The sequence below is a fragment of the Methanobrevibacter sp. genome (assembly GCF_045541095.1).
GTDB lineage: Archaea > Methanobacteriota > Methanobacteria > Methanobacteriales > Methanobacteriaceae > Methanocatella.
Map to the genome: position 1 here is coordinate 1 of NZ_JAZQIJ010000220.1, position 57,537 is coordinate 57,537.

General features: G+C 35.9%; 60 protein-coding genes and 1 tRNA gene. 16 read left to right on the forward strand and 45 right to left on the reverse strand.

The annotated features are described in order from the left end of the window. Positions 1-35: 35 nt before the first annotated feature. Both ACKI2P_RS09245 and ACKI2P_RS09250 read right to left on the reverse strand, forming a co-directional pair. Positions 36-545 carry a flavodoxin gene (locus tag ACKI2P_RS09245; RefSeq protein ID WP_407377188.1) on the reverse strand — a complete coding sequence of 170 codons (510 nt, stop codon included), beginning with the start codon at positions 543-545 and terminating at the stop codon, positions 36-38. A 96-nt stretch (positions 546-641) separates the two neighbouring features. Continuing rightward, positions 642-1,865, reverse strand: coding sequence for an FprA family A-type flavoprotein (locus ACKI2P_RS09250; RefSeq protein ID WP_407377092.1), 1,224 nt, complete (start codon positions 1,863-1,865; stop codon positions 642-644). Between the two features lie 63 nt (positions 1,866-1,928). On the opposite strand from ACKI2P_RS09250, the gene ACKI2P_RS09255 reads away from it, so the two are divergent. Then, a complete protein-coding gene (locus ACKI2P_RS09255) occupies positions 1,929-2,597 on the forward strand; it encodes a histidinol phosphate phosphatase domain-containing protein (RefSeq protein WP_407377094.1) in 669 nt (222 codons plus the stop codon). 164 nt (positions 2,598-2,761) lie between these two features. Here ACKI2P_RS09255 and ACKI2P_RS09260 read toward each other — a convergent pair whose 3' ends face one another. The 5 genes from ACKI2P_RS09260 to metG are packed head-to-tail and all read right to left on the reverse strand — an operon-like array spanning position 2,762 to position 8,535. Next, positions 2,762-3,430 carry a 2,5-diamino-6-(ribosylamino)-4(3H)-pyrimidinone 5'-phosphate reductase gene (locus ACKI2P_RS09260; protein ID WP_407377096.1) on the reverse strand — a complete coding sequence of 223 codons (669 nt, stop codon included), beginning with the start codon at positions 3,428-3,430 and terminating at the stop codon, positions 2,762-2,764. Beyond that, on the reverse strand, positions 3,427-4,452 hold the full coding sequence (locus tag ACKI2P_RS09265) for an MraY family glycosyltransferase (protein WP_407377098.1): 1,026 nt from the start codon (positions 4,450-4,452) through the stop codon (positions 3,427-3,429). Before ACKI2P_RS09265 ends, ACKI2P_RS09260 begins: the two co-directional genes overlap by 4 nt. A gap of 36 nt (positions 4,453-4,488) precedes the next feature. Then, positions 4,489-4,953, reverse strand: a complete 465-nt coding sequence (locus ACKI2P_RS09270; RefSeq protein ID WP_407377100.1) for a hypothetical protein — start codon at positions 4,951-4,953, stop codon at positions 4,489-4,491. A gap of 4 nt (positions 4,954-4,957) precedes the next feature. Beyond that, positions 4,958-6,535 (reverse strand): DUF530 domain-containing protein, encoded by a 1,578-nt coding sequence (locus ACKI2P_RS09275; protein WP_407377189.1) that lies wholly within the window; start codon positions 6,533-6,535, stop codon positions 4,958-4,960. Between the two features lie 11 nt (positions 6,536-6,546). Further along, entirely contained in the window at positions 6,547-8,535 is a 1,989-nt protein-coding gene (gene metG / locus ACKI2P_RS09280) for a methionine--tRNA ligase (protein WP_407377102.1), read from the reverse strand. Positions 8,536-8,787: 252 nt separating this feature from the next. Between metG and priL the strand changes: the two genes are divergently transcribed. Next, the gene (gene priL, locus ACKI2P_RS09285; protein ID WP_407377104.1) at positions 8,788-10,122 is read left to right on the forward strand and encodes a DNA primase large subunit PriL; all 1,335 of its coding nucleotides are present in this window, start codon (positions 8,788-8,790) and stop codon (positions 10,120-10,122) included. Positions 10,123-10,280: 158 nt separating this feature from the next. On the opposite strand, the gene ACKI2P_RS09290 is transcribed toward priL, so the two are convergent. Both ACKI2P_RS09290 and ACKI2P_RS09295 read right to left on the reverse strand, forming a co-directional pair. Beyond that, positions 10,281-10,796, reverse strand: coding sequence for a hypothetical protein (locus ACKI2P_RS09290; protein WP_407377106.1), 516 nt, complete (start codon positions 10,794-10,796; stop codon positions 10,281-10,283). Positions 10,797-11,317: 521 nt separating this feature from the next. Next, positions 11,318-11,470 (reverse strand): hypothetical protein, encoded by a 153-nt coding sequence (locus tag ACKI2P_RS09295; protein ID WP_407377108.1) that lies wholly within the window; start codon positions 11,468-11,470, stop codon positions 11,318-11,320. A gap of 16 nt (positions 11,471-11,486) precedes the next feature. Here ACKI2P_RS09295 and ACKI2P_RS09300 point away from each other — a divergent pair, with 16 nt between their 5' ends. Beyond that, positions 11,487-11,651 carry a hypothetical protein gene (locus ACKI2P_RS09300; protein ID WP_407377110.1) on the forward strand — a complete coding sequence of 55 codons (165 nt, stop codon included), beginning with the start codon at positions 11,487-11,489 and terminating at the stop codon, positions 11,649-11,651. A 3-nt stretch (positions 11,652-11,654) separates the two neighbouring features. Here ACKI2P_RS09300 and ACKI2P_RS09305 read toward each other — a convergent pair whose 3' ends face one another. From ACKI2P_RS09305 to ACKI2P_RS09375, 15 genes are all read right to left on the reverse strand, one after another. Continuing rightward, on the reverse strand, positions 11,655-12,686 hold the full coding sequence (locus ACKI2P_RS09305; protein ID WP_407377112.1) for a hypothetical protein: 1,032 nt from the start codon (positions 12,684-12,686) through the stop codon (positions 11,655-11,657). Further along, entirely contained in the window at positions 12,683-13,567 is an 885-nt protein-coding gene (locus ACKI2P_RS09310; protein ID WP_407377114.1) for a hypothetical protein, read from the reverse strand. The genes ACKI2P_RS09305 and ACKI2P_RS09310 overlap by 4 nt, the downstream gene beginning before the upstream one ends. 36 nt (positions 13,568-13,603) lie before the next feature. Next, positions 13,604-13,792, reverse strand: a complete 189-nt coding sequence (locus ACKI2P_RS09315; RefSeq protein ID WP_407377116.1) for a hypothetical protein — start codon at positions 13,790-13,792, stop codon at positions 13,604-13,606. 126 nt (positions 13,793-13,918) lie between these two features. Continuing rightward, complete coding sequence (locus tag ACKI2P_RS09320; RefSeq protein ID WP_407377118.1) at positions 13,919-14,779, reverse strand: hypothetical protein; 861 nt, start codon at positions 14,777-14,779, stop codon at positions 13,919-13,921. 54 nt (positions 14,780-14,833) lie between these two features. Beyond that, positions 14,834-15,568 (reverse strand): proliferating cell nuclear antigen (pcna), encoded by a 735-nt coding sequence (gene pcn / locus ACKI2P_RS09325; protein ID WP_407377119.1) that lies wholly within the window; start codon positions 15,566-15,568, stop codon positions 14,834-14,836. Between the two features lie 72 nt (positions 15,569-15,640). Then, positions 15,641-16,414 carry a tryptophan synthase subunit alpha gene (gene trpA, locus ACKI2P_RS09330; protein WP_407377121.1) on the reverse strand — a complete coding sequence of 258 codons (774 nt, stop codon included), beginning with the start codon at positions 16,412-16,414 and terminating at the stop codon, positions 15,641-15,643. Beyond that, on the reverse strand, positions 16,407-17,591 hold the full coding sequence (gene trpB, locus ACKI2P_RS09335; protein WP_407377123.1) for a tryptophan synthase subunit beta: 1,185 nt from the start codon (positions 17,589-17,591) through the stop codon (positions 16,407-16,409). The genes trpA and trpB overlap by 8 nt, the downstream gene beginning before the upstream one ends. Then, complete coding sequence (locus ACKI2P_RS09340) at positions 17,588-18,187, reverse strand: phosphoribosylanthranilate isomerase (protein WP_407377125.1); 600 nt, start codon at positions 18,185-18,187, stop codon at positions 17,588-17,590. The genes trpB and ACKI2P_RS09340 overlap by 4 nt, the downstream gene beginning before the upstream one ends. Continuing rightward, positions 18,180-18,956 (reverse strand): indole-3-glycerol phosphate synthase TrpC, encoded by a 777-nt coding sequence (gene trpC / locus ACKI2P_RS09345; protein WP_407377127.1) that lies wholly within the window; start codon positions 18,954-18,956, stop codon positions 18,180-18,182. The genes ACKI2P_RS09340 and trpC overlap by 8 nt, the downstream gene beginning before the upstream one ends. Positions 18,957-18,961: 5 nt before the next feature. Continuing rightward, complete coding sequence (trpD, locus tag ACKI2P_RS09350) at positions 18,962-19,969, reverse strand: anthranilate phosphoribosyltransferase (RefSeq protein WP_407377129.1); 1,008 nt, start codon at positions 19,967-19,969, stop codon at positions 18,962-18,964. Continuing rightward, a complete protein-coding gene (locus tag ACKI2P_RS09355; RefSeq protein WP_407377131.1) occupies positions 19,966-20,550 on the reverse strand; it encodes an anthranilate synthase component II in 585 nt (194 codons plus the stop codon). Before ACKI2P_RS09355 ends, trpD begins: the two co-directional genes overlap by 4 nt. Continuing rightward, a complete protein-coding gene (gene trpE / locus ACKI2P_RS09360) occupies positions 20,547-22,043 on the reverse strand; it encodes an anthranilate synthase component I (protein WP_407377133.1) in 1,497 nt (498 codons plus the stop codon). Before trpE ends, ACKI2P_RS09355 begins: the two co-directional genes overlap by 4 nt. 91 nt (positions 22,044-22,134) lie before the next feature. Further along, the gene (locus tag ACKI2P_RS09365) at positions 22,135-22,533 is read right to left on the reverse strand and encodes a hypothetical protein (RefSeq protein WP_407377134.1); all 399 of its coding nucleotides are present in this window, start codon (positions 22,531-22,533) and stop codon (positions 22,135-22,137) included. Positions 22,534-22,564: 31 nt separating this feature from the next. Continuing rightward, complete coding sequence (locus ACKI2P_RS09370) at positions 22,565-23,338, reverse strand: CPBP family intramembrane glutamic endopeptidase (protein ID WP_407377136.1); 774 nt, start codon at positions 23,336-23,338, stop codon at positions 22,565-22,567. 110 nt (positions 23,339-23,448) lie between these two features. Then, entirely contained in the window at positions 23,449-23,652 is a 204-nt protein-coding gene (locus ACKI2P_RS09375; protein ID WP_407377138.1) for a helix-turn-helix transcriptional regulator, read from the reverse strand. Positions 23,653-23,802: 150 nt separating this feature from the next. On the opposite strand from ACKI2P_RS09375, the gene purB reads away from it, so the two are divergent. Next, positions 23,803-25,152, forward strand: coding sequence for an adenylosuccinate lyase (gene purB, locus ACKI2P_RS09380; RefSeq protein ID WP_407377140.1), 1,350 nt, complete (start codon positions 23,803-23,805; stop codon positions 25,150-25,152). An 8-nt stretch (positions 25,153-25,160) separates the two neighbouring features. Then, positions 25,161-26,009 (forward strand): hypothetical protein, encoded by an 849-nt coding sequence (locus tag ACKI2P_RS09385; RefSeq protein ID WP_407377142.1) that lies wholly within the window; start codon positions 25,161-25,163, stop codon positions 26,007-26,009. A gap of 5 nt (positions 26,010-26,014) precedes the next feature. Here the strand turns inward: ACKI2P_RS09385 and ACKI2P_RS09390 are convergent, their stop codons facing one another. The 11 genes from ACKI2P_RS09390 to cfbD all read right to left on the reverse strand — a co-directional run bounded on the left by ACKI2P_RS09390 (position 26,015) and on the right by cfbD (position 36,640). Further along, entirely contained in the window at positions 26,015-28,510 is a 2,496-nt protein-coding gene (locus ACKI2P_RS09390; protein WP_407377144.1) for a heavy metal translocating P-type ATPase, read from the reverse strand. 95 nt (positions 28,511-28,605) lie between these two features. Further along, positions 28,606-29,397, reverse strand: a complete 792-nt coding sequence (locus ACKI2P_RS09395; RefSeq protein ID WP_407377146.1) for a nitroreductase family protein — start codon at positions 29,395-29,397, stop codon at positions 28,606-28,608. Next, positions 29,394-30,608, reverse strand: coding sequence for an amidohydrolase family protein (locus tag ACKI2P_RS09400; RefSeq protein ID WP_407377147.1), 1,215 nt, complete (start codon positions 30,606-30,608; stop codon positions 29,394-29,396). The genes ACKI2P_RS09395 and ACKI2P_RS09400 overlap by 4 nt, the downstream gene beginning before the upstream one ends. Before the next feature lie 7 nt (positions 30,609-30,615). Then, complete coding sequence (locus ACKI2P_RS09405; protein WP_407377148.1) at positions 30,616-31,005, reverse strand: DUF126 domain-containing protein; 390 nt, start codon at positions 31,003-31,005, stop codon at positions 30,616-30,618. An 11-nt stretch (positions 31,006-31,016) separates the two neighbouring features. After that, the gene (locus ACKI2P_RS09410; protein ID WP_407377150.1) at positions 31,017-31,574 is read right to left on the reverse strand and encodes a double zinc ribbon domain-containing protein; all 558 of its coding nucleotides are present in this window, start codon (positions 31,572-31,574) and stop codon (positions 31,017-31,019) included. A 9-nt stretch (positions 31,575-31,583) separates the two neighbouring features. After that, entirely contained in the window at positions 31,584-32,840 is a 1,257-nt protein-coding gene (truD, locus tag ACKI2P_RS09415; RefSeq protein WP_407377152.1) for a tRNA pseudouridine(13) synthase TruD, read from the reverse strand. 21 nt (positions 32,841-32,861) lie between these two features. Continuing rightward, a tRNA-Arg gene (locus tag ACKI2P_RS09420) sits at positions 32,862-32,935 on the reverse strand. A 51-nt stretch (positions 32,936-32,986) separates the two neighbouring features. Further along, a complete protein-coding gene (locus ACKI2P_RS09425; RefSeq protein WP_407377154.1) occupies positions 32,987-33,424 on the reverse strand; it encodes a hypothetical protein in 438 nt (145 codons plus the stop codon). Positions 33,425-33,606: 182 nt separating this feature from the next. Next, positions 33,607-34,971, reverse strand: coding sequence for an AIR synthase-related protein (locus ACKI2P_RS09430; protein ID WP_407377156.1), 1,365 nt, complete (start codon positions 34,969-34,971; stop codon positions 33,607-33,609). 2 nt (positions 34,972-34,973) lie between these two features. Then, complete coding sequence (gene hisH / locus ACKI2P_RS09435) at positions 34,974-35,570, reverse strand: imidazole glycerol phosphate synthase subunit HisH (protein WP_407377158.1); 597 nt, start codon at positions 35,568-35,570, stop codon at positions 34,974-34,976. Beyond that, positions 35,567-36,640, reverse strand: coding sequence for a Ni-sirohydrochlorin a,c-diamide reductive cyclase catalytic subunit (cfbD, locus tag ACKI2P_RS09440; RefSeq protein WP_407377190.1), 1,074 nt, complete (start codon positions 36,638-36,640; stop codon positions 35,567-35,569). Before cfbD ends, hisH begins: the two co-directional genes overlap by 4 nt. Positions 36,641-36,733: 93 nt before the next feature. On the opposite strand from cfbD, the gene ACKI2P_RS09445 reads away from it, so the two are divergent. Beyond that, the gene (locus ACKI2P_RS09445) at positions 36,734-37,132 is read left to right on the forward strand and encodes a C-GCAxxG-C-C family protein (protein ID WP_407377160.1); all 399 of its coding nucleotides are present in this window, start codon (positions 36,734-36,736) and stop codon (positions 37,130-37,132) included. Positions 37,133-37,204: 72 nt separating this feature from the next. Here ACKI2P_RS09445 and ACKI2P_RS09450 read toward each other — a convergent pair whose 3' ends face one another. Beyond that, positions 37,205-37,570, reverse strand: a complete 366-nt coding sequence (locus ACKI2P_RS09450) for a nitroreductase family protein (protein WP_407377162.1) — start codon at positions 37,568-37,570, stop codon at positions 37,205-37,207. A gap of 15 nt (positions 37,571-37,585) precedes the next feature. Continuing rightward, positions 37,586-37,717, reverse strand: a complete 132-nt coding sequence (locus tag ACKI2P_RS09455) for a nitroreductase family protein (RefSeq protein WP_407377164.1) — start codon at positions 37,715-37,717, stop codon at positions 37,586-37,588. A gap of 172 nt (positions 37,718-37,889) precedes the next feature. Here ACKI2P_RS09455 and ACKI2P_RS09460 point away from each other — a divergent pair, with 172 nt between their 5' ends. Next, complete coding sequence (locus ACKI2P_RS09460) at positions 37,890-38,582, forward strand: hypothetical protein (RefSeq protein WP_407377165.1); 693 nt, start codon at positions 37,890-37,892, stop codon at positions 38,580-38,582. Between the two features lie 8 nt (positions 38,583-38,590). Here ACKI2P_RS09460 and ACKI2P_RS09465 read toward each other — a convergent pair whose 3' ends face one another. The 5 genes from ACKI2P_RS09465 to ACKI2P_RS09485 are packed head-to-tail and all read right to left on the reverse strand — an operon-like array spanning position 38,591 to position 43,133. Next, entirely contained in the window at positions 38,591-39,955 is a 1,365-nt protein-coding gene (locus tag ACKI2P_RS09465) for an MATE family efflux transporter (protein WP_407377167.1), read from the reverse strand. A 60-nt stretch (positions 39,956-40,015) separates the two neighbouring features. Further along, on the reverse strand, positions 40,016-41,017 hold the full coding sequence (locus ACKI2P_RS09470; RefSeq protein WP_407377169.1) for an SLC13 family permease: 1,002 nt from the start codon (positions 41,015-41,017) through the stop codon (positions 40,016-40,018). A 21-nt stretch (positions 41,018-41,038) separates the two neighbouring features. Further along, complete coding sequence (locus ACKI2P_RS09475; RefSeq protein ID WP_407377171.1) at positions 41,039-41,353, reverse strand: TIGR04076 family protein; 315 nt, start codon at positions 41,351-41,353, stop codon at positions 41,039-41,041. 4 nt (positions 41,354-41,357) lie between these two features. Continuing rightward, positions 41,358-41,915 carry a DUF6434 domain-containing protein gene (locus ACKI2P_RS09480; RefSeq protein WP_407377173.1) on the reverse strand — a complete coding sequence of 186 codons (558 nt, stop codon included), beginning with the start codon at positions 41,913-41,915 and terminating at the stop codon, positions 41,358-41,360. A 27-nt stretch (positions 41,916-41,942) separates the two neighbouring features. Next, positions 41,943-43,133: a redox-regulated ATPase YchF gene (locus ACKI2P_RS09485; RefSeq protein ID WP_407377175.1), complete on the reverse strand. Its 1,191-nt coding sequence runs from the start codon at positions 43,131-43,133 to the stop codon at positions 41,943-41,945. Between the two features lie 80 nt (positions 43,134-43,213). Between ACKI2P_RS09485 and ACKI2P_RS09490 the strand changes: the two genes are divergently transcribed. Then, positions 43,214-44,083, forward strand: a complete 870-nt coding sequence (locus ACKI2P_RS09490; protein WP_407377176.1) for a metallophosphoesterase — start codon at positions 43,214-43,216, stop codon at positions 44,081-44,083. After that, complete coding sequence (locus ACKI2P_RS09495; RefSeq protein ID WP_407377177.1) at positions 44,080-46,203, forward strand: alkaline phosphatase family protein; 2,124 nt, start codon at positions 44,080-44,082, stop codon at positions 46,201-46,203. The genes ACKI2P_RS09490 and ACKI2P_RS09495 overlap by 4 nt, the downstream gene beginning before the upstream one ends. Here ACKI2P_RS09495 and ACKI2P_RS09500 read toward each other — a convergent pair. After that, positions 46,192-47,037, reverse strand: a complete 846-nt coding sequence (locus ACKI2P_RS09500; protein WP_407377178.1) for an SIR2 family NAD-dependent protein deacylase — start codon at positions 47,035-47,037, stop codon at positions 46,192-46,194. The genes ACKI2P_RS09495 and ACKI2P_RS09500 overlap by 12 nt on opposite strands. Further along, positions 47,037-47,831: a protein-ADP-ribose hydrolase gene (locus ACKI2P_RS09505; protein WP_407377179.1), complete on the reverse strand. Its 795-nt coding sequence runs from the start codon at positions 47,829-47,831 to the stop codon at positions 47,037-47,039. Before ACKI2P_RS09505 ends, ACKI2P_RS09500 begins: the two co-directional genes overlap by 1 nt. A 104-nt stretch (positions 47,832-47,935) precedes the next feature. On the opposite strand from ACKI2P_RS09505, the gene ACKI2P_RS09510 reads away from it, so the two are divergent. From ACKI2P_RS09510 to ACKI2P_RS09525, 4 genes are all read left to right on the forward strand, one after another. Continuing rightward, the gene (locus ACKI2P_RS09510) at positions 47,936-48,319 is read left to right on the forward strand and encodes a winged helix-turn-helix transcriptional regulator (protein ID WP_407377180.1); all 384 of its coding nucleotides are present in this window, start codon (positions 47,936-47,938) and stop codon (positions 48,317-48,319) included. Position 48,320: 1 nt separating this feature from the next. After that, complete coding sequence (locus ACKI2P_RS09515) at positions 48,321-48,959, forward strand: cobalt-precorrin-7 (C(5))-methyltransferase (protein WP_407377181.1); 639 nt, start codon at positions 48,321-48,323, stop codon at positions 48,957-48,959. Positions 48,960-49,145: 186 nt separating this feature from the next. Continuing rightward, the gene (locus ACKI2P_RS09520) at positions 49,146-51,977 is read left to right on the forward strand and encodes an Ig-like domain-containing protein (RefSeq protein ID WP_407377182.1); all 2,832 of its coding nucleotides are present in this window, start codon (positions 49,146-49,148) and stop codon (positions 51,975-51,977) included. Continuing rightward, complete coding sequence (locus tag ACKI2P_RS09525; RefSeq protein WP_407377183.1) at positions 51,977-52,318, forward strand: hypothetical protein; 342 nt, start codon at positions 51,977-51,979, stop codon at positions 52,316-52,318. Before ACKI2P_RS09520 ends, ACKI2P_RS09525 begins: the two co-directional genes overlap by 1 nt. Positions 52,319-52,361: 43 nt before the next feature. Here ACKI2P_RS09525 and ACKI2P_RS09530 read toward each other — a convergent pair whose 3' ends face one another. Beyond that, on the reverse strand, positions 52,362-53,375 hold the full coding sequence (locus ACKI2P_RS09530; RefSeq protein ID WP_407377184.1) for an ArsA family ATPase: 1,014 nt from the start codon (positions 53,373-53,375) through the stop codon (positions 52,362-52,364). A 478-nt stretch (positions 53,376-53,853) separates the two neighbouring features. Between ACKI2P_RS09530 and ACKI2P_RS09535 the strand changes: the two genes are divergently transcribed. From ACKI2P_RS09535 to ACKI2P_RS09545, 3 genes are all read left to right on the forward strand, one after another. Further along, entirely contained in the window at positions 53,854-56,043 is a 2,190-nt protein-coding gene (locus tag ACKI2P_RS09535) for an elongation factor EF-2 (RefSeq protein ID WP_407377185.1), read from the forward strand. 308 nt (positions 56,044-56,351) lie between these two features. Beyond that, positions 56,352-57,182 carry a Bro-N domain-containing protein gene (locus ACKI2P_RS09540; protein WP_407377186.1) on the forward strand — a complete coding sequence of 277 codons (831 nt, stop codon included), beginning with the start codon at positions 56,352-56,354 and terminating at the stop codon, positions 57,180-57,182. 155 nt (positions 57,183-57,337) lie between these two features. After that, positions 57,338-57,537, forward strand: a 200-nt coding sequence (locus ACKI2P_RS09545; protein WP_407377187.1) for a nucleotidyltransferase domain-containing protein, incomplete at its 3' end; no start/stop codon positions are given.

The window sequence follows — 57,537 nt, forward strand, 5'->3', positions numbered from 1 at the left end:
AAATAAAAATAATTAATGTTTTTTTAATCAGTATATTAATCTTTGACCCAAGATGCTACTTTGTCTTTTACATCATAGACGCTTGCACCAGGTATTGAAAGGCCGTCCTTGATTTGAGCCCCCTCACAAAGCTTTGCCAAATCCTTTTGTGATGAGCCAAAACCTGACCCTTCATGAGTTACAAAAGGTTTTACGATTTTTCCTGAAAAGTCCAGTTGTTCCAATTGGGTAAACATAGGCATCGGAAGGGTTCCCCACCAGTTCGGAAAGCCAATATAGACTGTATCGTAATCTGCAATGCTTTCAAGAGTTTCTTTTATTTCCGGCCTTGCATCTGCTTGCTGTTCCTTTTTTGCAACGTCAATGCATTTCATGTAGTCTGCAGGATATTCAACTGCAGGTTCAACTTTAAATAAATCCGCATTGTCGATTTCTTGAATATATTCTGCAATGACTTCAGTATTTCCTTTTTCAATATCTTTAAGTTCCCCTCCGAAGTAGTTTTCACCGCTTCTTGAAAAATAAATTACTAAACTTGACATGATAATTACCTCTTAATAATATATTATTACAATCTCCATATATAAATGTTGCGATACTCAACAATTAATATTTTAAAAAAATAAAAAGAATAAAATCAATTATTCTTTAATAGAACGAGCAAGCTCTGCACCTTTTTCGAATGCTTCAGCTAAAACATCCTCATCAGGTACAAACAATACATCCAAAGTGTCAGTTACAGTAAATCCTGCAGTTTCCAAATCGTTCTGGAGTTTTGCAACTGCTCCTCCACCCCAACCTTTGGATGAAAAGATTAAAGCATTTTTCTCACTGCCGGTTCCATTGAAGTTGACACAGTCAAGCCAGTACATCATGTTACCGATTCTTGGGAAAGGCTTGTTCATCATTGTTGGAGCGCCTAAAGCGATTGCCTTGGAGTCCAGAATGTCTGTAATTACATCATCAGGACCGTCTTCCTGCATGAAGTACATTGCAACTTCAACGCCTTCGCTCATTATACCTTCAGCAATCTGGTATGCGAGTTTTTCGGTTGAGTGGTGCATTGTATCATAGATAACAGTGATTTTGTCTTTGCATACTCCTGATCCCCATTCTGTGTATTTTTCAACGATTGGAGCAGGGTTTTTCCATATTTGACCGTGACATGGTGCAATCATCTTGATTTCATTGATTAAACCAGTGTTGGTAAGCTCATCAAGTTTCATACGAAGCATAGGTGAACCTAAGGTTACAAGGTTAGCGTAGTATTTCTGTGCTTCTCTTAAGAGATATTCCAAATCGTAGTCTTCGTCAAACCTTTTGGAGCGTGCTACGTGCTGACCAAATGCATCGTTTGAAAATAATATTCCTTCTTCAGCCAGGAATGTGAACATGCTGTCAGGCCAGTGAAGCATTGGAGCTGAAACAAATTTTAGGGTACGTCCACCAATGTCAAGTTCATCACCGGTTGCAACCGCATTGATTTCCAAATCAGAGAAGTTGTGATATTGAGCTTCTAGGAATTTGATACAGTTTGCGGATGCATAGATTTCAGCATCAGGGTTGTATTGTTCAATTGTTTGTCTTAAGAAAGTGGAATGATCCATCTCGGAATGGTTTTGAACAAAGACATCGATTTTGAATTCTTTTCCTTCCTGTTCGAATGCATCTTTAACTCTTGCATCGAACTGTTCAAACATTCCTCTGTAAACGTTATCGATTAATACGGTTTTTTCTTCACCAAATACAAGATACGCGTTGTATGTGGTACCTGGAATTCCATATCCATGGAAAGTTCTGCTGTGCCAGTGGATTACACCAACCCAATAGACACCATCTGCCATTTTTACAGCTTTTGCTTTCATTTTAATACCTCAAATAATTTAAGTTATATAAATATATATTCTACGTATTATATAAATTATTATATGACAAAAAGAATCGATTTACATATGCACAGCCTGTTCAGTGACGGGGAACTTTTGCCGTCTGAACTTGCAAGAAGAGCATTGAAACTGAATCATGAAGCTATAGCAATTACAGACCATGTTGACTGGTCAAATGTTGACACCATTCCGGCAATTCAGGACGCAATCGATGACATCAACGCAAACTGGGACATTACAGTTGTTTTGGGTGCTGAGGTAACCCATGCACCATGCGAGTCAATCGATGGAATAGCTGCAAGGGCAAAGGAGCTTGGAGCAAAAATCGTTGTAGTTCACGGTGAAACCCTAAATGAACCTGTAACCCCTGGAACCAATCGTGCTGCAGTTGAATCAGAACATGTTGACATTTTAGGTCATCCTGGTTTAATTACCAAAGAGGAAGCTGAAATTGCACTTGAAAATGATGTTTATCTTGAAATTTCCGCACGTAAAGGACACTGCCTTGGAAACGGTCATGTTGCAAACATTGCACGTGAAGTTGGAAACAAATTACTGGTGGATACCGACACCCATTCACCGGACAACCTGATTACATTTGAAAAGTCATACGAAATTGCATTGGGTGCAGGATTAAGTCATGACGAAGCAATGAAGGCTTTGGTTGACAATCCACGTGAACTTTTAAAATCAAAAGGAATATCACTATAACTTCAAAAAAAAACATATTTGGATGACTTTAAGAAAACCTATGTGTGTAAATTCTAAAAATGCAGAAGTATCTTGGTTTTTGGTAATAAGTCATTCATGAAATATAACCATCATCATTTAAAACAACATACCCATCAAAATATTATTGATTTTTATAATAATAATTATTTTAAAACTTTATATTTTAAAATCAAATCTTTACCAAGAGAATATGAATCAACAAGCTCCAGTTTAACGGATTCATCCATAGTGTCAAAGCCATCACCGTCAAAGAAGGTCTTTGCATTGGCTCCTCCAACAACCATCGGAGCGATACAGATGCTTATCTCATCAATCAGACCTGCCTTAATCATTGAAAAGTTCAGGGTAGCTCCTCCTTCAAGCATCAGCTTTTCAATTCCTTCCTCATGAAGATAGCTCATAAGTGATGTCAAGTCAACTCTTTTGTCTCCGCTCCAGAAAAACTTGACTCCGCGTTTTTTTAAGGTTTCATAATTTTCGGATTGAACAAAATCATCCTTGTATGCATTTGCACAGGCAATAATAGTTTTCGCATCTGAGTTTGTAATTCTTGCATCAACAGGAGTTCTGCATTTGCTGTCAACAACAACCCTTAACGGATTGTCATCAGGATTTGCATCAATCTTGTGGACGGTCAGACGTGGATCATCAGCCAAAACTGTTCCGATTCCGACCATGATTGCATCGCATTCCTTGCGGATTTCATGAACCCTTTTGAGGTCTTCCTCTCCTGAAATGTTTGAGCTTCCGGTTGCTGTTGCAATCTTGCCGTCCAGCGTCATGGCTGCATTCAATATCACATACGGCCTCATAAGATACACCCCACATAATAAAACATCTCTTTAATCTTTAAGAAATTGGCCAGTGTCTGGTTTTCAAGCATTCCAGGCATAGTCAATGCCACAAGTATACCCAATACACCAAATACAATTCCTATTGCCCAGATTATTTTTACTGCATCCTTTTCTGCAATAGGTTTTCTTAAAACAAGCCTAATGAGTGACTTGAATCCGACTTCAGGCCTTACAAGTTTTCCTTCATCATTTACCTGTGTAGGCTTTTGCTGGGAACGGTTCATAACTCCTGCTGAGTAGAACTTCAAGGCAGCATCGATAATGTTCGGCATCAATACGATTAATGCAATTAATTTTACCCTACCTATAAATGCAATGCAGACAATGGCTGCTCCGATAATCAGTGTACCAGTATCCCCTGGGAAAATCTTGGCCGGATATCTGTTATAGTATAAAAATGCAATCAAAGCACCCAGCATACTCATTGATATGATTGTTACGTCATATTTGCCGAGAATGATACATGCAATTGTCAGTGATGCCATTGAAATAACACCAAGACCTGATTCGATACCGTTCAATCCCGCAAGCATGTTTGTGAGGTTTGAACCAATTGAAAGAGCGAAAGGTATTGTAATCAGATAGATTATCCCCACGTTAGGCGGTGCGGCCCATATAAGCGGAAGACCAGCAATGAAAAGCAAAAAGAACTTTGATTTAGATGACAGCGCAAGCAAATCATCAACAATACCAATCATTCCGACAAGTAGTATTACAACTAAAACAACCACTAATGGAAATGCCAGGATGTCATGCATGTAAATTCCGGAAAACATACCGAGAACAAAACCGAAAAGTATTCCAAATCCACCCATTTCGGCAACAACAGGTTTCCAGGATTTGTGAATGTCCTTTCCTACAATATCGGCTTCTTCCAGTTTTTGAATAATTTTAGGCATGAATAATCTTGTCATTAAAAAAGAAAGTAACCCACAGATTATAGCTATTACATATAAAGGCAGTTGCGGTAAAAATATCATATTTAATTATTTAATACTCATTATTAAAAAAAGTAATTATTTTTTATTTAAAATGTAATAGACTGTCCTTAACGGAATATCCAATTTGTCTGAAATCTCCTTTGCAGACAATCCTCCATCTTTAAGAGCAATAACTTCTGAATGATCATATTTGCGTTTTCTGTTATCAAAATCCGCTTTGCTTTTTCTTAAAAGGTAATAAACTCTGTTGAGAGTAATATCAAGGCGTTCTGAAATTTCCCTTGCAGACAAACCTTCATCAGACAGTTTCTGCACTTCAAATTCTGCGCCGTTGCTTTTGGATTTGGCTCCCCAGTTGTATTTCTTTTCTACATCAATGTCGAGCTGTTCAAGAGCGTCAATGTATGTCTTTGAAGTTCTTCCATAAACGCTGGGTGAGCATGTAATCTGGGAAAGGTTAGGATATTTTTCAATCAGCTCCACAATCATTGAAGAAGACAATGCCTTTGTTATATGTATTGTTGTTGTATCTCCATCCATATGATCACTTCTTGATTAAATCCAGGAACTTTTTGGATTTGTCGCTTTTCGGGTTTCTTATCTGGTCAATGTGCTTGAGTTCCTTTTTTATTTTAGATTCATTGACGTTGAACGCATTTCCTATCCTTTCAAGTTCAATGTCTGAGTTCTGATGAATCAGAGCGGCTCCAAGGGCAACATGATTGAACTTGATGTTTGAGCTTCTTGACTGCTTTTCAAACTTGAACTTCTCATACAAAATCAAATCCATTTCGGGAACGGGAATAATCTTTATGTCTGTAAAATCATTCAGAATGTCTATCACTTTGGTGTAGGTTGTCTGGAATACCTTTCTCTGTTCACGGTCAAGCTCAACGCGAATATATGGAAACGGTCCTGTAACGATTTTACGTGAATTGTTTGAAGTGGTGAGATAGTATCTGAACATGTCCCACATTATAAGGGCTGAAGATATGTTTACAAAGGTATTTTCATAGATGGACTTTCGGATTTTCAAATCACGGCTTAAAGACCTTTTGATGTTTCCGAAACGGTCGGCGTAATTGCGTTTGATAAATTCCTCTTGAATTTGTGATTCCCTCCATGCCTCAATCGCATTGAGGTCATACTTGTCTATAAAATCAGGAGTCTGATTTTCATAATCGGAAATGATTTCATAATACTTTACAAGCCTTTTGAAATCTGTCAGCCTTCTTTTAAGGATATCATCTTTTATCGCATCAATTATTGATTCTGCATATTTAACATATGAAATCGCAAGGGCTGTTCTTGCATGCTTGTCGTCAATTATAGCCGGCTTTGTCCTGTGGAACCTCAAGGTTTCGATTCTCACATTACGCCCATACATGCGTCTGACTTCCTCTTCGTAGTTGTTAACGTATTCTGAGCTAAGGGAAACGTTTTTTCTAATCAGACGATTGTTCTTGTCCCTGAAACGTATGACAAGAGATATTGTCTTTACGACACCTCTTCGTTCCTGTTTGAGAATATTTAAAACTTTTTTGAAAGCCTCACGTCCGTAATGGGACAGTTCACTCAGAAGAACCATGTAGTTTCCTGAAAGAGGCAGATATGGAATTATCTCTATTCTCTGGGTTGCCTCCTTATTGATTTTGAAGGTGAATGCAGTTGAACCGCAGCTGCATTTTGCATCCCTTCTGCGGTATTCATCAATGGAATACTTCTTATAGCAGGAATTGCATTTCACATAGCCGAACTGTTCAAGATGGCCGATTGCAATCTTGTGGGAATCGATAGCTGATTTTACCCTGTCGAGAATATTCTTCTTGGAGTTGGCCTTCATTCTGAATATTTGGTTGTGACGGCTGTTTTCACCAACCTCTTCAAGAGAAACTTCTGATACAGCCTTTGTACCGTATTTGTTGAGGGATGTGAAAGGAGTGGTGTATCCCTGCGCATCCATATCATCTTTAAGAGATTGTAAATAGTCTAGTCTGTCAACTAGCTTGAAATAGAGACTTTTGAAATTGTCAAAATTATCAATGTCGACTAGGTCGATTGAATCGTTTGCAATTTCTTTTAGGAATTTCTCCGCTTTACTTACCAGGACAGACTCTTCCATACTAATCAAATTTATTGTATTCTTTCACCGATTTCAGCGTTTTCATCAGGGCTGAGCAATGCTCCTGATGCTCCGGTTGCTAAAATCATACCTTCTGATAATGTTCCGAAGAGTTTTGCAGGCTGAAGGTTTGCAACTACACAGACTTTTCTTCCGATTAACTCCTCTGCGTCGTAGAATTTTGCAAGTCCTGCAACGATTTGTCTAGGTTTTTCCTCACCAAGGTCAACCTGCAATTTAAGGAGTTTGTCTGATTTTTCGATTTTTTCAGCTTCTTTTACTTCACCTATTTTGATTACGAATTCATCAAATTGATCTATAGTTACTAAATCACTCATTTTATCATCCTCATCTTCTTTTAAGTTTTCTTTAAGTTTTGCCTTTTGGGCTTCAATTTCTTTATCTTCAATCTTTTTAAATAATGGTTTGGCCTTGTTGATTACATGGCCGGTTGGAAGAGCAACCTTTGCATCCTCCCAGTCATCAAGACTTCCAAGATTCATGATTTCTGCAATTTTGTCAGCCTTTGTTGGAATGAACGGCTTTAACATGTAGGCCAAAGTTTTTGCCAATTGATTGGATAAGTATAAGCAGTTTGCCGCTTTTTCAGGATTTTCTTTAATTGCTTTCCATGGTTCGGCATCGTTGAAATACTTGTTACCTTTTTTAGCTACCTTGAATATTTCAAGCAGTGCTTCTCTGAATTCATAGTTTGCTATGAATTCTCCTGCGGCATCAGGAAGTGCTTCAATAGCTTGTCTGAACTCTTCATCTTCCTCAGTAGGGTTTGCATATTCGGGGATTTTGCTGTCAAACTGTTTTTTGGTAAATACAAATGTCCTGTGAAGGAAGTTTCCGATTACATCAGCAAGCTCATCATTATTTCTTCTCTGGAAATCATCCCATGAAAAGTCTGAATCCTTATTTAAAGGAGCATTTATGGTTAAATAGTATCTGAGCAAGTCCGGTTCATAGTCTTTTACAAAATCAGCAATCCATATTACCCAGTTTTTACTTGTAGACATCTTTTCCCCTTCAAGTGAGAGGAATTCACCTGCATATATCATGTCCGGCAGTTTGCATCCGTATGCTTTTAAAAGACCCGGCCAGAATATTGAATGGTGGTATATGATGTCCTTTCCTATGAAATGAACAACATAGTCGTTCCAGTACTCTTCCCATTTCTTGCCTGACTTTTTGGACCATTGTGAAGCTGATGAGATATATCCTAAAAACGCTTCAATCCATACGTACAGTACCTTGCCTTTTGCTTCATCCAAAGGCACCGGAATACCCCAGTCCATATCACGGGTTAAAATCCAGTCGGTAAGTCCTTCTTCCAACCAGTTGGATGCATAGTTTTTGACGTTTGCAGGCAGATTTTCATTGGATGAGATGTATTCTTTCAGCTCATCTTCAAGTTCTGAGAGTTTAAACGCATACTGGAAAGTGTCTTTGATAACAGGTGTTGTACCGCAGGTAATGCAGTGAGGTTCATCAAGTTCTGTAGGATTCAATGCTTTACCGCACTTTTCACAGTGGTCTCCTCTTGCCTCTGATCCGCAAACAGGACAAAGGCCTTCAACATATCTGTCAGGCAGGAATTTCTTACAGTTCGGACAGTAAAGCTGCTGGATATCCTCCCTGTAGATATATCCGTCATCATAAAGCTTCTTGAAGAAGTTCTGAGCCAGTTCATAGTGAGCTTCATCAGTTGTTCTTGTAAAGTTATCCAGTGATATGTTCATTGACTCTACGTCTTTTACAATCATATCATGGTATCTTTTTGAAATTTCAATCGGTTTTTTGTTCTCTTTGTCTGCCTTCACTGCAATTGGAGTTCCATGTTCATCGGTTGCACAAACTAAAAGCACATCATTTCCAACCATTCTGTTGTACCTTGCATAGATGTCTGCAGGCAGATAAGTGGAACGGATATGGCCTAAATGACATGGACCATTTGCATAAGGAAGTGCGCATGAAATAAATATTTTTGACATTTATCTTATCCCCTTATAATTTTAAACATGATATAATTATGTTACTCATATATAATAAAATTATTATTTTTAACAGTGTTATATAATAAAAAAATAAAATTGAATAAAAATCAATTAACCCAGGCAATAAGATGACTAATTACGAATACAAAACAAAACTGACGGATGATTTTTCCCAAAACTCAAAGCAAAATCACTATTGATTTTGAAAATGAGATATCTATATAATATATAAAATAAAAATTTAAAGACATGGCAGAAGTATCATATATCAACCCATTGTCAAATGAAGGAAGACAGATTGTCAGACAATACGGTGATTTAAACCAAATATTTGATGAAGATGAAACATTAATCGACACAATTATCCATACTGCAAACCAGAAGATATCTGATGATTCCCTGATTCCTAAATCATACGCTGATTATGCAATGAAACGTATTCAATGGGCAATTGAGAAAAAGAACAATAAAAACTACACACAGGCTGAATATGAATACCTGACAAATTCACAGCTTTTCATGCAGGATGTAGTGATATATCATATTTTATGCCAGGCAATAGCCATCCAGTTCAATACAGGTTCACGAGAAACAAGACTCTTTATCGAAAGCCAGGGATCACTTATTCTTGAAAGACTGGCCAAAATCCCGCCGATGTCAAGGGCAGACATCATTGATGAGGTTTTAGATGAAGTGAAAGTTGACGGCGCAATCAACTGGAAGTCATTGAGCGATGTTATTGCAACAAAAAAGCTTAAGCTAACAGATTTATTGATTGACAGCGGTGAAATAATACTGCAGCAGGAAGACTTTCTGGATAAATTCTCAGACAAGTTCACTGACAGAAGCCCTGACAGGATGTATGGAATTCTGATTGGTGACAGCGTCAAGGAACAGATTTTGTCCAGACTGATAATGCAGAAAACCGAAGAGTACATAAAAAGAATCAAGGAAATGTCTGCCAGAATTGAAATCCATCCTGCAATCATCAAAATCGGAGAGGACCTTAAGGAATTCATACCTGAAGAGACAAGCAAATACAATCAGTATTATGCAGGAAGCGGAGGAATATACGGTAGCGTTCAGGCAGGAAAACTGAATCCTGAAGCATTCCCGCCATGCATAAAGACAACCGTTGAGGGCGTATCATCAGGAGGGCGTAACGATGCAATTGTTCTTTTATTAACATCATTCGCTTCATATGCAAGACTTTATCCGAGAATTTTTGCCTCCGATGAAAGCGTGAAGGTATCAGATATGGATCCTGATTTGACAATCACTGAAAATGAAATCCTTCCCTTGATTTTTGATGCCGCAGACAACTGTACACCACCTCTGTTTGAAGACCAGCCACAGGAGAAAATCAACATCATATCAAAACTGGGCTTTGGAATGCACGACAGGGTTGACATCAACCACGAAGGGGAAACCAAATGGTACACTCCGATGAGCTGTGAGAAAATAAAAATTCACCTGCCTCACTTATGCCACCCGGACAAATCCTGCAAGGGAATAAACAATCCTCTATCCTGCTACGGCCGTAAAAAATTCCAACTTGACCAGCAAGCTCCAAAATCGGAATAAATTAAAATATATAAACCCATGAGTGAAAAGGGCAATAAATTCAAATGAACATATTTTGTTTCTTCAATATCAATATCATAATAGTTTTTTCTTGGAAATGCTGTATGTTCTAATGCTCATTCATGCGAACACGTTAAATTTTTTTGTGAATAAATTTTCTATAAACTTGATTGAGAAAACTGAAACGGATTGTGGTCTTCATAGATTGCATCATAATATTTGTTCAGAATGGATGATTCCCACATGTTATAGTTGGCCCGTTCATTTTTTTCAAAATTATATGCTAAAATCCCTATGGTTCGCTCATACTCATCAATATCGTTCTTTTCGCAAAAATCAGAAATTATGTCAGGAATGTATTCGCACGGGTCGTCACTGCTGAATTCCAAAAACTTTTCGTACTCCTCTTTTGAGAAAAATTCCTCCTCATCAACAACTTCCTGGTGAGAATCAATTGTAAATAGTTCAATGTATATGTCTGCAGCCAACGGCAATTGATTAAGCTCAACACCTAAACCATAAACCTCGCCGGTTTCCAGACTCAGTACAGTGTGGCCTGTTCTCTGGCATGCCATCCAATTCTCATAGGCAGGTTTTACAATGTCTTCAGGTGAAAGGCCTGAGAGAACTGTTTTTAAGTGTTCGACACCAATAACTTCAACGAATTCATTCATATGTTTATATTTAAGAGCATATCATAATAAAGTTTTGGACATCACCAGCCACTTTGACATTGAACAAATTCGACAACGGCAATACTTTTTTTGCTTGAACTACCTCAACTTATTGAAGTTGAGGATTCCTAGGTTTTTTATTATATATCGTTGGTAATTTGATATTATCCTAGGCTATCTCCCTCGTCCCATGGGTTCAGACAAAAATGTTAATGTTTTGCTTTTTTAAACTTGGTTATCGTTGAAAAAAGTTTTGATTAACTTTGTCATTTATTAGTTTAGATTTCATTGGTATTTAAAGTTCCTCAGAGAGCATTTGATAAGTAATTTTTTGTGCAATACATCCATGACCTAAGAGGTCATGGTATTCTTGCAATATTTTTGATAAAAAGAAAATAAGTAAAAATAGTGAAAGCAACAAATTACTTATCTTTTAACTTTAAGTTTAACAGTTTTACTTGAAGAGAAATAGTATTTATTTCCAGCAAATTTAATTTTAGCCTTAAAAGTACCTTTTTTAGTTAATTTATTGATTTAAAAGTAGCTTTACCATATTTATTGGTTTTTGCTACATATGTTTTGCCTTTGACTTTAAGTTTAACTGTTACTTTTGACAATGCTTTTTTAAGATTGTTTTTTAAAGTGACAGAATACATCTTTTTCTTTTTAGACAATTTGAATACTTTATTTTTGGCATATAAACTGATTTTAGCTTTTTTGATAATGATTTTAGCATTTGCATTGGATTTAACATATTTACCGGTTCCGGCAAAGGAGATTTTTGCAGTATATGTTTTAGGAACTGCATTTATAAGCAGCCTGATCTGGCCTTTGGCGTCTGTTACCCTATTGTAGATTTTACCGTTTTAGGGAAACGGACAATTTAACACCCCTTATAGCACTTCCGTTGCCATCCTTTAAAGTTGCAGTCAAATATTTTCCTTTATTATATACCATCTGCAAATTCTTCACAGAAATTTGTGTTTTGATTGGAGATAAAACTGTAATGTTGTTTGTGGCGCCTTCGGATGTTTCCGGATTTTCGGTAGTGATTATATAATTTCCAGGTTTCAAGTCAATATCCAAAAGACAAACACCATTTTCATCTGTCATGCCATAATATGCGCTGCCATTAATATCAAATGTAACATTGGAATTTGCAAGCGCATTGCCTTCGCTGTCAACGAATGCGGCTTTGAATTTTAATCCGTCACCATAATATTTTATCAAATCACTGGTTTCGATAGATTTGATTACAATAAAATTATCTCTGAATTCATTTGTTTCAAGATTGAATGTTCTTATGACATACATGCCTGGAAACAGGTGAACATTGAATTGGACAAAACCGTTTTCATCACCGTAAAGATCATGCAGATTATCCAATAATTTAAAGTCGACTTCCCCACCAGGCAAAGTTTCACCATTTTCTCCAATAAATGATACATTATACTGGAAAGAATTGCAGTAGAATAACTCCACATCCTCTGTAAATAATGTCTGTTTGATGATTATGTGCGCATCTGTCTGATTTTTGCCGAAAATACCGTCATATGATACAATTGCATCGTACTCACCGACATCCAACATCAGCACCAATGTTGCCAATCCTTCGCTGGTAACTTCCCTAACGTAAGTATTTCCAGCTATTTGTATGGTTACATTTTCACCTGCCAAACTTCTGCCGTACAGGTCTGTCAGATTGATTTTCAATCCATGAGAATATCCCTTATAAACATTGACATCATCAGATTTTATTATGATACCATAATCTGTTGCATATCCCGTCATATCCATTTCATATGAGGTGTTTTCAATATATGAATGGACCTTGAAGGTTCCTTTAGCCTTTGGTCTGACTTTCAAGGAGATGTCCTTTGTGGAGTTCATGGCCGCACCTGCCAGTACAAAGTATGATTATTTGTATCATAATCATAACTTCCGCAGGATAGCTCTGCATCAATAAACTCTAAATTTTCATCAAGACTGAAAGCTAGGGTGTTTGAACTGTCAATATCATATATTCTGTAGTGAATATCGGTATCCTTACCGACCAATGCGTTTTTCACATTGTCGGCAAGTTCAAATGTCCTGTCAATTTTCTGATTTTTGAATATATGGGTTCCGACATACATCTTTTCCGGAAGTTCCGGAATTTGAGATGGAGGATAATATACTGAATCATAATAGAAATAGGTGACAATGTGTGAAATGTTTAAACCCGCACCATGACCGTTATCATTGGCTGCGAATGTATCTGCACCCCAATACAGACTGTTTCCAACATCATGAGGTTTTATATAATATGAATAGAAATTTCTTTTGTTCCAGCCGGTATCATCATAAAAACAGATTTCATTAATTGCATCTATCGGATTTGAATTATAATCCTTATAGTTACCTCCTCTAAATAAAAAAGGAACGTTTGGAACTACAAGAAATTCGCCGGGATGCAGAATTCCGGTATAAATGCTATCATAAAAAACTACGCCATATCGTCCATCAGGAGATTTGATGAGGAAATGTCCATACTCAAATTTTTTTAAAACATTCTGAACCTGAGTGAGATCTCCCATTGAAATGTTATCGGAAAGAATCATATTCCCTGCTGACGCTTCAATGGATAAGCTATCGTTGTCGTATTGACTGCCTCCCTGACTCATGACCCAACCGGTTTCAGTAATGATGCTGTGGGTAAAATACCTTTGAGGATTGTCAATCTCCTGTCTTATTATATCCATACCGTTCCAGGTCTGATTATTAATCTTCACCCCATTACCGTTAAGAGGAGAATCCTGTCTGAAACCTTAAACCGTTTCATTACCCTCTTCCTGAATAATGAAAGAACAGCAACCTGATTCTTCATCATACAGAATCTCTGAAACTTCTGAACTGTCTATTTTAAAATCTGCAGCATCAGTTTGATTTAAATCACTTGCAGATACTGCAGTAATTGATAAAAATAGAAACAGCAATAAAATTAATTTTCTCTTCATATGTTTATCCCCAGTTGAAAATATTAAACAAATAATAATATTTTAAATTAGAAATTACAAATAAGTTTGTAAAACACACCGGAGATAAAAATTTTTAACAAACAAGTTTTTGAAAGAATTGAACCATTAAATTTTAACCTGACGACCCTTTCTATTTTTGAAAAATATTTTTGCATTTATCATTGGTAGTGTGACCAAATCCTGGGGAAGAAACGGCCCATAAACCTGCTCATCAACACCAACTATGGCATCGACTTCATCAAAAACGAGCATTGTAACCAGTTCAGTGTCTTTGGCGATTTTTTGAGATTCCAGATCATAAAATTCTTCAACCTCATCAGCGGCATTTGGATTATCTTCAATATCTGTGACTACAGGCTCTTTTTTAGGTTGAGTTTTAACTTGGGAATCCCTTATCTGCTTTTCAATTGGTTCCCTTTTCTCATCAACTATAGTTTTGGCATTTTTAATCTCTTCCAATCTGTTTAAAACCTTATCTTCACTTTTTGGAGCCTCATCTGGTGCGTCCAAGGTAGTTGCACGTGTGGTTTCAGGCTGGACTTTGACAGGTTTTTCCTCTTCACCATCTTCTGACAATTTTTCAAGTGAAATGTTATGCCTATGATTTTTTAAAGTGTCAATCAGAGAATAATAGAACTGTTCCTCTTCGGGAGTCAAATTCAGGGGAGTGGTATCGACCAGATCAAATTCAGGCCTTCCGGTAAACAGATGATAAGACCTGTGAATATTCAAAACTGCAGAATTTGTAATTTTGGTTTCTCTTCTTTGACAAATCTCTGTAGCTATGATTTGGGCTTCTTTGAGCATTGCAGGCGCTTTAGAAAATGGATCGCTCATTGCGTCTCTTTTTAACTGGTCCATATATTCGTGAATATCATTATAAAATGTCTCTTCTACACGAGCTAAAGTACCGTTATTACGCTCTTTCTTTTGAATTTTACGCAAGATTTGATAAAACTGATCCACTTAATACCATCTCAAAATTAGTCGGTTGAAATAAAAAAAAGTAAACAAATGAAATTATTCATCTGTTTCTAGTCTAGGAGCAAGCAAGAAACTCAATTTACCGTCACCAGTAACCATATTAAGGGTTAAACTTAACGGCATGTCGGTACCTAAACCAATTTCCGCTTCCTCTGAAAATTTGTCTGCTTTAAGCATTTCTCTAATCTTATCCAATGAGAACAAAGATTTTGCATGTTCGGAGATGTTTTCTCCATGGAGATATTTGATACTGGCATCACCAAATTCACCATCAGCAGATGCAATAAAGTAATCTTCATCAACTTGGAAAGCAATCTTATCAGAAAAGATGTCAATATCGTTGATACAATCTTTCAAGATAGAGAAACGTACTTTAAATGATGTTGGATGTTCAATTTGAGGTGGAACAGGATTATCATATTCCATATCAATCAATCTTATTTTGAAAGTTCTTGTAGCATCACCTTCAAAAGTAATGATGAAATTACCTTCATCCACAGACATTAAAACTCTGTCTTGAGATTTTGCACGTTTGAGAACCCTCATGAATTCATCAGTATCAATGTTAATCTTTTCAGGAACATCACAAATATATTCATCAAATAAACTAGATTTAAGCTCTAAATGAACGAAAGTTATGTGACTACGGTCTAAGGCATCTAATCTCATGCCTTCACTGTCAGTTTGAATCTGTACTTCATCTACAATGGATGAAATCGCATCAAAACTGGTTTTTAATATACTAGAATCACTTAATTCTGCTTTAAACATAAATAATCCTCTATTCAGTAATGATATTATATTTATTTTTTATACTATAATAAGTTTACTTTTAAGACACGCTTATTGATTAGAGGCTTTTTTCATTGATGAGACATATTCCTTTAGAGCTTCTGCTGCATCTTCACCATGTTCCTCAATGATTTTTACAATAGCACTGCCCACAATAACCCCATCGGCAATTTTGCCTATTTCACTAGCCTGTTCAGGAGTATTGATTCCAAAACCCACAGCCAGAGGCAAATCGGTTACATCGCGAATATCCTCTAAAATTGATTTCAAATCTGTTTTTATCTCTGAACGCATTCCGGTTACTCCCAGTGAGGATACGACATAAATAAAACCTGAAGCATCGGCCGCTATCTTTTGAATTCTTTCTTTGGAAGTAGGTGCAATCAGTGATATGACATCAACATCATTTTTACGGGCAATGTCTGCAATTTCCCCTTTTTCCTCATAAGGCAGGTCCGGAGAAATTATTCCATCAACTCCCAACTCATTACACTTTTTAAAGAATTTTTCATAACCATAAAAGAAAACCGGATTAATGTAAGTCAAAAATACCAGAGGAATATCTGTTTTTTCACGAATTGCCTTAACTATGGAGAACACATCATCTGTTGTAGTGTTATGTTTCAGTGCCCTTACATTGGCATCCTGAATAACTACACCTTCAGCCATAGGATCTGAAAATGGAATGCCTATCTCTATTAAATCACATCCTGCTTCCTCCATTGCCAAAACAAACTCGACGGTTTTTTCGATTGTCGGATCTCCGGCAGTTAAAAATCCAATGAAGGCCTTTCCATTTTTGAATGCATTTGCTATCTTACTCACCTAAATCAACTCCCCTATATTCTGCAATTGATCTTACATCCTTATCTCCCCTTCCGGAAAGACAAATCATAATTATATCATCCTCATCCATTGTCGGAGCAATTTTAATGGCATGGGCTACTGCATGCGCACTTTCAATAGCCGGAATAATTCCTTCCATTCTTGATAAATATTCAAATGCATCGACCGCTTCCTCATCGGTGACTGGAACATATTCAGCCCTTCCGATATCTCTCAGGTATGCATGCTCCGGACCGACACCAGGATAGTCAAGACCTGCTGAAACTGAGTAAACCGGTGCAATCTGACCGTAATCTCCCTGATTGAATATTGATTTCATTCCATGAAATATTCCGATTTTACCTTTGGTAAGTGCGGCGGCATTATATGGAGTGTCAACACCTTTTCCACCGGCTTCACATCCAATGAGCTTAACATCCTCATCATCTATGAAATTGTAAAAGGCACCCATCGCATTACTTCCGCCACCAACACAGGCAATTACTGCTGTTGGAAGTCTGCCTTCCTTGTCCAGAAATTGCTGGCGAGCTTCAGCACTTATTACTGCCTGAAAATCACGAACAATCATTGGAAACGGATGCGGTCCCATTGTGGAACCGATTACATAATTAGTATCTCCAACTCGAGCAATCCAGTCTCTGAATGCATCGTTAACCGCATCTTTTAGAGTTTTGGTTCCTGATTTTACATGATGAACTTTGGCTCCAAGCAATTCCATTCTGTAAACATTTAAAGCCTGTCTTTTGGTATCGACCTCGCCCATGAACACTTCACATTCCATGTCCAGCAGCGCAGCGGCAGTTGCAGTTGCAACACCATGTTGGCCCGCACCTGTTTCTGCAATCACTCTTGTCTTGCCCATTTTTTTAGCAAGCAAAACCTGTCCCAAAACATTGTTGATTTTATGGGCTCCGGTGTGATTTAAATCTTCACGTTTAAGATAAATTTTTGCACCGCCAAGGTCTTCTGTCATTCTTTTAGCATAATACAATAAAGATGGCCTTCCGGCATATTCTTTAAGTAGAGTATTCAATTCCTCTACAAAGTCGGGGTCGTTCATGTAATGATTATACTGCTCTTCCAGATACAGCAGCTCATTCATCAATGTTTCGGATATGTATTGACCACCGTATTCTCCATATCGTCCTTTACTCAATTTATGACCTCCATAATTTCTCTAATCTTAGTTTCATCTTTAACTCCATCAGTTTCAAGTCCTGAACTTAAATCAATAGCATAAGGATCAAATTCATCGATAGCTTCGCGAATGTTTGAAATGTTAATTCCTCCGGCCAGGAAAAAATCCTTGTTAATATCACCCTTAATCAAACTCCAATCAAAGGTTTTGCCGCTGCCCTTTCCACTGTCAAACAGCAGATAATCTGCCTCGGAATTATCATATTTTTGAAAATCAGAATTATGTGAAATTTCAATTGCATTAATGATTTTCAATTCACTATTTGATTTTTCTTTTAGACTATTAATATAATCTTCACTTTCATCGCCATGAAGTTGAGCAATTTCTATAATCCCATCATCAAACAACTTCAATATCTCATCCTGGGATGCATCTACAAAAACACCTACAGAAACAATGTCGTCAGATAATTTTACTTTCATTTGAGATGCAAGTTCATGTGTGACCTTTCTTTTGGAATCTGCAAATACAAAACCGACATAATCAGGTTTGTATCTGTTTACTATTTCAATATCCTTCAAACTCCTAAGTCCACACATCTTAATTTTAACCATTCTTCAACTCCGAAATCATAGTCTTTTTATCATCACTTTTCATTAAAGTTTCACCTATTAAAACAGCATCAACATTATTTTCTTTTAATCTCCTTACATCTTCCGGTGTTTTAATGCCACTTTCTGAAATAAATATAATATCTTCACCAACACATCTACGTAGACTTATGCTGTTTTCAATGTCTACACTGAAATCTGTCAGATCCCTATTATTTACACCAACTATTTCAGCGCCAACATTCAGGGCAGTCCGAATTTCATTTCCATCATGGGTTTCTACAATAGCGGAAAGGCCCAAATCATGTGCCAAATCCAAAAATTTCTTTAACTCGACAATGGACAAAATAGATACAATCAACAGAACTGCAGAGGCTCCAAGCAATTTTGCCTCCCAAATCATATACTCATCGATGATAAAATCCTTTCTTAAAATAGGGAGCGAAACATTTTGTGAAATTTCCTTCAGATATTCGTTGGACCCCTTAAAAAAGTATGGTTCGGTTAAAACTGATATTGCAGATGCCCCCGCATCCTCATAGTCCTTTGCAATGAACACGTAATCAAAATCTTCAGCAATCAAACCTTTTGAAGGGGATGCCCTTTTTACTTCAGCAATTATTGCAATATCCTCACCTGACAATGCTTTTTTGAAAGGAAAATCATCAGTGATTTTTAATTTTTCAACTTCTTTTTTAAGTTCTTCCAAAGGTTTATCCTTTTTAGCCTCTTCTAATCTCTCTTTAGTTTTTTCTACTATTTTATCCAACATTTTAATCAGCTGTTTGTAAATTCTATAAAACTTTCAAGTTGCTTTAATGCCTTTCCGGAGTCAATTATTTCCTCTGCCAGCCTAACGCCTTCAAGCAGGGATTCAACCTTGCCTGCAACATATAGGCCTGCAGCCGAATTCAGCAAAACCGCATTTCTTTTAGGACCTTTTTCTCCGTTCAGGATGTCCAAAGTAATTTGAGCATTTTCTTTTGGATTTCCTCCAACCAAATCATCTTTGGATGCCTTTTCCATACCAAAGTATTCCGGAGTAATCTCATAAGACATTATTTCCCCATCCTTGAGTTCACAGACTGCAGTTTTATCACTTGCAGATATTTCATCCATGCCATCCAAACCGTAAACTGTGAATGCGGATTTTACGCCCAAGTTTTTTAATACTTTTGTCAGAGGTTCTACAAGTTCCTTATCATATACTCCCAAAACTTCCATGCTGGCTCCTGCAGGACTGGTAAGAGGTCCCAAAATATTGAAGATTGTTCTGATTGAAAGTTCCTTTCGAACTCCCGCAACATATTTCATTGCCAAATGATAGTTTTGAGCGAACAGGAAACACAGATTAATTTCCTTTAGGCACTTTAAACTTTTTTCAGGGTCAATGTGAATATTAACCCCCAGTTCTTCCAAAACATCTGCTGCACCACACTTGCTTGATGCTGATCTGTTTCCATGCTTTGCAACAGGAACTCCGGCAGCGGAAATGACAATTGAAGATGTTGTGGATATATTGAAAGTGTTTGAACCGTCACCACCTGTCCCGACAATTTCAAGGACATCCTCATCATTCAATAACCTTACACAATGAGCCCTCATAGCTTCAGCAGAAGCGGTGATTTCATCAATTGTTTCCCCTTTCATTGACATTGCAGTCAAATAAGCACTCATCTGAACTTCACTTGCTTCACCACTCATGATTTCATCCATGGTCTGGTATGCTTCATCATAAGTTAAATCTTCATGTTGATATACTTTTAAAATAGCTTCCTTAATCATAAAATCCCTCTTTCTACTTTTTCAATGAAATTAGTTAATATTGTCAGTCCGTCAGGTGTCAGAATAGATTCCGGATGGAATTGAAGTCCATAAATATTATACTCCTTATGTTTAACCGCCATGATTTCCCCATCATCCCTGGCTTTGGATAAAACTTCCAAACAATCAGGAAGAGTATCCGGATTAAGACTTAAAGAATGATATCTGCCGACACTTATCTCAGAAGGCAGTCCTTTAAACAGATAATCATAGTCAAGAGAAACTTTTGATGCCTTTCCATGCATTAACCTTTTAGCGTGGGAAATTTCCCCACCAAATGCTGCACAAATTGCCTGATGACCCAGACAAACGCCCAATATCGGAATCATGTCATAAAATTCAAAAACAATATCCATGCAAATCCCGGCATTTTCCGGCCTCCCCGGTCCCGGAGATAAAATAATGCAATCAGGATTCAACTGATGAATTTCATCTAAGGTAATCTTGTCGTTTCTCACAACCCTGATGTCGGAGTCGATTTCACCTACCAGCTGAAACAGATTATAGGAAAAACTGTCATAGTTGTCAATTAAAAGAATCATTCTATACCTCCATCAGCAATTTTTAATGCATTTATTACTGCCGCTGCCTTATTAAGACATTCTTCAAATTCGCTTTCAGGAACACTGTCTGCAACAATTCCAGCCCCTGAACGTATGAACACCTTATTATTTCTTGCAAAAGCGATTCTGATTGAAATGCAGGTATCCAGATTGCCGCTTAAATCAATGTATCCTATTGCACCGCCGTAAATCCCTCTTTTATTATCTTCAAGTTCGTTTATTATCTCACATGCCCTTATCTTCGGAGCCCCAGACAAAGTTCCGGCAGGAAGAATGGAATCGATTGCTGAAAGGGAATCCAGATCAGACCTTAAAGTTCCGCTGACTGTTGAGCCTATGTGCATCACATGGGAAAATCTCTCAACGGAGAGATATTTATCAACATGGACCGAACCGATTTCTGCAATGCGTCCGATGTCATTACGACCCAAATCAACCAGCATATTATGCTCTGCCAATTCTTTTTCATCAGCCAGCAATTCTTTTTCAAGATTTAAATCCTCTTCTTCGGTTTTGCCCCTAGGTCGTGTTCCCGCAAGTGGAAATGTATATAAAGTCCTGTCAGTCAGCTTTACCAAGGTTTCGGGAGAAGCACCGGCTATTTCAATGTCATCACTTGAAAAGTAAAACATGTAAGGGGAAGGATTGGTTGTTCTTAAAACCCTGTACGTATCAAACAGGCTTCCGGAAATGTCCGCCTCAATCCTGTTTGAAAGAACAACCTGAAAAATGTCACCGTCTCTAATATAGTTTTTTGCCTTTAAAACCATATCACAATATTTTTCTTTTGAAAATACCGGTTTGAAATCAGATTTTAATTTTAAAGGAACAATTTCAGCTTTTTTACCATTTTTAATAAGGTCGGCTATTTCCTTTAGTTCCTTGCATGCGTTTTCATAATTTTCTTCAACATTATCCAATCTGATATTTGCAATAAGGATAATTTTCTGCTTGAAATTGTCAAAAGCTATAACCTTATCGAATAGCATTATGTCAATGTCCTTAAACTGGTCCTGGTTTTGGGCATCCAGATTCAATGAAGGCTCCACATACTTTATATAATCATATGCAAAATAACCTACAAATCCTCCAGCAAACGGAGGCAGATTATCAAATTTTGGAGCCCTGTTTTTTACAATCAGATCCTTTATAATTTCTCTTGGATCATCTGTTTTTATGACCACTTCATCGTCAGTGAGTTTTTTGAAGTTCTTATCTCCCCTGATACGCACTTCACCATTTTGACATGTGAACTCCAAAATAGGATTAAAACCTAAAAATGAATATCTTCCCCAGTTTTGTGAATCTTCCACACTTTCCAACATATAACAATGCTTACTAATTCTTTTTAGAATTTTTAAAACCTCTATTGGTGTTGCAACATCCGAAAACAGTTCATATGATATCGGAATACATTTATACTCATCATTTTGTGAAATATCTTTTACTTCATCTAAACTTGGGAAAAACATTTTTATCACTCAATATTATATTAAATAATGTACTATTTAAAACCTTGTTGTCATTTTTTGTACATTAAAAAGTCCTTCCAAAAAAATATAATCATAATTTATCCTGCTCTTTGGAAAACTGAATAACGATTTTTTTGATTTCCCTACTTTCCAGATAAGGAAGCTTTTCGGTTATTTCCTTTTCCAGATTAGAGTTCAATTCCAATCTTTTTTTAACGTATTCTTCACCGTCGTACTGTGATTTATACTGTTTATTCAAATTGGAATATTTTGTAATCAGAGGCTGAAGAATAGAACCAATATCCTTATCCAATCTGTCATTGATGATTTTTTGCCTTCTAACTCCCATGAGAAATCCTACAATGGTAACAAAAAAACCTAAAACAGTTATAGTCAATGCAGGGACAAAAATCTGATGATTATCAATAAACATTATTGTCAAAAAAATTCCAACAAATATAAGAAGAATTCCAACTTTTCTTAAATCCATAATAAAACTCCTTAAACAATATCTATAATCTTTAATATTTAATATTATTTAATTCTTTAAATATTAAAAATATTAAAATTATTGCAGAAATTACTGCAAATAAAGATACAGCAGATACAACACCCATATTGGTAAACAAAATCTTGTCAACATCAACAATCCTAATAACTTCGGCTAAAAAATTATTTAAAAAGTGAGCCAATATGGGAACCACTATATTATTGCTTTTAAGGTATAAAATCGCCATGCAAATTCCGAAAACAAATGCGGAAGTGATTGAACCGACACCATGAAGGGATGCGAAAATCAGTGACGAGATTACAACTGCATAAACGGTTGGAACTATCAATCCCAATTTTGAAAGGAATACACCCCTAAATACCAATTCTTCGGAAATAGAAGACAAAACCACAGTTGAAAAAAATGCTCCAAAGAGAGATAAACTACTGAATATTGACATGGAAGAATCATATACTCCCAATAATAAATTCAAATTCGGAAATGTATTAAAAATGATATCAGTCAGATACAGCATTCCATATGAAAAAAATATGTTCAAAACAACAATAAAAACAATTTTTCTAAATAAAATGACGGAAAATACATTTGACACATCTTCCTTAAACCCATCTGAATAATCTTTCAGTTTGTATGCGAAATATAAAATCAGTGCAAGAGATATCCAACCAGTTCCAATTGAAATATTAAAATTATCTAAAACATATACAATTACATATAAAGCAATAATTATTATTAAAAGCTGAACAATATTAATTTTTTTAAGATTATCGTTAAATAAAGACATAACTATCAAAATAAAGAAAGGATATTAAGTTTAGAAAAAATTTCAAAATTAGTTTAGCATATATATTAACATAACCACAGCTAAAAATTTGTCAAAATTCAAACTCTCATTCAATCATCTTCATCAAAAGAAAAAACTTCTTCAATGGAATTTTTCCCCAATACTTTTGTAATTTTATAGGCTAATAGTAAGGAAGGATTATAACGAGCATTCTCTAAAGCATTTATTGTTTGACGAGTTACGCCTACGGATTCAGCCAATTTTTGTTGAGTCATCCCTTTTTCATGGCGGAACTGTCTTATTTTTGTTTCCATATACTCACCTATTGCATAACCAATGTTATGTAGGTGTATTTTAATCTTTAAATAATGCCTATATAAATGTTTTGAATATATTAAAATTTAATATACATAATCAACAAAACATAAAATTATAATTAAATGAAAATTAAGAGTTGATAAAAAATGGCTATACACCCTATCGAATTTAGGTATGGAACTCCTGAAATGAAAAAAATTTGGGAAGAAGAAAATAAACTACAAAAAATGCTAGACGTTGAATCTGCACTAGCACAAGCTGAAGGAAAACTAGGAATAATCCCTCAGGAAGTTGCAGACGAAATTGCGGCAAAAGCTAATACAAATTATGTTAAACTAGAAAGAATGAAAGAAATCGAAGCCGAAACTAATCACGATATCGCAGCTTTATCAAAATCAATTACAGAAGTCTGTGAAAACGGTGCCGGAGAATACGTTCACTTTGGTGCTACATCCAATGATATCGTTGACAGTTCAAATTCACTGCTCATTAAAGATTCAATTGAAGTGCTTAAAGAAAAACTTGAAAGACTGACTAAAATAATGCTCAAGTTAACTGAAGAGAATAAAATGAAAGTGTGCATAGGACGTACACACGGTCAACATGCACTTCCAACCACATATGGTATGAAATTTGGTATTTGGGCAGATGAACTCCATAGACAATACGTAAGGTTAGAAAATGCAGAATCAAATGTATGTATTGGTATGATGGACGGTGCAGTTGGTACCACAGCAGCATTAGGCGAACAGGGATGGGAAATTCACAAAACTGTTGCAGAAATATTAGGACTTCCTGCAGCAACAATAACCAACCAAGTTGTTCAAAGGGACAACCACGTTGAATTCATCAGCGTATTGGCCAACATCGCAAGTACACTTGACAAAATCGGATTAGAAATCAGAAGCCTGCAAAGAACCGAACTTATGGAAGTAGGTGAATTCTTTGATCCTGAAAAACAGGTGGGAAGCAGCACAATGCCGCACAAAATGAATCCTATTACTGCTGAAAGAATCTGTGGTGTTGCAAGAATCATCAAATCATATGTTAATGCAGCCTTAGACAACAATCCTCTATGGCATGAAAGAGATTTGACAAATTCATCATGTGAAAGAATCATGTTCCCGGAAAGCTGTATCTTAACCGATTACATCCTTAACTTAACCATAAAATTAATGAACAATCTAATTTTCTATGATGAAAATATCGAAAGGAATCTGAACCTAACCAACGGTTTGATTATGGCAGAAAGATTAATGGCCGAACTTACCCGTGCAGGAATGGGTAAACAAACCGCTTACGGAATCGTTAGAAAAAATGCAATTAAAGCAAACAAAGAGAAACTCTTGCTTGGAGAATTAATTTTAGAAGATGAAGAGGTTCAAAAATACCTGACAGAAGAAGATGTTGAAAAAATTATGGACCCTCACACTTACGTCGGTTCAATTTCAATAATCATTGATGAATTGCTTGAAAAATCCAAAGACTGGTTTTAGGTGATATAATGGTTAACATTAAAGAATTGAAATCTGTTGAATTATCCTCATTTACAATAATTTCAACCGGAATTGCCGTACTGTTTGCAATAATATCATCTATTTTGCTTACACTCGTTATCGGCATTACAAATGCAAGCGCAATTGGAGTTGGAATTTACCTTATCCCAACAATAGTAGTGGGTACACTAATGTATACCATCTACAATTCCTTTTTTGAAGGGTTTATTTACAATACATTGGCCAAATATCTAAAAACCATAAAATTTGCATTTAACGACAAAGAAATTGTTAAAGTCACAACAACAGAAACAGCTATCATAACATCCATGATTGCCACCATACAAGTGATACTGCTTTATCTGGTTTCTGTTTTTGTACTGCCTTTAATAATCAGTGCTTCAATGCAGACATTGATGTATGCAGGCCAAACTACATTAGCCTATACACTTTATCAACTGTTAGTCCTCATTAGCCAGCCTACAACAATTGCAATGGTCATATTCGGAACATTCATCATTACTTTCGTTTATGTTCTGCTTGCATGCTACATCTACAACTTACTTGCAAATTCAGGAAGAGGAATCCTGGTAAACCTATCTAAAGAAAATAACTTAACCGTTATCGAATCAATTGACATGATGAGATTTGCAATTGTTTTTGGAATTATAACAGGCATTTTAAGTCTGATTTCCGGAATTATTGGAGTCATCAGCGGTGGAACTGCAATGACATTAATCAGCAGCGCCATCGGTGGGTTGGTAAGTGGTTTAGTTGAAGGTGCACTTTTTGCAATATTCTATAACTTCCTAGCACCAAAACTTGGAAAATTAAAATTAGAATTAATTGATTTTTAAATCAATTAATTTTTTAAACTTTTTCTTTTTATTTCAGGAACATATCTCTTAAGCATCAATGATAAAGATATGACTGTTACAGAACTTAATGCCATCGCAAGTCCTGCCAGAGCCGGTTCAAATGTAATGCCAAACGTAGGGTACAATACACCAGCGGAGATAGGAATTAGAATTGTGTTATAAGCAAAAGCCCAGAAGATATTTTCCTTAATTCTTCTCATGACTTTTTTGGAGAACTGCACGGCGGCAACAACGTTTTCCAAATCTCCTTCCATTACAACTATATCTCCACTTTCCATAGCAATATCCGTTCCGTTACCCATAGCAACACCAATATCCGCTTGAGTTAAAGCAGGAGCATCATTTATACCATCTCCAACGAACAAAACCTTTTTGGTGTGGTTTGCTTGAGTCTCTTTTACAATGTCAAGCTTGTTTTCAGGCAAAACTCCTGCACGGACATTATCTATTCCAACATCACGGGCAACATTGAGTGCTGTTGATTCATTGTCTCCTGTAAGCATGTATGTTTCAACACCCATATTATGCAATTCTTCAATTGTTCTTTTAGAATTTTGCTTGATTTTATCAGATAAGCTTAATATACCTTTTACAGTTTTATCCTGTGCCAAAAATATGATTGTTTTGGATAGCTTTTCAAGTTCATGATACTTATCTACCAGCTCATCTGACACTTCAATTTCATTGGCCTGCATTAAGGAAAGGTTTCCTGCATAAACATCACTGCCATTCAATTTGGCTTTAAGACCTTTTCCGGTGATATTTTCAAATTCTGTTGTTGAGTCAAGATCAATTCCCAAATCCTTGGATTTGTTTACAATGGCCTTTGCAATTGGATGATTTGAATTCTGCTCGATGCTTGCTGCAAGTTTGATTAATTCCTTATCAGAGATGCCATAGGATATCACGTCATCGACTTCAGGTTTTCCTTCAGTTATTGTTCCGGTTTTGTCAAATGCGGCCACATCAATCTGACCCGCATTTTCCAAGGTATCTCCGTTTTTAATTAGAATACCGAACTCCGCAGCTCTTCCAACACCTACGGTTACCGCTGTCGGTGTAGCAAGACCTAAAGCACATGGGCATGCTACGACAAGAATTGAAATCAGACATGTCAAGGAGAACAGCAGTGTTTGCCCCAAAACAAAATACCATATTAAAAATACAATTATGGCTATTGATAAAATTACCGGAATAAAGTAGGATACAATTGTATTTGCGAATTTCTGAACGGGAGGCCTTGAAGACTGTGCCTTTTCAACCAATCTGATGATGTTTGAAAGAACTGTTTCCTTTCCGATTTTTTTAGCCTTAATGTATAAAACACCATCCTGATTTATGGTTCCTGCAAAGACCTCTTCACCATCTTTTTTAACCTTTGGAATAGGTTCACCATTAATCATGGATTCATCGACATAGGACTCACCGCCAATTACATCACCGTCTACAGGTATTTTATCCCCAGGTTTAACCAAAAGCAAGTCATCCAATACGATATCTGCAATTGAAACTTCCTTTTGAGAAGTTATCTCACCATTTTCATCCAGTTCAATGGAAGTTGCAACTGTCGGTTGAAGACCTATCAGTTCACGAATGGAATCTGAAGTACGTTTTTTGGCCCTAGCCTCAAGATATCTTCCAATCATCAAAAAAGAAGGAAGCATTACTGCTGAGTCATAAAACATGAAAGTATGGTCCAATACTATGCCGAAGGTTCCGAATATGCTTGAAATGTATGCAACAAGAATACCCATTGAATACATCACATCCATATTAAGGTTTTTATGCATTAAACCGTTTATTCCGGCTTTTAAAATCGGCAGTGAAACATATAAAAACGGTGCTATACTTACAATCAATGACAAAAATCCCATTGATGAGATATGGATTCCTGTAGTTTCATGCAGATTATGGAAATATCCCATTAACGGATCCCATCCGCTGAACATCAAAACCATTAAAACAGCAGAAAAGAACAGTCCTATGATTATTCTGTTACGTTTATCAGCCAAATCCTTTTGATAAATAGCCTCTTCATCTATTTCGGTCTGGCCTTCAACTCCTAAAAGCTCAAAGCCCAATGATTCGATTACCTTTTCGATTTCATCCAATTCCACTTTGGATGAATCATATCTTATTCTTGCAGACTGTGAGGTCAAATCCGCCTTAACATCAAAAATTCCATCCAGCCTGATTAAAAAATTCTCTACATTCATGGTGCAGGAAGCGCAGTGCATTCCCTGAATTCTTAATGTCATCTCATCGGAGTGCAACTGAAAACCCAAGTTTTTAACCAGCCTCTCCATTTCCTCATAAGAAATCTTTTTAGTATTGACAGTGATATGCAACTTGTTTGATGCCAAATCAGCGTCAACTTCCTCTACACCCTCAATTTTTTCAAAGGTTTTATTTACACTGAGTACACATGAAGCACAGTGCATCCCTTCAATTGGCAAATCCATACGTTTATGTTTTACCATCTCATCACAACCATTCGAATTATATAAAACAATATATATTTTTTACTAAATAAATATTTAGGTAAAACTAAATTTAAATGAAAAAATGAATAACATTACATATACTTGACTTTAATGTCCTTGTGAGGAATTGTTCTTTTAAAGCTCTTTTTAGGATACCCTATTATGAAAGCGGAATACATATGTTTATCCTTATCAATCTGCGGGAAAAATTCCATCAGTTTATCATGGTCTATTTCATCGGCCTTTAAAATGAAAAGTGAATAAAATCCACCGAGTCCCAAAGAATATGCAAGAAGTTCCATACGGGTATTTGCTATTACCGCACTTGTCTTGTCAGTGGAAAATGTTAAAATTAACTGTTGGCCTGTCCACAGTAACGGATGATATTTTTTTGTAGTATTATCCCGGATATAGTCCCCGAATTCCTTTATTCTGAAAAACTCATCTTCCTCAACTTTAATTATATCATAAACATGTTTCATAAAGTCGTTGAGTTTACTGTCCAAAACAACAAATTCTGAATCCTGTTCGTTTTGGGCGGAAGGAGAATAATATGCTCCTTCAAATAATCTGTCAAAAGTAAATTTATCAATTTTTTTCTTTTTAAACCAGCGAATTGATCTTCTCTGTTTTAAAAACTGCAGCATGTCATGATAGTCAACCGGTAGTTCACGAGGATTATAATCCACAATCCTGTTTTCACGTCCCTTATATATTTTAAGGGTGACTGCTTTGGCAGGACAAATTGCCATACAATGTCCGCATTCAAAGCAATTGCTTCCGGTTTCATAAGCCACTTCATCTATTTCAATATTGTCCCTAATACAAACTGATTTGCATTGCCCGCATGCAATGCATTTCTCTTTATCAATCATTAATTTCATTTTACTACAACCCCATCTTGAATAACATTTAAAATAGCGTCATTATCGCTTAAGACACTTATATCATCTAATGGGTTTGAATTTACTAGTAGTAAATCTGCAATGTAATTCTGTTTTACTAAACCTAGACTATCATTTCCTAAAAATTCAGCTGCCTTAACGGTTCCGGCAGCTATGGCTTCATCATTACTCATTCCAATGTCTTTAAGATGAACCAGTTCCTCCAAATTATGACCATGAGGAATAACACCGCTGTCGGTTCCCATTAAAATATTAACGCCCTCCTCATATGCAACGGAAATATTTTCCTTGTGAACCTTCACGATTTCTTTAAGTTTGGCGGTTTTTTCATCTGCATAGTTGTCCCATGCAGGAAAACCGGATCTGTACAGGAATTGGTGAACCAATAATGTCGGAACCAGACTGACATCATTTTCAGCCATCCTTTGAGCTGTCTTTCGGTCAATGAAAGTTCCATGCTCAATTGATGAAAATCCCACATCAATACAGTTGTTCATTCCTTTAAGACTGTGGCAATGAGCTGAAACCTTCATGTTACTTGCATTAGCTTCGCAAACTATGGTTTTTAACTCTTTTTTATTGAACTGGGCAAATTCAGGTGAAGTGTTTGTTGTCAAAACACCGCCGCTTGCCATTACCTTAATAAAATCTGCACCTGCCCTTTTAACTTCACGAGTCTTTTTCAAGACCTCTTCAATTCCATCACATCTCCCCTTCGGAAATCCGGGATATATGATTTCCATATCCCAACCGGAAGGAAGCAGCAAATCAAAATGCCCACCTGTCATGACCAGAGGAGTGATTGACAAATGAACTTTAGGAGCTTTAAATAATTTTCTTTCCTGAGCCAATTTAAAACTTAAATCGGCAGAACCGCAATCCCTAATTGTTGTTACACCTGCATTGAGAGTTTGGGCAGAATGTGGCACTGCATTATAAAAATGAATGCCCAGAGGATTTGCCATGTTTTCCTCCTTGTGAAAACCCTTTGCAAAAATGTGGCAATGACAGTCAATAAAACCTGAAAGCAGATAATTATCTCCGCCATCAATTACGTTAACGTTTTCTTTTGTATTGATTTTTGAAGAGGAAATATCCTTGATTAAGTTATCTTCAATCAAAACATTTTGAGAACTTTTAATCTCTTCAAAAGGATTTACGATGTTGACGTTTTCAATCAGAGTTTGCATATTATCACTATAATAATTCTATTGTTCCATTATCCCCATCAACCTCAACCAAGGTTCCGTCAGTCAAATCTTTGGTATCGGCAGGTGAGTCAACCATAGGGATATCAGACATTATGGCTCCTGTAGCTATAATAGGCTCGGCATCAAGACAAATTATGGCCTTTGGAGCAGTATTGTTTTTCATCATCTGGAAAATTACATAAGATCCAACGGTGGAACCTTTTCCTCCAGGAATAAACAATACTTTGTCTTTAATTATTTGGCCTTTCAATTCATGATTCGGATCAATAATTTCACCGTTTTCAGGATTTACTCCTCCCAAAAAGCTTATGGGTTCAGATGAAACTATCAATTCCCCTTTTCCTTTACCTTTAGCAATGCTTCTACAATCAATCATATAATCACTAACTATAACAATTTATCTTCAACGCTTTCTCCACGATTCAATGCATTTGTGGATTGGATAACATCAACCAATGCCCAAATCCATATAACTAAAACCAATATGAATCCTATGAGAAGCAGTATTAAAAATGCAGATACTACATAAGCCAATAAAAATATTGCTCCCTTACGGCTCAATCCCAAATAGAAATGACCAAGCCCGGGAAGTATTACGCTTAAAATAACGGATACCAAAACACTCTTTTCCTGATATGTTTGAACATAGTTTCCTCCAGCAGTTGCATTAACAGCAGTTTTTTGTTCCAAATCATAACCACAATTTGGACAGAACTTGAATTCGCCTTCAAGCTTATATCCGCAATTACGGCAAAATTTAACTTTATCGGAACTTTCTTCTACAGTTGTTGCCTCAACTGGTATAGTATCCTTAACATTTACAGGTACTGTTTCTTCAACCTCAACAGGAACATCTTCTTCCACAACTTCAGGAAGTTGAGCTCCACAATTCTTACAGAATTTTGCATCAGGAACTTCCATTCCACAATCTGGACAAATTACCATTTCTTTCACCTAAATAACATCTTTTTTCATGATTTCTCTTAAAACTGCTGTTGCATAAGAACCCTTATCTATGGAAAATTCACATAACACTCCATCATCGGTTGGAGTCGCTTTACCATCCCATACTCTAAAACGCATCTGACGCCTTAACCCATGACTTCCCAAACGAGGCATTTTTGGAACTTCAAAGTCCTGTTTTGTAATGCCATATTTCTTCAATACAGTTTCTTCCATCACTCCAACTTCACCGTCGGCAAATGGAACTTTTGTACCGAACAGAGGACATGTCGGATTTGCTTTGAAGTCGGCAATTAAATCTTGAAACTCTTCAGGAGTTTTGTCACGAACAATATGTTCTTCATTGTCAATGATAATATCTCCCTCAACATATTTATCAATACCCATTGCTACGCGGTTACTGACAGCCTCGTTAAAAAGATAAGACTGATATGCATGGACAAACATTCTCTGAAGCGGCTTTGGAAGTGCATGAAGTGCATTCATGTAGGATTTGTCAGTGAGTTCGCCTTTTTTCGAATCCCTTATCAATTCCTTAATCATCATCTTCTCATAGCGCATTCCTTTACCCATAAGATTAAGTGATTCCTCAAGATTTCCTTCATCAAATGCTTTTCTAGCCATCTGATTGTCTTCACCTTCATCATCCTGAGGATTTCCAATGTATGTATTAACCGCCTTTTCAAGGTCATTTTCAACCAAGGCCCTGCCTACAAGATGAGTGATTGTTCTTGGCTTTCCAAAACGTTGCCATCCGAAGTAATTTGGAACACCTGTTGTTTCCAACTGTGAGAGGACTTCATTTGCAATGTCTGCACTTTCCTCGACATCATCCAAATCCCTAATTAGAATCTTGAATTTGTTTCCTTTTAATTGACCCATTCTGAGCTTTTTGCGACCACGAACAACCTTTAAAAAATCAGTTTTATAAATGTCAAGGTTTTCAACCTGCCTGAATTGCTCTTCAGAATCCATATTGGCAATGCAAATCCATTGGCGGGTGATAGCTTTCTTGTCTTTCATTCCCGCAAAGCCCATTCTTTTTCTTGAAACGTGCAAATCACGGGCAATGTCCAAAACGACATCCAAAGTTGTTCTTCCCAACTTTTCTATCCATACATAGACGTTAGGCCCTTCGCCATCTGGAATGACTTCAGGAATTTCTTCAACATAAAAATCTTCATATTGGTTTCTAATGGTTCCACCAATACCTTTTTGGCTAGTAACATAAGTATTAGCATTTAACATAATAATCACGGAAAATAATCATGCCCTGGCCGGGATTTGAACCCGGGGAATGGGATCCGCAGTCCCATGTGTTATCCAAACTACACCACCAGGGCAAAACAAAATAAGATAACATATAAATATAAGATTTTAATAGTATTTAATCATTACCATACATACAGCGTATATGAATAATCACCGTAAGACCTTGTTGCAACTGAAACCTTATCTGCATTGTTGAAATTTCCAGATGACGCCAGCACCTTACCTTTAAGTTTATTGTTTTCACAAAACTTATAATTCGTTAATTTATAACCGTCCAGTTTGTTTTGACAAATATCAGAAATTTCCCGTATTGATTTTTTTGAATTTCTATTATCTTTTAAAATGATTGAAATTTCACCCAAAAATGATTGGTCTGTAAAATTCACTTTTTTTGAAAGCAGTTCCATGATGTCCTGACTAGTTCGGATATCTTTTGATTCATATGAGTAATCCGGACTTGGGATTGAAATTATAGAATTTACCACCAAAACAGCAATCAAAAGAACTGCAATTGCAAGTATTGACTCAATTAGATAAAAACTTCCTTTCTGATCTTTCATAAATGAGAATTGTGGATTAAATTAAATAAAAAATTTGGAAGTGTGAAAGTGCGATTTTACACATTTTCACATACATGAGTCATGTTAAACTGAAAAAGAACAATTAGAAAAATAGAAGTTATAAAACAGTTATAGGCCCAATTTATGAAATAAAAAAAAGAGAGAAGAATTTTCTCTTAAATTCAATTTCCTAAAATATGCTTTATAACCTTGTCTTTTTTGGCGATAGCTGCATCTGAAGCTTTTTGAACTTTTTCTTTCATTTCTTCAAAGTCTTCAGGAGTTGTTTCACCAACCAGTTTTTTGATTTTGGTATATGCCGCTTCCCTGAACAATGGAACCAATTTCTCTTCGGTTGAATCCTCTTTAATTAAAATTGGTTCACCGGAGTTATTTACCTCTCCAATTTCAGAAATATCTACATCATATTTAGCCACGGCTTTTTTAATGTCCCCTACAATTTCTGGAGGTGCAATAAGCATCAGTGAATCTGTTGAAACTCCCAATGGATCGATGTTTAGGGTTTCAAGCATGTTCAATACATTAGGTGCAACCATCTTCCTAATTTCTGATTCATAAAATTCCAATCCGACACCGGTTGTATTTGATATTTCATGAGCGTCGCCTCTAAGACCTCCGTTTGTAACGTCAGTCATTGCATGGATGTCTTTTACAAGGTCTGCTTCAAACAATGCATGTGATGCCTGAACAAAATTGACGTTCATTGTATCCCATACAACATCGAAAAATCCGTTGTAGAGCGCTGTTGTTGTGATTGTTCCGCCGCCGGAACCTTCAGTCAAAAGGATAATGTCGCCTTCGGTTGCTCCTTTTCTTGCGGTTGGAGGGTATGCTGATACTCCAACACTTCCAACTGCTGAAACGAATCTGTCACCTAAAACCATGTCTCCACCGACACGAAGAGTACTTCCTGCAACAATTGGAACGTCAACAAGTTCTGATACAGCAGCAACTCCTGCTGTAAAGTCAAATATCTTAGCAACATCCCCATCGTCTGCAAGATGGACATCGCTTAATATTGCAACCGGATCTGCTCCCATTACACAAACGTCACGAAGTGTTGCTCTTGTAACATGAAATCCTCCTAAAAACGGATATTCGCTTAAACGTGAGTGTATACCGTCAACGGCAGTGGTGATATAAACTTCATCATTTTTAACCGGAGCTTTTACAACTCCACCGTCATCCTGTTCTGACGGATTGACAAGTGAAGCGGTGTTTGTGGATGATACGATTTCAGCGATTTTTCTGTGGACAAAAAAGTCTCCTGCTCCACGGGATCCTACACCCATCTCACCCATGAGTACATCCGCCTTATTTACACTTGCAATTTCCTTTAAGAACTCATCATCACTTTCGTTTAATTTTAATGTGGTTTGAACTTCATCAATGACCGCTTTGGCCATTTCAACAGAGTTTTCCTCAGAGATGTTTTTATACTCCCTGATTCTTACGGCCAAAATGTCAGCCAAATCATCATAATCAACATCATCAATTCTTTTTCTAACAAATCCTTCAATATCCATAGTTACTTCTCCAAGTTAGTGAAATTCTTTAAAATTTTTAATCCTGCTTTAGCGCTTTTTTCCGGATGAAATTGTGTAGAAAACAAATTATTTTCGCTTAAACTAGCTACAACTTCCATTCCATAATCACAGGTTCCTGCAATTATATCTTCATCATCTGCAATTACATGATAAGAATGAACAAAATAAAAATACTCTCCGTCAATGCCTTCGAGAATAGGTGAGTTGTTGCAAACTTTCAGCCTGTTCCATCCCATATGAGGAATCTTTACACCCTCCGGCAGTCTTTCAACACGGCCGTCAAACAATCCAAGTCCTTTTACGCCAGGAGATTCTTCGCTTTCACCCATCAACACTTGCTGACCTAAACAAATTCCCAAAAATGGCTTATCGTCAGTGACATGTTCATTTATAACATCCTCAAATGGCTTTAAGTTTTCCATCGCACTTCCAAATGCTCCAACACCAGGCAATACCAAATAATCGCTGTTGGCAATGATTTCCTTATCATCGGTTATTTGATAGTCCGCACCGATTTTTCTAAAACCGTTTGAAATGCTTTTTAGATTTCCGCTTTTATAATCAATAATTGTTATCATTCGTTCAACCACCCAATAGTTGCCCTGATCATCTCACCAAAGTCTGAAAATACTATTTCATCGGTTCCCAATGTTTTTGAGTGGGCATCAAGTTCTGCAACGACGTGGGAAAAGCCCAATTCCCTCAAAGGTTCAACCAGACGTGGCCCATCAGTTACTGCAACTGACTCCATATCAAATTCCTCAATCGGAAATGCATGAGGTACACCAAATACTACCATCAAGTCCAAACCCATATCTTTCAAGTATTCGGCAGCCTTTTTACCTGTAATCGGATATTCGTCAAGTCCTCCTGTAATGAAATCCGGTTCAATACCTAATTGATCCTTAATGTTAACCGCATGCTGTCTGATTCTTGGAAGTCCAATATTTTCATCAAGATTTGCAACAAAAATCGGCTTGTTTTCAGGATTTATTTCAGCATAGTCGAAATTGATGATGTCAGCAAACAGATATGATGTTTCCTTTTTAACGTTTAAGACAAAGGCAACTTTTTTATTATCTTTTAAAGCCTGAACAACAGTTTTGGCAACTTTTTCCTTGGAATCACCGAAATTAGGCTTTATGTATTTGCCCTGAGCCATACCTCTAGTCTTTTCAACTTCGGTTGCCTTTTCAAGCATTTCAATTTGCCTGTCAGCTTCCTCCTGTGGAATTACACCGGCTTCAACTGCGGCATCCAAAGCCATTATTGCACCAACGGTGTTATCGCCCTCACCGGAACCCCCATGAGATTCAACAGGGATTACAGTGCATGGCAAATCTGCAGTTGCTATGGCATCCTTTAAATCTTCACCAATAATCATACTGGCACATGTTCCTGCAATTCCGATAAGTTCCGGTTCAAACAAATCATAAGCTTCAACTAATGTATCTACTAGCTTTTCACCAGCTCCCAATATAAAATCATTTTCAGACATTCCTGTAGTCACAACACGAACCCCATCACCTTCTAAAAGCCTGGCTGTTCTAAAACAACACCCGGTAGGGCCATGCATTACAATAACATCGACATTCATATCCCTTAATGTATAAAGAGTAGCTGCAATCGGACTTGGTCTTGGATGTATAATTTTTATCAACTCTCAAAATTTTTATAATAAATAATTATTTTAAATTCTTAATTTATATAATTATACAATTAAGCAATTGGGAGTAGTATTATGAAACTTGACAAAAAAATCCTAGAGGAAAAAATCAGAGAATACAGAAAATTCAAAAGCTGTTCAGAATCAACACTGATGGGACTTTGCGAAACTGCCGAATACCCTATAAGCCAGGACCAAATGGTAAAATTAGGATGCGGATTTGCAGGTGGAATCGGCGGAACATTTGATGAGGGAACCTGCGGTGCAGTAACCGGAGCAATAATAGCAAACGGTCTGGTTGTAGACGACCCGGCAAAAATCAAAGCAAATGCCAAAGAAATATTTAATTCTTTTAAAGAAGAATACGGAAGCGTTTGCTGCGGTACCATAACCAACAACGGAGAGGACAAGTCCCCATGCGTTGACTGCTGTGTATTCATTGCAAACAAAGTTGCGGATTTGTGGGATGAATAATGTTAACATCCCCGTTAACTCTTTTTTTACATCCCATATTTACTCAAACTGATAAAAATCTTTTAAATTTTTTTATAAGTAACCTACCATATCCTCCATACTTACATTTCTGGAATGTAATGGAGAAGGCTTTGATTTTTCTGAAGGATATCCTATAGGGAGCAATGCTACTGAAACAAGATTATCCGGCAAGCCAAATAAATCATCCAAAACCCTTTTGTCATATCCTCTTACCCAAACTGATCCGATTCCCCAATCATATGCCTCCAGCATCATCTGTGTTGTAGCGATTGTTGCATCGTCAAGCCCCGCATCATGCCCATCAACAGTTTTCCAAGATACATTTTTGTCATGACAAATTAATAGGACAATAGGTGCATTAAAACAATATGGAGTAAATGATCTGACCTTTTCAAGTCCTTCTTTACTTTTAATCACGAAAATACGTTGTGGCTAAAAATTATTTCCGCTAGGTGCAACCTGGGCGGCTTTCAATATCTTTTCCAGTTTTTCATCTTCAATTTGCTTGTCACTATATTTCCTAACTGAATATCTTTCACTTGCAAGCTGTAAAAAGTCTTTCATTATATCGCCTAAATTTATTTAATGTAATATAATATAGTCATGAAATTAATAAGAAGTTTGGTTTTAACGTTGAAATTTGTAAAGAAGAATTTTCATTAAAATATATCTAAAATAACAATTTTTTAAAAAAAATGCTGAAAATTTATAAAATAATAAAAAAATAATTATAATCATGACTGATTTTTTTAAAATTGAAGGGCAGAATGAAGATGTGCCTTTCTATAACGGCATCCCAGAAATATCCAAATTAAGCTGGATTGTACTGGTAATCGGTTTGATACTATATCTGATAACCTCCAGATACATAATCAATTCAATAAGCGAACTGCAGTTTTCACTACTTTCAACAGCTGTTATTTTAATCCCCATATTGTATGTAACTAAAGGAAAAATAACATTATTTTTTAAGGGATTGTCATATAAGGATATTGTTCCCATAATTGGATTTGCCCTGGCAGGGCTGATTTATTCATACATAATCGCAATTATCTTAAGCGGAAATCTTCATGCCGGAATAGCTCCCGGAGGATATACAAACATTAATGAACTGATTATTCTGGCAGTTCAGCTGATAGGGGAAGAACTCTTTAAAATTATAATGCTCGTTTTATTCATGGCAGCAATATACAAATTTTCCAAAAACCGTAAACTGTCCATTATACTTGCAGGCTTACAGACATTGATTATATTTGGACTCTGCCATGAAACCGGAATAGAAACACTTCACAAAGTGTTGCTTGTTCAGGGTTTCGGTTCAGTTTTTAATTTGATTCTCTATATACAGACCAAAAATGTTACTGCAACCTATGCAAGCCATTTTATCTACGATCTGCTTCCGGATATGATTGCATTGATGCATTTCTAAAAAAAATATTAACCATCCATTTCCGGCTTTAGCTTTCTGATTGTGTATTTTGCATAGATAAAGTTCAGAATGGATGCAAGAATTCTTCCAACCGCAAGACCTACCCAAATACCAAGCAGACCCCAATTGAAGACCATTCCAAACAGATATGTGAAACTGACGGTGAATATTAGCTCCCTTATAATTGTCCATGCGAGACTTGTTGTTCCACGGCCAATTCCCTGGTACATGAAGCTTGACGGCATACCAATACCCACCAGAAGCAATCCAAAGCATGCAATCTGTAAAAATCTTGTGATTTCGGGAATTAAAACTGAAGTTTCAGGAGTATATGCAAAAATCAGTGCCAATTGTGGGGCAAATACTACAAGTATAAACAAAATAACCATTGAAACTGCCATCGCAAATTTTGTACCATATGAATGGGTTCTTCTAAGATAATCCCAGTTTCGAGCACCGAATGCACTTCCGCTGACGGCTGCAACAGCACTGCCTATAGCTGTCAGAGGCATGATTCCAAACAGATATAATCTTTGACCTGATGTGAATGCTGCAATACCATATTCTCCGCCGACAGATGAAATGAACATCAGATAAAAACTCATTGCAATTGACATCATGAACATATCCAGTGAAGACGGAATACCCACTTTTAGAATATCCTTTACGATGTTTGAATCAAATTTAAAACCTTTGAATGTGACATGTACATATGTATCCTTTTTGATTAAAATCCAGTACATGATTACCAGTGCAGAACCTATGGAGCTGACAATTGTTGCAAGAGCCGCACCGGCAGAACCTAAATTCAGCACATAGATAAAAACAGGGTCCAAAACAAAGTTCAGGATTACAGATACAATTATCGCATACATCGCCCGTTTCATGTCTCCTTCCCCACGAAGAATACCGCTTCCACCATTGGCAAACATGAATCCGAATAAACCTAAAAATAAAGGAGTTCCATATTTTATCCCTTCAACCAATGACTGTCCACTGGCCCCATATGTCTTAAGCAGAGGCTCCTGAATGACAATTAAAATGAAAGTCAACAATATTGATGCTGCTAAAAATATCAAAAGAGAATGTGTTGCGGATTTACTGGCCCTTTCATGATCTTTAGCCCCAACGGCACGGCTGATACTGCTGGTTGCACCATTTCCGAGACCGATACTGAAACCGTTCAAAATCATGAAAATCGGCGTTACAAAACCGATTCCGGCAATAGCTGCCTGACCCAGTCCTGCAATCCATACCCCGTCAACAATGTTATATGATGCTGTTAAAAGCATTGATATCATTATTGGAATAGTCAGTTTTCTGACGGCTATTTCCGGTTCCCCTCTCATCAACTCAACATTTTTATTAGCCATATTAATCATACAAAAAATAGTTTATAAATTATATTTAGATAATGGATTTAATAATGTTTTTCATATTGTCCAATTAACAATGAGCAAAATAACCAAAAGAATTACGTTTAAAATTGTAAATACCAACAGATATCTGGATTTAAATTGATTGTGCTCACGAACAAGAATATTATAGGAAATCAGGTTGGCCATAGATGCAATAAGACTTCCAAAACCTCCAATATTGATTCCGACAATTATTGCTTCATAATTAGTGCTGAATCCACTGAGAAGCATTGCTGCTGGAACATTTGAAATGAACTGGGATGAAATTACAGCGCACAAAACCTCATTGCCGACAATCAAATTCCTCAGTGCAGAATTAATGAATGGAATATTTTCCAAATTGCCTATCAATATGAAAAGAGCTATGAAAGTCAAAAGAAGATAGTAATCGACACCTAGAAAAACCCTTTTTAAGAAATTTCTCCTGTCAACTTCGAGTTTACCCATATCCGGCAAAACAATATCCCTTTTTGGAATGAAAAATGATACAATCATTAAAAATAATACCGATACAAGGATATAAGGCAAAAGCAACAGGAAAAATGATTCAAATGAAACATTAGACACAGTATACATTACAATATTATGCGGTGCACCGATTGGAAGAACCATACATCCAACATTAGCTGCAATTGTCTCCAATGAAACAGCCCATATTGCCAAATCAAGCCTATCAACTTTTTTTAAGGCAAGTAAAGTGAATGGAACAAATATAATTAATGAAACATCATTTGTAATGAATATTGAACTAATAAAAACGGTGAAAACCAAAAACAATACAAGCCGGCGAGTATTTTTAACCTTACCCAATAATTTTCGAACCAAACGCTCAAAAATAGCGAGATTTTTAAGAATCTCAACAACAATCATTATAATTAAAAGTAAAAATATTGTCTGCCAATTAATGTAATTCAGATAATTAATGCTTGGCTTTACAAAAAAACAGGAAATGATAGCCAATATTAAGGATATAGAAAAAACAGTTTCATTTCTAAAAAAATTTATCAGTCTATCCATAATATCGCTTTTTGGTTTGAACTAATCCGCATCCTCATCCAAGGTTTCCAGCAAAAAACTTACCGGCCTAAAACCGTCATTGCAGGAAATCATTGCGGATTTTTTATTTTTCATCCAGCCGTCATAAAAATCACTTGCGCCATTTGCCAAAGCCATTACGAACGGTGAAAGGCTTTCCCATGCACTATCGCAGAAATTATCAGGTATTTTCCATCCGTTTGCAATGAAAACTTGACCCTCTTCAACATCACATTCATGCTCCAAAGGATTTTCATATTTCTCAATCAAATCGTCATGTCTGACTTTGCGAATCACTGTGATTTTAACCTTTTTCATGTTATCACCCTAAAACATCCAAATCACTTTTTTCATATTTGTTATGTCCTTTGATGGATTTTTTATAATTCCAGCACTTAATGGCATCATCAAGAGATTTGTCATCATTGTCCTCAAAGAAATCCCTGATATACTGATTATACTGGAATTGCTTGCTAATTTTTGTCTTTTCCTTTGAGTTTTGAATTTCATAATATGCTTCAATCGCATCACTGTAGGTCTTTTCTGGATTTGCCTTCAGCCACTTTTGAAACCTTACATTAAACTTAAAACTATTTCCGATATGCTGTTTGAAAAATTCACGCTTGTCCTCACTGCATTTGAAATTACTTCCCAATTTTGAGTCCAAATCAAATTCCGCAGAAGTTTCATGAACCTGTCTTTTAACGGATTTTTCAACCAATTCCTCTCCAGTGGTAAGGTAATGGACAATTCTATTTTCCAAATCCTGTTTGCTTCCGCTGATTTTCAAGCCTTCAGCTCGACAGAAATCCTTAAGTTCCTCTTTTAAAAAATAGTAATCCTTAAATTCCTCAGCGGTTAAATCTTTTGTTAGTTTCATTTCTCTATAAAAAAAAGATAGAGGTTTTTAACCTCTTGTTATAATACTTATGATATCGCCGTCTTTAAGCTCATAATCACTTGCTATGCGCATTTTTGACCTTGCATCAACGGCATGCATGAAATTGTCCCCAATGTCCGTGTGGACAAGATATGCCAATTCACGTGGATTTGAACCTCTTTTAAGCAAAATTCCGTCAGGCAAAACATTTCCTTTCTGGTCAGTGTATTTGTTTTCATCCTGAACAGGATAGACCACAATATTGTCCAAAAGATCAAAAATACCATAATTTAATGCGTCCTGAACTCCCGTACTTCCGTATTTGTCCAAAATATTGGTTTGGATATATTCAAGAGCCTTGATTTGGTTAGCGTTCAATTTATCCTTTTCAAGAATTTCAAATGAACTGTCACCCGGAAGATAGCTAATCAAACCTGCTTCTGCCGCCCTTACAAGTGCAATTTCAGATTCGGCAGAAGTTGGAATTACATTCGGATATTTTTCCTTGATTCTTTTGATATTCTCTTCGGAAGTCGGCAAATCGGCCTTGTTTGCAATAATCATCATCGGCTTTGCAATATGAAGGATATTTCTTGTAAGCTCAATCAGGTCTTCCTCTTCCCATTTGTTGTAATCAGGCTCGATATTTCTTTTAGCCTCAATGATATCTTCAATGGCAATTCCGGTTCCTGAAAGCTGGTCAAACAATACCTTTGAAATATCCAGGTGTTCAGCACCGACCTTTCTTATGAGCCTTACCCAATTTTTGGAGAGAATTCCATACATCCACATCACGATTTCATTTTCGAGAAATTCCAAATCATCTAAAGGGTCATGACTTCCGGCATCGACCGGATTTCCTTCAAGATCAGTTGAACCTGAAGCATCAATAACATTGATAAATACTTTGGCCTGCATTAATTCATCTAAAAACTTATTACCTAATCCTTTTCCTTCATGAGCACCAGGAACCAATCCTGCAACATCTATTAATTCGATTGGAAGCAGTCTTTTTCCGTCTTTACAGATTGAATTGTGAGGATTGCATGTAACTCCTAATTCCTTACATGGACAATCTTTAATAACATGTGCAACAGCCTTATTTGCATCAATTGTTGTAAATGGATAATTGGCCATTTCTACAGCAGATGCAGTAGCTGAATTAAAAAAGGATGATTTTCCTACATTTGGTTTTCCACAAACTGCAATTTGAAGCATGATAATCACTTAATAATTAATAACATCTAAATGTTTGTTCTTAAAATTATAAATAGTTTCAGAAATGATATAATAAATGTATGAAAGATGAAAAAATAGAAACTCCACAAGCCATGAAAATCCGCCAGGGAATTCAGGATGCAATGACATATTCACTTCCTGACAAAAAGTTCAGCGAGAAAAACATAGACCTTGTAGAAATTGACATTGAGCTGGACAATCTCGGCTGGAACTTTCACAATTACAGGATTTTAAATTTAACTGATATTCATTTGGGCCAGTGGGTCAATCCGGAATATCTTGATGCTCTTGTGGATTATGTCAATACCTTAAATTACGATTTGATTACACTTACCGGAGATTATGTTTCATATGTTCTTTCAGATTATGATGTGGTACTGAAAGACTGCTTTTCAAAATTAAAAGCTCAAGACGGAAAATTTGGAGTTTTTGGAAATCATGACCACTGGATGAGTTCAAAAATAATGAGCGACATCTTTGAAAAGTCAGGGATTACAAATCTGAATAATGACGTTCATATTATTGAAAAAAACGGAGAATATATGAATTTATGCGGTGTAGACAGCTGTACCGTATGTGCTGACAATCTAGATATCGTTCTGGAAAAATTAAAGGAAGATACACCAAGCATATTGCTCGCCCATGAACCGGATTTTGCAAAAGAATCTTCAAAAACCGGAAAATTCGACCTTCAGATTTCCGGTCACTCTCATGGAGGCCAGTTCATCATACCCGGATTTAAAACAACACCATTTAGAGGGCCGAACTCAACAAAATACCCTGTAGGACTTTACAAGGTTGAAAACATGATCCAATACACAAGTAAAGGCCTTGGAACAAATTCCTTCAGATTAAGGATTAATTGCAAACCGGAAATTACAATCATAACATTAAAATCCAGTGAAAAAAGACAAATACCGATAGAATGATTAAAAACAGAGTGATTTCATATCTAAAAACTATAATAAATTCATTATTGCTCATATTAGCAGCCCTTGCCGCTATCTACTTTACCGACTATATTAGTACTGATTTTACTGTCGGGGTCTGGTACAATGCAATCATCATCGTTATTGCAACATACATTGCAAATTCCCTACTGTGGCCAATTTTCAGAAGATTTTTAATGAAGTTTTTCATTTTTACATTCGGATCTGGAGGGCTTTTTATCAGTTGTCTGATATTTTACATCGCAACATATTTTATTCCAGGAGTATATGTCGGTGCCTACGGATTCTTCCAAGTCCCGATACTTTCAGCAATATTCATTACCCTTATGACAAATATTACCCGGACAAGCTACTTCGACCGTTACGTCAAATCCATTTTGAAATATGCCATAAAGAGAAAAACAGATTATAAAAAGAAATATCCTGGTGTAATCATGCTTGAAATTGATGGCCTGTCAATAACCACATTGAAAAAAGCCATTGATAAAGGTAAAATGCCTACACTCAAAAAATGGATGGATGAGAAAACACACACCTTAAAGGAATGGGAAACCGATTTGTCCTCACAGACAGGATCAAGCCAGGCAGGAATATTGCATGGAAACAACAGAGACATTGTTGCATACAGATGGGTTGAAAAGGAAAATAACAATCAGATAATAGTGTCAGGAAAACTTAGTGATGCACCAAAAATCGAGGAAAAAATCAGTGACGGAAACGGTCTGCTTGTAAACGGAATAAGCATCTCCAATATGTTTTCAGGAGACAGCAAACTTTCGGCATTGACATCATCAAAAGTTGAAAGAATGACAAACGTGTACACAAAATCCCTAAATTCCGTATTTCTTGAATCATTTAATTTCCAGAGAATCTTCATTTTGTTTTTATGGGACATCATTCTAGAGTTCAAATCACAGATTATGCACTATTTAAAAAATGTTCAGCCTCGAACAAGAAGAACAATCGTTTATGCGGCCGTAAGAGCAGGGGCTAATGTTGTGTTAAGAGAAGCGACAACAGAAGTCCTGTCAGCTGAAATCCTTACAGCAGACATTGATACCGCATATGCGACATACATGGGATATGATGAAATTGCCCACCACTCAGGCGTTGAAGATAATGATGTGTGGGGAACTTTAAAACAAATAGATTTGCAGTTTTCAAGATTGAAATCAACAATAGAAATGAGCGACAGAGACTACGAAATTGTAATTCTATCAGACCATGGCCAAAGTAAGGGTGCGACATTCAAACAAAGATATGGGATAACTCTAGAGGAATATGTTAGAAGGTTGCTTCCAGAGGATTTGACAGTATTTGAAACCAGATACAACATAGACCACTTCAGAGATGCGGTCATCCCTGAAAACAAACAGATAAAAAATTTCAAAGAACGTTTGGGAAATATTCATGACGATTTGTTTGATGAAAACGGATCCCTGCAAAATATTAGGGAAGGAATTGAAAACAGAAAACCGGCAATTATTTTTGAAAACGAACAGTACAAGAACCTTCAAAAAAGATATAATAATAGCCTAGATTACATTAAAGGCCATGAAAGTGTTGAACACGGTACTAAAAAAGCAAAGGACTCTGAATTAATAGTTTTGGGCTCTGGTAATTTAGGATTAATATACTTAACCCAATGGAAACAACGATTGACCTATGAGGAAATAGTCATGCTCTTTCCGGACCTGATTCCTGGACTTGTAAAGCATCACGGCATCGGATTTGTCCTTGTAAACTCAATGAATGATGGTGGAATGGCAATAGGTGATGAAGGAATCTATTACTTGGATACCGATAAAATTGTTGGGAAAAATCCTCTTGAAGACTTTGGAAAAAATGCAGCAAAACATCTTAAAAGACAAAATAGCTTCAAAAATATGCCAGATATCATGGTAAACAGCATTTATGATGAAAAGTATGATGAAGTATGCGCATTTGAAGAGCTGATTGGAAATCATGGAGGGCTTGGAGGAAACCAGACAAAACCGTTTATACTCTATCCAAGCAAATGGAGTGAGCCAGGAGAACTTGTTGGTGCAGAATCAATCTACAGATTCCTAAAAAAAGAGATAGAAAATTTAAATTCTTGAAAGCCAATAATCTAAAATTTCTTCCACATTCTCGTCAAAACTAATAGTTTTTTCTTTATTTTCAGGAATCGCCTGAGGATAATCCAAATTCAATCTGATTAATGTTGCATCATCATTGTTGTAGGTCATCTGTTCGAATGGATATCTTATGATTCCTGGAGTATTGAACCCGACTCCAATTTCCAAAAATACGAACTTATCATCAATATTGTGTAAAAAATCATAATATCTGTCATTCATCTCATGCCATTTATTGTCTTCAACGAAAAAGTTGTCTTTTCTTAAATTCAAATCCATCTCTTCACCGCAAACCGGACATTTCGGAACCAAATCTGTCGGAATTTTGAAGTTTTCAGTTTCATCCATCCACTCGCTGACCAACTCTTCGTTATAGTACAGTTTATCGTGACATGCCTTGCTGCACTGGAGAAGAGAATAATCTCCCTGTGTTGCAAATATTCTTTCATCTTCAAATCCGTTAATCCAGAACTGGGACTCGACATTAGTAGTTAGGACAAAATACTCCTTGTTTTCAACTAATTTCAAAAGTTTCTGGTAAACATCGGTTTTTCCCACATCATATCTGTTTGCAAAAATATGTCGGGCCCAATATGCCCATTTTTCCTCGGAAGTCTCAAAGGGATAAAATCCGGATGAATACATGTCAGTAAAACCATATTCATCTATGAAATCCTTAAAATATCTAACAAAACGTTCACCACCATAGTCGATTCCTGCTGCAGTAGACAATCCCGCGCCTGCACCGATTATGATATATTTTGCCTCATCAATGGCTTTTTTAGCCTTATCCAACCTTTGTACAAAACGTTCCATTAATCATCACCAAATAATAATTCTTTATAAGTCAAATAGCTTTTATCAGAAAATACGTCAAAAATTACAGCATCGAGACTTGTTTCGTGAGAATCCAAGTATTTTTCCACAGTATTGATTGCAATTCCGGCAGCCAGTTTTTCCGGGAAATTGAATACTCCAGTTGAAATACCGCAAAATGCCAATGATTTCAATCCATATTCATTTGCAATTTCCAGACATGAATTATAGCAGCTAGCCAATGCATCGCAATCCTTTTTTGAAGGATTCATACCTTGAGGAATTGCAGGTCCGACAGTATGAATCACATATTTGGAAGGCAAATTATATGCACCTGTAATCTTTGCAGCGCCAACCTCTTCATCTCTGTTCTGCTCCTTCATTATCCTATCACATTCCTCTCTAAGCTGTAATCCTGCTGAAGAGTGAATTACATTGTCGATGCAATTATGAAGAGGGATAAAACAACCCAACAATTTGGAATTGGCCGCATTGACTATTGCATCAACTTTTAAAGTGACAATATCCCCTTGCCATAGCCTTATTTTACCTATGGCTTCTGTAATATCTTCAACAGTAGTTAAATTCTTTTTTAATGTTTCCTGTGTTAAGAAATTATCCTGAACATCCAAAAATTCTTGAGACAACTTTCCAGGAGTTCTTATATTCATCAGTGCACGAAGCAGATTTCGTTTTTCATAATATTCTGTTGGAATTTCTATAGATTCATTTCTTTCTGAAATCAAATAATCAATCAAAAAATCCAATTGCTGTTGCGTATTTATTTTTATCACCTACAATTTAATTTATTTTTAAAATTTAAATGATTTTTGTAACTTTAAGGAAACCAGGTAACTGAAAAGTAACTAATATATAATAATTTAATCTAGTAATTAATATGGAAGGTGAAAACATAGTCTGTCCCGTTGATAGAACTTTAAATCTGATCAATAAAAAGTGGAATATTCAAATCATCAGGGACCTATTTTTTGGAAAGAAACATTTTAAAGATTTTAAGGAATCAAATCCGAATCTAAGCAATAAAGTACTGTCAAACTGCTTAAAGGAACTGGAAGAGAATGGAATCATTGAAAAACAAGTGTTAAATACCACACCCATAAGTACCGAGTATCAGCTGACAGAATACGGAAGATCAATGAACCGAATCATATACGAATTGGCTATGTTTACATTGAATGATGAAAAAAGTGAAGTTTACTCTGATGAGACACGAAACGCGTTGAAAGAAAATTTTAAGCAAACATTGAAGATTGATGATTAAAATGACTGGTAAAATTTATATTATTGGAATTGGTCCGGGGGCCAGCGAATACCTCACTAAAAAAGCGATTGATACAGTTAAATCCAGTGATTACACTGTTGGAAGTACACGCGCCATTGAACTGTTTGATGATGTTCAAAATAAAATAGCATTTAATGTTAAAGATTTATTAGACAAGCTGGAAGAGGGAGTTCAGCTGGCATGTGATGGAAGTACAGTTTCAATATTATCTACCGGAGACCCTGGTTTTTCAGGCGTTTTAAATACTGTTTTAAGAATTTCCGGTGAAAAAGGATTTGATAAAGAATATATTGAAGTGATTCCAGGAATAAGTTCTCTCCAGCTTGCTGCTGCAAAATGCCACATTCAATGGGATAATGCAAATGTAATGACTTTTCATGGACGGGAAAACATAGAAGACATTTTACCTGTCATAAACAATGGAAAAACAACCATTGCACTCCCTTCAAGAAAAGTGAAGGACATGGCACAGTTCCTGCTTGACAATGGTGTTGAGCCTGACAGGAAAGTTGTGGTCTGCGAACGTCTAAGTTACCCTGATGAAAAAATTGTAGAGGCCACTTTAAAAGATATTGCCCAGAGCGAATTTACCTATATGTGCATTATGGTCATATATTAAGATAATTTACTCTCTAAATTCATTTTTAAAAGCATTTATGATTTGATTTTAAAAATAAAGCATATATAAGTTAGTACTCATACTTTAATTGTTGATTTTGGAAAATTGACAATTAAGGTAGATACTATGAATATAAAAATAAACACCATATGTTTCATTTTCCTGTTATTTTTTTTAATTTCTGCCGTGTCAGCAGCACAAAATGAAAATGAAACCCTAGAAACAATTTTACAACCTGATCCCAGTGAGGATTTATGTAAAGTCAGCGTGGAAAGTGATGTCGAAAAACTCAGAACAGAAAATAATCCAGAAAAATTAAGTGCAACACAGAAAGCAACAAAGAAAAAAATCACAATGAACGCCCCAAACGTGAAAATGTACTATAAGGACGGAAGCAAGTTTACGGTGACATTGAAATATCAAAAAATGCTAATCGGCAATGCAAAGGTGAAGATAAACATTGACGGCAATACCTACACAAAGACAACAGACAAAAAGGGAACAGCGTCGATAAATCTAAATTTAAAGAGTGGAACATATACCGTTTTAAGCACATGTGACGGAAACAGCGAGTTTGCAAGCGTGAGTGCAAAAAGTACTGTGACGATAAAAAGCACAGTGAAATGTAGCGATTACTCAAAATACTATAAAAATACCGGCAAATACACTGCAACATTTTATGACAAAAAGGGAAAGGTTCTGAAAAATACGGCAATCAAATTTAAGATTAACAGCAAAACATATACCGTTAAAACCGATTCCAAGGGCGTTGCAAAACTGGCCATAGATTTAAAGCCAAATAAGTACACCATTTCCGTTACAAACTCAAAAACATCTGAAAGCATATCAAAAACCGTTACAATCAAGTCTCTGATTGTGACAAACGATTTGACCTTCAAAGAGGGTAAAAAAGGAAAATTCAATGTCAAGATTTTAAACAGCAACGGAAAAGTTGAAGCAAACAAGAAAGTGACAATAAAGGTCAACGGAAAGACATACTCAAAAATAACAAACAAAAACGGAATTGCTACACTTGAATTGAGCCTGAATCCGGGATCATATTCAATCACTACACAGTATTCAGGCCTCAAGTCTACAAACATGGTTACTGTTACCAAAATCATTAAACCCTCCTCATTCACCCATACTCTGCTGATTCCAAGCTACGTAAATGTGACAACAACACAAGTGTATGATAACTCAGTTTATACAGTGAAAAGCGGATTTAACGGAATTATAAAAATGCCGAAAAATGAAATATTCACTATCCAAGTTGGCGACAGCAGTTATCAGTTTTCAAACATCCCTATGAGCGGAGTATATTCAAAAGTAATAGGATATTATTATCATCTCATTCCCTTTGACGGAAGTGAAGTCAAAAGCAGTACCGATAAAAGCAATTTGAAGGGAAACGGAATAGTGATTTCAAGGGTTAACGGATTTACTCAAATCGATTATCAAAGCAGCACAAGCGACAATGTTGAACTATTTGGATTTTATGCAGACAAAGGCCTGGGAAGCAGTGAAACATTCACATATATGCAAAATGATAAAATAACGGCTAAAGTCAATGTAGAAACCCAAAGCTTTGATGAATTGGGACTACAATACAGCATTGCGAAATTTTACCAGAAAAGCATCTATGACTTCAACTACAAAAGCTATGATGAGATAACAAACCACAACACCGCACTGATAAAATTTGTCAATACAAACACGCCGGTATCTTTTTCATACTTCGGAAAATCAATTGTTGGAGACATACCTCAAGAAAACATCATAACCAGATTCAGCGTGAATGGTGTTGAAGAGCTTGAAAAAAGAGAATCAATAACCTACGGCTTTTCAGAAAAATACAGAAAAACCGTCGGATTTGAAGTGCTTCAGTCATACAGCATAGTTACAGAGAAAATTAACCGGGAAACTTTAGAACACTGGATTAATTACAATAATCTTTATTTGAATAGATTTGGAGTGATGAACGCATACGGCATGCATCTGGCTTCACTTGAAACAATATGGCTAGCCGATAAGACCGCAGATGAATACTCCAAAAAGTTCAATGTGACCTGGTCAAGGACAAGACCTACAACAATACTCGGCGGAATCAATTTGGAAGACACTTATCTGAACGTTTTAAATGCGGATATGGGAATGGACGTTGAGGGTAAAGAAAATGATGCCGTTGAATTCAGATTAATCAATTCGTTACAACTGCCAAATATTGAAGAATACTGCCTGGATGATATTTCAGCCAGATTCCTTGATCTTACTACAAATTCTCAAGACAACATATTCTTTGCCATAAACAACAACAAGTTCAGTATCGCACAATTAGGTGAGATGATGTACCTGTTTGCTGAAGACGGAAGTAATTCAGCGATTGTCCTCAATACTACAAATGGAGTGGCCAGCGTAATCCATTCACATGATGATGCAACCTACAAGGGAGCATCAGTATCCACCGTTTGCGACTGCTGCAGCATCGGAATGATTCCAACAGACATCATTTCCGGAATCAGACAAACATTTAACATTTTTGCACCTGTAGAATCCTTTGTTTCCAGTGCACTTGAAAAAATTCACCCGTTAAGCAAAATCGCATATAAGATTTTGACAAATGCAGGAACAAAAATTCTTACAGGAGCTGCAAAAGCGGGACTTAAGCTTCTTGGAATGACTGTTTTCATCCAACAGCTTGGTTCAGACTATAGGGAAGATTCAGTTGATCCCAAAGACTGGTATGATTTAATGGACACCGCCACATTTACAAGACCCGGATATCTGCAGGGCAAGAAAATCTATAATATCCCAAACGGAAAGGACGGCTACGATTATGTTGAAGTAAAAATAAATAAAGATTTAAGTTTAGACAGAAATAATGTAGTATATATAAGTCATGGAAAAACAAGGAACTTGACAAAACAAGAAACTTACGAATATTTCACAGACGAATACTGGACACCGATAAACGTTCCAACCAAATATTGGGACGAAAGCTGGAGAGTGGTTACATAATGAACAGAAATCAACTGATATCTATAGTTCTGTTATGCCTAATGTTTTTAGTATTGGCATTTACAATTCCCTCAGGAGGAATTGATATATTGGAGATATTCTTCCTAATCATTGGAATTCTAATCCTTTTAGGAATATTAATCCGATTCCTATTTCCGGAAAACAGCATTGCCAAAATATTTGACAGCCAGTCAACCCTAATGAAAATTATCTTAATTGTGTTTGTAGTAATTGCATTATATGGCCTGATTACACTGGAAAATCTAAAAATAATCGGAGCAGTAATATTTCTAATAATAGTGTTTTTATTTGCCGAATGGTTTTTTAAAAAAGAAGAATAGTTAAAAGTTAAAATAATAATTTATTTTAACTTATTTTATTTTTTTATAATTGAATAGCTTGTTGAGTTACTTCATCGTTGTCTTTACCTTCATACAGGATGTGAGCCAAGTTCAATAACTTTTCTTGACCTTTAACTTCATCTTTGAATAAAGGCACTTCAGCTATGTGTTGATTTGGGAATTTCTGGTCGATTAAAGCCAGACGTTTTTGCTGCAATTTGTGTCTGGAATGACAGAAATCGCAATCGCAAATGTCAGGCATGACCTGATTTACAATAACGCTGTCTACAGTTATGTCATATTTACCCAAAGCTTCCAGAGCCCTTTCTGATTCATAGATAGACATCTCTTCAGGAATTACGACCATCTTGAATGTGGTTCTATCAGGATCGGATAAAACTGCTTTTGCCTTGTCAATTTGTTCTTTTGTTCTTTTTAAGTCTTCGGAAGTTTGAGGGTCATCAACAGCGTCCATGAACGGCATGATTTTTTTAAGCGCATTGGTTGCAGTTCCCAATTTTGCCTTTGCCATCATCAGTTTACCTACCCATGAATCCATTACTTCAGGGAAGGACAATAATCTTAATGTGTGTCCGGTCGGTGCGGTATCGAATACAACAACATCATATTCATCAGAATTCATTACAGCCATAAACATCTCAAATGCAGCTGCCTCATCAGCTCCAGGAGATGAAGATGCCATGTCCAGCTGATCAGTTAAAAAATCCATACCCAACAATCCACCGTCGTCGGAAGGGTTTGCAGCCTTTTGTGCTTCAAGTTGTGCCTGTTTTTGAGCCATAGCTTCATCAGGGTCTATTTCAACAGCAAACAAGTTGGTTTTGATTTCACGAGGATAACTTCCGATTGGCACTTCTAATGAGTCTGCCAAAGAATGAGCAGGGTCAGTTGATACGATTAAAGTTTTTTTACCCTGTTCTGCCAGCCACAATGCAGTAGCTGATGAAACTGATGTTTTTCCTACTCCTCCTTTTCCACCTACGAAAATGAATGTTGTTTTATCTTTATTGAATTTGAAATAATCTTTAAATGCCAAGTAATTTACCTCCTTAAATAAACTTACTTTTAGGGTGTACTCGAATTTTCGTGTACTTACCACTCTTTTTTCATGAAATTTTTCCACTCATGAATGTAAAAGTATATGATTTTAATTAATCTTACTTTTGGTTACTAAATGATATTTAATGTTTTATAGTATATAAAGTTAGTTATTACAGTTAGATTCAAGTCTTTGATTTAAGATTTATTATGCAGAAGCCGTCTCATATGATATATTCATAAATTAATAATATTTAAATACTAAATTAAATATAACTATTATAAAATTATTAGGAGGTGTTAATCATGGGGCTTGAAGATTCTGAATTAGATTTAAATTGTATGGAAGTCGATTCTAGAATCAAAGCTCTATGATTAATGCAAACTACTTTTTCTAGATAAAATAATATTTAACATGTTTTTTATTTTTATTAGCTCGGCTTTCATACTTTAAACAAATTTTTTGGAGTTGACGTATGACAAGACGAAACAAAATGATTACAAAAATAAAGAAATTACTGTATGAAACAGAAAAGATAAGAAACATTGGAATTTGTGCCCATATTGACCATGGCAAAACAACATTGTCAGATAATTTAATGGCTGGCGCTGGATTAATATCTTCTGATTTAGCAGGAGATAAACTAATAATGGACGGTAAAAGTGATGAACAAGAACGTGGAATCACTATCGATGCAGCCAACGCCACAATGATTCAAAATTATCATGGCGAGGAATATTTAATTAATTTAATTGACACTCCAGGGCATGTGGATTTTGGTGGAGATGTAACACGCGCAATGAGAGCTGTTGATGGAGCAGTTGTTGTTGTATGTGCTGTTGATGGCATTAAGCCACAGACTGAAACTGTTTTAAGGCAAGCGTTAAAAGAAAATGTGAAACCCGTTTTATTTATTAATAAAGTAGACCGGTTAATAAATGAGTTAAAATTAGATTCTGACGAGTTGCAAAAGAGATTTATGAAAATATTTATGGATATAAATAAGCTGATAAACAGTTTAACTCCAGAAAACCATGACTGGTCATTGGATTTTTCAAATGGTAGTGTTGCATTTGGTTCAGCATATCAAAATTGGGCAATTAATGTTCCTACAATGAAAGAAACAGGAATAAATTTTAATGATATTATCAGATATTGCCAAAATAATAATACTCATGAATTAGCCTCCAAATTACCATTATATAAGGTATTGCTAAATATGGTTGTAGAACATTTGCCTTCTCCAGATGTTGCACAACAATATAGGGTTCCTACAATCTGGAATGGAAATATTGATTCAGTTGAAGGAAAAACTATGATTAGCACATCATCTGAAGGTCCACCTGCAGCTATGATAACAAATGTATCTATAGATAGACATTCAGGTGTTATTTCAACTTGTAGAATATATGGTGGCACATTACATGGTGGAGATGAAGTTTATCTTGTTGGATCCAAACAAAAAGCACGAATACAGCAAATAGGAATATTTTTAGGTGCTGAAACCATTGATACTGGAAAAGTACCAGTTGGAAACATTGCATATTTAACGGGCATCAAAGATGCAACTGCCGGTGAAACATTATGTTCTGCTGAAAATAAAATTGAAGAATTTGAACCAATTGACCATATCTCAGAACCTGTTGTTACAATAGCTATTGAAGCTAAAAATACTAAAGATTTACCAAAATTAATTGAAGTTTTAAGGCAATTTGGTAAAGAAGACCCGACAGTTAAAATTGACATTAATGAAACAACTGGTGAACAATTAATTTCCGGCATGGGAGAACTTCATCTAGAAGTAATTGCAAACAGAATACAAAATGATAAAAATTTAGAAATCAAAACATCGGAACCTATTGTTGTTTATAGGGAAAGCATATTAAACAATGCAGGCCCTGTTGAAGGAAAATCTCCGAATAAACACAACAGATTTTATCTTGTTGTTGAACCTTTAAATCATAATGTTTTAAATGCAATTAATTCAGGTGAGTTAAAAGAAGGCAGAATCAAATCTAAAGAAATCTCAAAAAAGTTCATTGATTTAGGCATGGGCAAAGAAGAATCCAAACGTGTTTGGGACATTCATAATAAATCCATGTTTTTAAATATGACCAGAGGCATTCAATATTTAGATGAAGTAAAAGAGTTATTGCTTGACGGATTTGAATCTGCACTTAAAGAAGGTCCACTTGCTTCCGAAGAAGTTATGGGGTTAAAATTCAAATTAGTTGATGCTAAACTTCATGAAGATGCAGTTCACAGAGGCCCTGCACAAGTGCTGCCTGCTATTAAAAAAGCAATTTACGGTTCGATGATGCTTGCTAAACCATGTTTAGCCGAACCTATTCAAAAAGTATTTATTTCAGCACCAATTGAGCATATTGGTGATTGTACTCGTGAAATTCAAAATAGGAGAGGCATGATGGTCAATCAAGAAATTATTGGTGATGTAAGTGAAATGGAATTTGAAGTTCCAGTAGCTGAAATGTTCGGATTCGCTGGAGATATTAGATCAGCAACAGGAGGTAAAAGTCTTTTTTCAACTGAAACAAAAGGATTTAAAATATTGCCTTCTAATTTGCAAGACAATATTGTAAAACAAATTCGCCTAAGAAAAGAAATATCAGAAAATCCTAACTCTCCAGAACATTATTTAGAATAAAAGTATTTACTTTTATTCTATTTTTTTATTAATAAACTGGTATTAGTTTTGTTTAGAAAATTTCAATCAATAATATACATAGTTTTTTCAAAAAAAAATATGCGAACAAAATAAAGAAAACTAATATACTATAATTAATAGTTTTCAAACGCTCTCTAAACCTTTATTAATATACTAAAATATAGTAATCATCAGGACTAATAAAAATCATTACCTACTTAGTATGATAAACACATAAAAATCAGCCAAAATTAATCCAAACTAACAGTAGGGCAATGAGATAAATTATATTATATGGAGGGTTTATTTTGATTAACGAAAATAACAGTATTAAATTATTTCAAAACAAAGAAATAAGAACTAAGTGGGATTCTGATATAGAAGAATATTATTTTTCAGTGATTGATGTTGTAGGAGTACTTAGTGAGAGTAAAAACCCTCGTAAATATTGGAGTGTGCTTAAAACCAGACTAAACAAGGAAGGTGTTGAATTGGCTACAATTTGTAGCCAGTTGAAACTACAAGCATCAGATGGTAAAATGCGTAAAACTGATGTTGCTACTGCCAAACAGTTATTACGTATCATACAATCAATACCTTCACCAAATGCAGAACCATTTAAACAATGGTTAGCACAATTAGGACAGGATAGGCTTGATGAAATAGCAGACCCCGAATTAGCTATCCAAAGAGCACGTGAAACCTATCGCAAAAAAGGTTACACAGACGAATGGATTAAACAACGTGAAAATAGCATTGACATAAGAAATGACCTAACTGATGAATGGCAACGAGTAGGCATTGAAAAAGGTAGAGAATATGCTATTTTAACTAATGAAATTACACGTGCTTGGTCTGGAATGACTACTGGAGAATATAAACAATATAAAGGTTTGCGTAAAGAGAATCTTCGTGACAATATGACTAATCTTGAATTGGTTTTAAATATGTTAGCTGAAGCAACCACTACTGAATTGAGTAAAAATGAAAATCCAAAGGATTTTGAAGAAAGTAAAGAAATAGCTAATCGTGGAGGGAATATTGCGGGAAATACTCGTCGTGAGATTGAAAGTAATCTTGGACATAGCATTGTAAGTAAGAAAAATTCTAAAAATCCAAAATTATTGGATGATAAATAACAACAATGAATGATAAAATTGAAGAAGTGAAATTAATATAAATAATTAAGTTTGATTAATATAAATAATATGGCGATTAAAAATGATTAATAAAAAATTAAAAGAATATTCAAAACAAGGAGGATACTAAAAAGTTTACTGATACCTATAATGAGTTGAAAAGCTTTTTTGAATCTAAAATTGATAAAGAAAAATATGGTTTAGACATTTACCTTCAAGGATCTTATGGCAATAATACAAATATTGAAGATGAAAGTGATGTGGATATTGTAATAGAAATGAATAAAGTTTATTATTATAATATTGATTCATTAACAACGATTGAACAAGAAAAATTCAATTCAGAACATCCTTC

Bases quoted from the DNA above. Each gene is read 5' to 3' on its own strand.
- ACKI2P_RS09515 (WP_407377181.1), top strand. From the start codon at position 48,321: ATGACTGGTAAAATTTATATTATTGGAATTGGTCCGGGGGCCAGCGAA.
- ACKI2P_RS09410 (WP_407377150.1), bottom strand. From the start codon at position 31,574: ATGGTAATTTGTCCAGATTGTGGAATGGAAGTTCCTGATGCAAAATTC.
- ACKI2P_RS09375 (WP_407377138.1), bottom strand. From the start codon at position 23,652: ATGGAAACAAAAATAAGACAGTTCCGCCATGAAAAAGGGATGACTCAA.
- ACKI2P_RS09405 (WP_407377148.1), bottom strand. From the start codon at position 31,005: ATGATTGATTGTAGAAGCATTGCTAAAGGTAAAGGAAAAGGGGAATTG.
- ACKI2P_RS09315 (WP_407377116.1), bottom strand. From the start codon at position 13,792: ATGAAGAGAAAATTAATTTTATTGCTGTTTCTATTTTTATCAATTACT.
- metG (WP_407377102.1), bottom strand. From the start codon at position 8,535: ATGTCAAAAATATTTATTTCATGCGCACTTCCTTATGCAAATGGTCCA.
- ACKI2P_RS09385 (WP_407377142.1), top strand. From the start codon at position 25,161: ATGGTTAACATTAAAGAATTGAAATCTGTTGAATTATCCTCATTTACA.
- trpE (WP_407377133.1), bottom strand. From the start codon at position 22,043: ATGTTTTTCCCAAGTTTAGATGAAGTAAAAGATATTTCACAAAATGAT.
- ACKI2P_RS09260 (WP_407377096.1), bottom strand. From the start codon at position 3,430: ATGAGGCCGTATGTGATATTGAATGCAGCCATGACGCTGGACGGCAAG.
- ACKI2P_RS09445 (WP_407377160.1), top strand. From the start codon at position 36,734: ATGAAACTTGACAAAAAAATCCTAGAGGAAAAAATCAGAGAATACAGA.
- ACKI2P_RS09475 (WP_407377171.1), bottom strand. From the start codon at position 41,353: ATGAAAAAGGTTAAAATCACAGTGATTCGCAAAGTCAGACATGACGAT.
- ACKI2P_RS09275 (WP_407377189.1), bottom strand. From the start codon at position 6,535: ATGGAAGAGTCTGTCCTGGTAAGTAAAGCGGAGAAATTCCTAAAAGAA.
- ACKI2P_RS09490 (WP_407377176.1), top strand. From the start codon at position 43,214: ATGAAAGATGAAAAAATAGAAACTCCACAAGCCATGAAAATCCGCCAG.
- ACKI2P_RS09465 (WP_407377167.1), bottom strand. From the start codon at position 39,955: ATGGCTAATAAAAATGTTGAGTTGATGAGAGGGGAACCGGAAATAGCC.
- ACKI2P_RS09430 (WP_407377156.1), bottom strand. From the start codon at position 34,971: ATGGATATTGAAGGATTTGTTAGAAAAAGAATTGATGATGTTGATTAT.
- priL (WP_407377104.1), top strand. From the start codon at position 8,788: ATGGCAGAAGTATCATATATCAACCCATTGTCAAATGAAGGAAGACAG.
- ACKI2P_RS09265 (WP_407377098.1), bottom strand. From the start codon at position 4,452: ATGATATTTTTACCGCAACTGCCTTTATATGTAATAGCTATAATCTGT.
- ACKI2P_RS09535 (WP_407377185.1), top strand. From the start codon at position 53,854: ATGACAAGACGAAACAAAATGATTACAAAAATAAAGAAATTACTGTAT.
- trpC (WP_407377127.1), bottom strand. From the start codon at position 18,956: ATGTTGGATAAAATAGTAGAAAAAACTAAAGAGAGATTAGAAGAGGCT.
- purB (WP_407377140.1), top strand. From the start codon at position 23,803: ATGGCTATACACCCTATCGAATTTAGGTATGGAACTCCTGAAATGAAA.
- ACKI2P_RS09355 (WP_407377131.1), bottom strand. From the start codon at position 20,550: ATGATTCTTTTAATTGACAACTATGACAGTTTTTCCTATAATCTGTTT.
- ACKI2P_RS09250 (WP_407377092.1), bottom strand. From the start codon at position 1,865: ATGAAAGCAAAAGCTGTAAAAATGGCAGATGGTGTCTATTGGGTTGGT.
- ACKI2P_RS09255 (WP_407377094.1), top strand. From the start codon at position 1,929: ATGACAAAAAGAATCGATTTACATATGCACAGCCTGTTCAGTGACGGG.
- ACKI2P_RS09525 (WP_407377183.1), top strand. From the start codon at position 51,977: ATGAACAGAAATCAACTGATATCTATAGTTCTGTTATGCCTAATGTTT.
- ACKI2P_RS09485 (WP_407377175.1), bottom strand. From the start codon at position 43,133: ATGCTTCAAATTGCAGTTTGTGGAAAACCAAATGTAGGAAAATCATCC.
- ACKI2P_RS09425 (WP_407377154.1), bottom strand. From the start codon at position 33,424: ATGAAAGATCAGAAAGGAAGTTTTTATCTAATTGAGTCAATACTTGCA.
- ACKI2P_RS09290 (WP_407377106.1), bottom strand. From the start codon at position 10,796: ATGAATGAATTCGTTGAAGTTATTGGTGTCGAACACTTAAAAACAGTT.
- ACKI2P_RS09480 (WP_407377173.1), bottom strand. From the start codon at position 41,915: ATGAAACTAACAAAAGATTTAACCGCTGAGGAATTTAAGGATTACTAT.
- trpD (WP_407377129.1), bottom strand. From the start codon at position 19,969: ATGATTAAGGAAGCTATTTTAAAAGTATATCAACATGAAGATTTAACT.
- ACKI2P_RS09500 (WP_407377178.1), bottom strand. From the start codon at position 47,037: ATGGAACGTTTTGTACAAAGGTTGGATAAGGCTAAAAAAGCCATTGAT.
- ACKI2P_RS09460 (WP_407377165.1), top strand. From the start codon at position 37,890: ATGACTGATTTTTTTAAAATTGAAGGGCAGAATGAAGATGTGCCTTTC.
- ACKI2P_RS09495 (WP_407377177.1), top strand. From the start codon at position 44,080: ATGATTAAAAACAGAGTGATTTCATATCTAAAAACTATAATAAATTCA.
- ACKI2P_RS09305 (WP_407377112.1), bottom strand. From the start codon at position 12,686: ATGAACTCCACAAAGGACATCTCCTTGAAAGTCAGACCAAAGGCTAAA.
- truD (WP_407377152.1), bottom strand. From the start codon at position 32,840: ATGTTAAATGCTAATACTTATGTTACTAGCCAAAAAGGTATTGGTGGA.
- ACKI2P_RS09470 (WP_407377169.1), bottom strand. From the start codon at position 41,017: ATGGATAGACTGATAAATTTTTTTAGAAATGAAACTGTTTTTTCTATA.
- ACKI2P_RS09400 (WP_407377147.1), bottom strand. From the start codon at position 30,608: ATGCAAACTCTGATTGAAAACGTCAACATCGTAAATCCTTTTGAAGAG.
- ACKI2P_RS09370 (WP_407377136.1), bottom strand. From the start codon at position 23,338: ATGTCTTTATTTAACGATAATCTTAAAAAAATTAATATTGTTCAGCTT.
- ACKI2P_RS09340 (WP_407377125.1), bottom strand. From the start codon at position 18,187: ATGGTTAAAATTAAGATGTGTGGACTTAGGAGTTTGAAGGATATTGAA.
- ACKI2P_RS09270 (WP_407377100.1), bottom strand. From the start codon at position 4,953: ATGGATGGAGATACAACAACAATACATATAACAAAGGCATTGTCTTCT.
- hisH (WP_407377158.1), bottom strand. From the start codon at position 35,570: ATGATAACAATTATTGATTATAAAAGCGGAAATCTAAAAAGCATTTCA.
- ACKI2P_RS09395 (WP_407377146.1), bottom strand. From the start codon at position 29,397: ATGAAATTAATGATTGATAAAGAGAAATGCATTGCATGCGGGCAATGC.
- ACKI2P_RS09365 (WP_407377134.1), bottom strand. From the start codon at position 22,533: ATGGATTTAAGAAAAGTTGGAATTCTTCTTATATTTGTTGGAATTTTT.
- ACKI2P_RS09510 (WP_407377180.1), top strand. From the start codon at position 47,936: ATGGAAGGTGAAAACATAGTCTGTCCCGTTGATAGAACTTTAAATCTG.
- ACKI2P_RS09455 (WP_407377164.1), bottom strand. From the start codon at position 37,717: ATGAAAGACTTTTTACAGCTTGCAAGTGAAAGATATTCAGTTAGGAAA.
- pcn (WP_407377119.1), bottom strand. From the start codon at position 15,568: ATGTTTAAAGCAGAATTAAGTGATTCTAGTATATTAAAAACCAGTTTT.
- ACKI2P_RS09390 (WP_407377144.1), bottom strand. From the start codon at position 28,510: ATGGTAAAACATAAACGTATGGATTTGCCAATTGAAGGGATGCACTGT.